The sequence below is a fragment of the Mucilaginibacter sp. P1_D10 genome (assembly GCF_056406215.1).
Genome location: NZ_JBFUAP010000003.1, coordinates 461371 through 519041, shown reverse-complemented (window position 1 = coordinate 519041; position 57671 = coordinate 461371). Strand labels below are relative to the sequence as shown.

Sequence of the window (57671 nt, the reverse complement as noted above, 5' to 3'; positions counted from 1 at the left end):
GGCGCGGGCACTTTAGTAGATATCACCATCTCGTACCGCCCGCCGGCAGGCGGCTTTGGCGGCAGCATAGCGCATGTGATGAACCCTGTTTTCAAGAACATGGTTGATAACGATGTGCGCAACTTTAAGCAGTATATGGATATAGAAGGCGGTAGCGCCCCTTATGCCGAAGCTTATGAAGAACCGCAAGCCTATGTAATTGAGAGTATTGTTATTGAGGAGGAAGAGCCTGCTTACCAGGAAGCTGCGCAACAGGAAGAACAACCGGCTGCTGAAAACACCGACACCCGGGCAAGCGACGAATTGGAGCGGCAAAGGCAATGGCCAAATGCGGAGGGGAATAATTATTAGGTTTAACATCCTGGATAAAACCTTAACCACCACGTCATTGCGAGGCACGAAGCAATCTCCCGACAATAAGAGCGATCTGCATAGTGGCTCGGCTAACGTAGAGATTGCTTCGTTCCTCGCAATGACGATATGGTAAACAACGGCCTCCGATTACCCGGAGGCCGTTGTTTGTTGCTCAAAATACTTACAACCCCCAACCATACCTTATCCTCGAAACGCCGGAGGCATTGGTGGTAGTCATAGTAATGTTGATGCCCGAGCCACCGCGCCTTTGAATGCTGTAGGTGTCGTCATCGCGCAAGCCGGGCCAGTAAACGCTGGCAACCCCATCGTTCCTGAACACGTTGCAGGAACCCACAATATAAGCCACTTCATTATCTGACTGCGAACCGTTGTAGTTTTTACCGGTCGTCATGGTCGCCCCATATTCGGTTACTACCGTGCGGTTTTTATAGGTGCCCATCCTGCTGCGCCAATCGGCTTCCCAGCCTGCAGTGGTGCGGGTCGCCCAATAGGCATAGTTATGCAGAGCTAACAGGCAACTGGTGAAACGGCTATCGGCGCCCACGCCGGTTACGTTTTCCGAATAGCCCGTACCGGATAATATAATCCTTCCTTTCGGCACGCTTGGATAGCGCGATAAAAACTCGGCATATATGGTGGTAAGCTGTGCCAATGTATAGCCGTGCGGTTCGTTAAATACCTCAAAATACACGTTATTATTGCTTCCATATTTGGTTACCACCGTTTGCCACATCGACCAAAACTGCGTGGTATTATCAATAATGCCATTTTTAGAGGATGCACCTTCCCAGCAGCCTAAGATTACTTTCATGTTTTTGCTGAGGGCGCGGTCGATAGCGCCGGTGTAGGCTCCCCACCAGGATTCGAGCACGCTTGGCGGATTAATAGGTAACCGTACCGTATTTACGCCTGCGATATTGGTTTGAAAACCGCTCAACACGGCGTTGGCTTTGGCCGAAACTGTGGTGTAGGTGTCTGAGGCCGTTAGTCCCGAAGGGATTACCCAGCCGTCTACAAAATTGTCACGTCCATCGGCCCAGTTTACCCCGGCAATGCCCGCCGCGCCCACGGCATTAACTGCTACGGTTTCCTTCACCGGCGGCTCGATTGTGGCAGCGGCAGGTAAAACATTGTCTTTTTTGGAACATCCGGCCAGCAAATAGCATAACGCAGATGCCGACAGGATCAGAATTTGTTTTTTCATAAAATTTGGTGTTATTGGTTTATAATGCTGTAAAAATCGCGTTATAACCACCTGGCAGTGAGGGGCAAAACCACAATAAGAAAGGGGCAGATAGGGTGGGCTGGTTTAGTGGTTTCTACTGCGTACGGGGCACAATTGAGGACGCTTGCAGCATTGAGGGGTAAAACCATAATAAAAAAGGGGCAGAATAGGCTAATTGCGATAGGGATTTGTGCCTTTGTTGGTATTGTCCCCAACAAACAGCGCCCCCTATACGGAGTTATATTTAATAACGGGATAAAAAATGTCATTTCGAGGGAAGCGCAGCGACGAGAAATCTTGTTAGGTGTGCAAATCGGTTATGCACAGTGGCGAGCCTTGCATGAACAACAAGACATCTCCCTCGTGCCTCGGTTCAATATGAAAAAACGGATAAAATATGGTTAAATACTCCACGCTATGGTTCCGTCTTTGTTGGTGTTGTCACCAACGAACCAGGGATGCTTATGTTGAAAGTAGTATTCAAACAACCTCAATTGTAAATGCACACTAACATGGGATAATTAGGGGAATAACTTTTTTTGTAAACTCTGTTATTTGTTGCCACAGGCCGGCAATGTATGTTGACCTAAAATCGTCATTTAAAAGCTTCAAGGTGTCTAGATTGGAGAAATTTGCAAAATTTATATCAGGAATGCAATAATTCCCCCCAATCCAGTGTGTCTCCTGGTGCCAATCCGTGAACTCTTCCATTTTATCAGCTAATGGTTTAAAGCGCACGTCTCCACTTTGTTCTTTAGAATTGCCGATTATCATACCTAAACCATAGTAAACATTTTCTGAGCCGTCACCTCGTTCTATATAGATACACGCGTCTGCATCTAAATACGTGCCTATTTTAAACATTATCCCATACCAAGGATTTTGGTTTCTCCTATTGTGAACAACGCTTTTTATTTTATCTTCACTATATTTCATAATGGGACTAATTTTATAGTATAGAGATATTACTTTCTCCAGATCTTGCCAAAAATACAATTCTGTTAGTAAGCGGGCATAACTCCAATTTTCAGCAATTTTTTTTGCCTTGACCATATTATCGCCCTTGGCAAGAAATTCAACGATTTCATCCATTTCTTCTTTATACATAGTTTTTCCTGAGATTTCCCAAATTAGTGCCCGGTATTGAACTAACGTTTCACGGAGCACTGGTTTTGCATACGCCTCTTTTATGCAACGTTCAAGCCATTGTTCAATGTCTGCTTCGTACGATATACACGTGACCAGTGAGTCAAAGTTTGGGTGACCTTTAAGGCTGCCGACACTATATTCCTCTGGTTTCTTCCCATTAAGTGACAAATATAATATCCTGACATCAAGGTACCCCTCACCCATCAACACCTCATAATATCGTTGCAATTGTTTGGGCTGGTCTATTGCCCATAGTTTATTTTCTATAACAATCGCCTGTTTACCATTACTTATAAGAAGATCAATTTTTCTATGCTCTTTCCTTACAAGCACCTTTTCCAAAGAAAAATTTGATATATTCATCAAGTTGATAAAGTGCTCTAGAAAAATTGAGTTACAATTATGACTGCCTTTAGGGTTTAGTAATTCAAATAAAAATTTTGAATGAAGATTTACTTCATCGAACTTTTTAGACAGAATGTTAAAGACATTAAACCGATTATCTTTGTTTGATTTGCGGTACTGTTGATCAATATATCCAATTTGTTCCAGGAGAAATTGCAGCTGCTCCTGAATTGAAAGTGAAAGGCTCATTTAGCGTCTAAATTAGCTAAGAAATTTGACTCAGGTTAATAATTGGAAATAAAAATGCAATAGTAAAAAAATTGAAAGAAAGCTCCGCATCCAGAAGCCTCATTAAGCTAATCGAAGGTAATATGCAGGAAAGTCGCCGCGAATGGCTTTTGAACTCCTTTAAAAAAGCCGGAGCGGCAAACTCAAACAATACCAATTACCAGTTTTGGCAACAGCATAATCAACCCATCGAACTTTGGAGCAACGAGGTTATACAGCAAAAGATGGACTATACGCATAACAACCCGGTAGAAGCCGGCTTTGTTGAAAATGATTACGAATATTTATACAGCAGCGCGCGCGACTACGCTGGTATTAAAGGTATGGTAAAAGTAATTGTTGATTAGACAACATCCGCTGACTTGCATGCGGGCCACAAGCGGGGACGCTTGCGGCAGCGACGGAAATATTATCAACAAAAAACGGCCTCCGATTACTCGAAGGCCGTTTTTATATATCAAAGAATTTTGATTCTTATTTCACTGCATCTATAACTGCTTTGAAAGCATCTGGATGGTTCATAGCTAAATCGGCTAATACTTTACGGTTTAAACCGATTTCTTTAGCGGCTAATTTGCCTATTAATTGTGAGTAAGAAATACCGTGCTGACGGGCACCTGCGTTGATACGCTGTATCCACAAAGCGCGGAACTCTCTTTTCTTGGTTTTACGGTCGCGGTATGCGTACTGTAAACCTTTTTCTACTGTGTTTTTGGCAACGGTGTAAACCTTGCTGCGTGATCCCCAATAACCCTTGGCGAGGATCATGATCCTTTTCCGGCGTCTTCTCGACGCGACTGCGTTAACTGAACGTGGCATGTGTTGTTGTTTTTGGTAGTGAGTGTCCCTCTCGGAAGCTTTTGTACTCTAATACCTGGTTAAAAAATTTGTGTAATTACTTTCCGATACAAAGCATACGTTTTACGTTACCAAGGTCAGCATTAGAAACTAAGCTGGTGTGACCTAAGTTACGCTTACGTTTTGTCGACATCTTAGTTAAGATGTGGCTTTTGTATGCGTTTTTACGGGCAATTTTACCGGTTCCAGTAAGCTTAAAGCGCTTTTTAGCACTGGAATTGGTTTTCATTTTTGGCATAACTCTCTATTATATATATTTAATTTATTCTCTTTTTAGAAACAAGAGCTAAGAGCCAGGAATCAAGACAAAACTCTTGGTTCTTGATTCTAACAATCTTGCCTCTTATTTCTTCGCTGCCTTAGGCGCTACGGTTAAAAACATCCGTTTACCCTCCAGCTTTGGTAATTGCTCTACCTTGCCTACTTCTTCTAAAGCCTGTGCAAAACGCAGCAGCAATATCTCGCCATGCTCTTTGTACACAATTGCGCGGCCTTTAAAGTGAACGTATGCCCTCACCTTTTCGCCGGCCTCCAAAAAGTTGGTGGCATGTTTCAGCTTAAAGTTGAAATCGTGGTCGTCCGTGTTCGGTCCGAAGCGGATTTCTTTGATAACGGTTTGCTTGGCATTGCTTTTTATCTCTTTAAGCTTCTTCTTTTGCTCGTAAATAAACTTGTTATAGTCCGTTACTTTACAAACCGGCGGGTTAGCATTCGGGGAGATCTCAACTAAATCGAGTTCCTGCTCCTGTGCTATAGCCAAAGCATCTCTTAACGAGAAGATACCCTGCTCAACGTTGTCACCTACAAGGCGCACTTCCTGAGCCCTAATGAACTGATTGATATTATGTTCGGCTTCTTTTTTCTTGAAAGGAAGCCTTGGTCCTCTGTTGAAAGGTTTGTTTAATGCCAAGTTATACTGTTATTTCTTTAATTATTTGTTGTTTTAATTCTTCTATGCTCATGCTTCCCAAATCGCCTTGCCCGTGCCTGCGAACCGAAACCTGCCCTTCGGCTTCTTCTTTTTCGCCCACTATAAGCATGTATGGGATTTTTTTGACCTCAGCATCGCGTATTTTGCGACCGATTTTCTCGTCCCTGAAATCAATTAGCCCGCAAATATCGGAATTCTTTAACTCATCTGAAAGTTTTTTCGCATAATCTTCATATTTTTCCGATATCGGCAAAATAATGAATTGCTCGGGCGATAACCACAGCGGGAAATTGCCTGCGCAATGCTCTATCAGCACGGCAATAAAGCGCTCCATCGAACCGAATGGGGCACGGTGAATCATTACCGGGCGGTGCTTTTGATTGTCGCTGCCGGTGTATTCCAGCTCGAAACGCTCGGGCAGGTTATAATCTACCTGAATAGTACCCAATTGCCATTTACGGCCCAGGGCATCCTTCACCATAAAATCGAGCTTAGGGCCGTAAAAGGCAGCCTCGCCCAATTCCACAACGGTAGTTAAGCCTTTTTCGGCAGCAGCTTCTATGATAGACGACTCGGCCAGGGCCCAGTTCTCATCAGTACCGATGTATTTGGTTTTATTCTCCGGGTCGCGCAGGGAAACCTGTGCAGTGTAGTTTTCAAAACCCAGGGCACCGAATACGTATAATACCAGGTCGATCACCTTCTTAAATTCTTCCTTCACCTGGTCGGGGCGGCAGAACAAGTGTGCATCATCCTGTGTAAAGCCACGTACGCGGGTTAAGCCATGCAGCTCGCCGCTTTGCTCGTAGCGGTACACGGTACCAAACTCCGCCAAACGAACGGGCAGGTCCTTGTACGACCGTGGTTTTGTTTTATATATCTCGCAGTGGTGCGGGCAGTTCATCGGTTTCAGGAAGAACTCCTCCCCTTCCTGCGGGGTACGTATCGGCTGGAAAGAATCCGCGCCGTATTTTTCGTAGTGACCCGATGTTACATACAGGTTTTTATGCCCGATGTGCGGGGTCATTACCTGCTCGTAACCGGCTTTTACCTGGGCACGCTGCAAAAAGTTCTGCAGGCGTTCGCGCAGGGCGGTGCCTTTAGGCAACCATAACGGCAAACCCATACCTACCTTTTCGCTGAAGGCAAAAAGCTCAAGCTCCTTGCCCAACTTGCGGTGGTCGCGTTTTTTGGCTTCCTCTATCAGGTGCAGGTACTCAGTCAGCTCGCTTGCCTTGGGGAAAGTAACCCCGTAGATGCGTGTAAGCTGCTTACGGCTCTCATCGCCGCGCCAGTAGGCACCGGCAAGGCTCATGAGCTTGGCTGCCTTTACGAAGCCTGTATTGGGGATATGCGGCCCACGGCACAAATCAGTAAAGTTACCTTGGGTATAAAAAGTTATGCTGCCATCGGGCAGGTCTTTGATCAGGTCGAGCTTGTATTCGTCGTCTTTCTCGGTAAAATATGCAATTGCATCGGCTTTGCTCACCGGCTTGCGGATGTATTCGTTTTTGGCCTTAGCCAATTCGATCATCTTATCCTCTATTTTCTTGAAATCGTCGGACGAGAGGGTTTTGTCGCCAAAATCCACGTCGTAATAAAAACCGGTTTCTATGGCAGGACCAATACCGAATTTAGTGCCCGGATACAATGCTTCCAAAGCCTCGGCCAGCAAGTGCGCGGATGAGTGCCAGTAGGTTGATTTACCTTTAGCGTCGTTCCAGGTCAGTAATTTTACGGCTGAATCTTCATCAATCGGGCGACTGGCATCCCAAACTTCGCCGTTTACTTCGGCGGCTAATACGTTTCGTGCCAAACCTTCGGAGATAGACTGGGCTATCTGCATGGAAGTGATTCCCTTGTCGTACTGACGAACGGAACCATCAGGAAGTGTAATACTAATCATCTACAACTATGATTTGAGCCCCTCTCTAAATCTCTCCCCTGAAGGGGAAAGACTTTCCAGAAGCCCGGTTAAAAATTTATAAATAGTGGACTATAAAAATCACTTACTACGTGATTCACATTTGGCGCAAAGTTAGGATTAATTTTATAGGCTGGAAGTCAATTTTAATTTAGGCTACAGAAATGTACCTTAGCCTAAGTCGTCGAGTTAAGATTTTTTATCTCGCAAAGCCGCCAAGGCCGCAAAGTGATAAACTTAAATTCTTTGCGGCTTTGCGCGAAATTATTTACCGAATATCCTCAACTTAATGATATTGAACTTCATACCATGAACCGCCGGAAAGAACCATTGTACCGAAAAGAAAATAAGGCATCCTTAAGTACCAAATACTACGTTAACAAAGGCGGCGATTTCCGCCACAGCCGCAACACCAAAGCTTTCCGGAACGATGAACGCATGCATCAGCCCATGCACAGCGGGCAGTTCCAGTACGATTATACGCCCTTGTTCATGTTCCTCCTATCGCGGGTGGGCAAAAGTTGGGACGAGGCCTACAGCGAAGCAAAATCACGACTGGACAAAGAAGAACCTATCTTTTACATGGTTGCCCTGCATGAGGCAAACAGAAAAGACATCGTACGTTGCGGACAAAGCAGTTATTACTCCGGCCTTTTTGTAGATGATGACGGTTTATTGCAAAAGGTAAACACTAATGCAGTGCCCACCGATTATATCCACGATAAAGAAACGCTCAGCTTTAACGGCAAGCCCATGATTTCATGAATCGATAATTTTAGATTATCATTTTTATGCGTAATTTCATCGGCAAAACCTTACACAAATAACGAACAATGATTATCTACGGAACCAGGGCTAAGGCGCTCAGCACCGAACAAGTAGTAGATGCCTGCCCCAACTGCAACTCGCGAAACACAGTACACATCAGTGTGCTACAGCAATGGGCGCACATTTTCTGGATACCCATCTTCCCTATCGGGAAAACCGGTGTATCGCAATGCACGCACTGCAAACAGGTTTTAAAACTAAAGGAGATGCCCGCCGGCCTGCGCCTGAGCTATGATAACATCAAAGCGCAAACCAAAACCCCGGTGTGGACCTTCGCGGGCCTGGTGCTGATCGCTGTGGCTGCAGTGGCAATTACGCTTATTCAACAACAAAAATCCCAAAGAGTAACCCAAATGATCCCTTCTTTAAAAAAGGGGGATATTATCCACCTGAGGTTAAGCGATACTACCTTTACCGTGGAAAAAGTAAGCCGCGTTAAAGGCGACACGGTATTCTTGCTGTACAGCAAATACCAAATTGATCGCTTCATGGATATCAGCGACCTGGAAAGCAAGGAATTCGAGACCCAGGAAGAAGCCGTTACCGTTGCTGATTTAAAAGCACAGGACAAAAAAGATGAAATAATAGATATAAAGCGACGCTAAACGGCATCCGAGTATTCGGATGCCGTTTCGCGCTTTAACCACAACGTCATTGAGGAACGAAGCAATCTCTAAGCAGGACAAACAGATTTGCAAAGCGGCTCTGCTTATCCAGAGATTGCTTCGTGCCTCGCAATGACGTTGTGGTGAGGAGCTTGCGCTTTTGTTGGTCTTGTAAGCAACGAACCTAACTCCCCCTAAACGCCAAAAGCCCCTACCCGGGGCTTTTTTAGTTGTAGTATTTTACTACTATAAATTGTCTATCGTTTCCTGTTCCTTCAGGGCAGCGATATTGTTCTTATCGCTGAACTCGTCGGTTTGGCTGGCAAAATCTTCCAGTATGCTGGCAATGGTATCGAGGTTATCGGCCACGCGCTGGTGCATATCGGGCAGGTCTTTCTCCAGGCGTTTGTTGCCCAGGTCCATGTTATCCACTTCTATCTTGCCCAGTTTTTGGATGATTGCCTGCTGGCTATTCTTCAAATCTTCCAACTCATGGACTATCTTCTCCATCAACCCAAATTTCTTTAACTTATCCATAATACTATTTTCTTTATGTTTAAATATCCAACACCAAAAAGATAAATTTGTTTAGCATTTGGAATTTCAGTTTATAACTAATAATTTAGTTATATGAAATACATGCTTTCTGCCCTCCTGTTCGCCTGCCTTCAGATAAGTGCTTTTGCACAAAATAAAGCCGACGATGCGCTGCTTTTAGATTATTACCAAAACCAACGCTTCGCCGAGGCTGCTGACTACCTGAAGTCTGTTTACACCGAACCCATAACTGACACCAAGGCCCTCTCCCAACTGGCCTATACCACCAACATGGCTGGTCGCCTGCCCGAGGCCGAGACTTATTACCAGCGCATATACGATATCGATTCTACCCGCTTAGGTACGCTGTTTAGCCTGGGCAACATCAATATGCGCCGCAGCAATACCGTAAAAGCCGAGCTATATTATAAACGTATAGCCGCCCGCGACAGCACCAACTTTATGGTGTATAAGCAACTGGCGCAGTTGAGCCTTGATAAAGCCGACTTCGGCTCGCAGATCGCCTACTTGCAAAGGGCAAACAAGATGAACCCAGCCGAACCTGATGTAGCATCAGACCTGGCCAACCGCTATATCGAAATAAAACTGTTGCCGCAGGCCGAAAAAGCGCTGATGCTGGCCGTAGTTGCCGACCCGGAAAATATTGTGCTGCTGGAGAGCCTGATGAAACTGAGCTTTGCCCAAAAGAAATGGCCCGAAACCATAGATGTTTGCAATAAGCTGATCAAAGCGGGTAACAGTGCCAGCGGCATGCTTACCAAGCTGGGTATATCGTATTTTAACTTAAAAAATTATACCTGTGCTATTGAGTCCTTTGCCAGCATAGCCCAGCCCGCACAAAACGAATACACTTATTATTATACTGCCATGTGCTACAAAGCCATGAAGGACCATAAACAGGCGGTCGCATACCTGCAGAAAGCCATAACAGAGGGCATTTCGCAAAGCATCGCGTCGTATTACGGCGAAATAGCGGATAGCAACGAGAAGCTTACGCGATATAAAATGGCTGTGCAAGCGTATCAGAAAGGTTTGCAGTTTGATGATAGCCCGATGATATATTACTCGCTGGCCAGTTTATATGAAACGAATTTGGGAGATAAGAAAAGCGCAACTAAATATTATAAAAAATACCTGGCCAGCAAGCCACCGAGGGAGCAGCAGGCTTATATTGCGTATGCTAAAAGCAAGGTGAAGTAAGTTGTTGGCGACAACACCAACAAGGGCAAAAAAATCACCGCGTCATTGCGAGAAGCGGCGTGCCGGGCTAAGAGGTGGGGCGACGAAGCAATCCTCGGCTAGCGGGTCCGTCAGGCAAATCGGCTATGTATAACTGCTCTGCTTGCCGATGGTTGCCGCGCTTCGCTCGCAATGACGTTGGGTGGCGAAACGAGCACTATCACTTAAACGCCTTACCATCCAAATCGCTGAATTTCTTCTTCTTACCCGCGAAAAAATCCCATACGATACTCCGTGCATAATAGCCAGTGAGATTTTGCCAGCCGGCGCGTTTTATTTGCTGCCCCTGGCCTTTGGTTTTCCAGAAAAGCCTGCGCACGAAGTTTTGGTGCGCCTTGCTGATGGCCCAGGCATTTTTGCCCTTGCCCTCCATCAGGAATTTGAGCAGGGCCAGTAAATCCAGCCAAAAGCGGATGCCGATAACCCAAAACGCCCGCCAGAACGGTAGGTTGTTCTTCAGCATCAGCAAGTTATTACGGAAGTTGAGATAAGTTTTAAACGGACTTTCGGCATTCAGCGTGCCGCCGCCTACATGGTACACGGTTGATGCCGGGCTGTACATAATCTTATACCCCATATTCTTCAACCGCCAGCAAAGGTCAATTTCTTCCATGTGCGCAAAAAAGGTTTCGTCGAGGCCGCCAGCGGCATCCCACAATTCCTTACGGATGAACAGGGCCGCACCCGACACCCAAAAAACTTCGCTTTGCGTATCGTACTGCCCCTTGTCCTCCTCCAGCACGTCGAATATCCGGCCCCGGCAAAACAAATAGCCAAAATAATCCATGAAGCCGCCGGCCGCACCTGCGTATTCAAAATGCGTTTTTTGGTGGTACGATTTCAGCTTGGGTCCGGCGGCGGCTATGCGCTCGTCGGCCTGCATCATGGCTATTACCGGCTCTATCCAGTCGGGGGTTACTTCTACGTCGGTATTGAGTAATACGTAGTAATCGGCATCCACCTGTGTAAGTATGCGGTTGTAGCCGCCGGTAAAGCCGTAGTTCTCATCGTTCTCAATAATCCTTACGGAAGGGTACATGCCACGCAAAAACGCAACTGAGCCATCGGTAGAGGCATTATCGCCCACCACCACATCCAAATTGGGGTAAGTAGAGGCCAGCACCGATGGCATAAACTGCTGCAGGTGCTGCAGGCCGTTCCAATTCAATATTACTACGGCAACTTTTGGCGTGGGCATCATTTTGCAAAATCCTCCGGTTTAAATTTCCATCGTTTATGGCTCCAAAGCCAATATTGCGGCGTTTCTTTTATCTGCTTATCCAAATAAGCCACATGCGTATTGGTTATTTCGTATTCGGCGGTTTCCTTTGGGTTATCTATCAACGGCACCAGCGTGTAGGTATAATAGCCGCGTTTTACGCGCTCAATTCGATAAAATACCACGGCGGCGTCCGTCATTTTTGCTATTTTTTCTATCCCCAAAAACACTGCGGTGGGCTGATTGAGGAAAGTAGTGAAATAGTTCACCTCGTTTACGCCAGGGGTTTGGTCTGATGCCAGCACGCTGACGATGCGCTCATTCTTGAGCCCAATGATGGTGCGCAGGGTTTGTTTCATGGTAACCAACATAGAGCCGAAACGCGCCCGCTGCTTGTTCAAAAACGCATCGAAAGTGGGGTTGGTAAGCGGCTTGTAAACGATGATGGTTTTATTGGGCGTAAGCAAGCCAAACGCTAGGGCCGACATCTCCCAGTTGCCGTAATGCCCCGCGGCGGCAATGATGCTTTTACCCTGGCTGAAGTAATGGTCAACAATTTCGGGGTTGGTCATGTGCATACGTTTGCGCAGTTCATTTTCAGATATGCTGACCATCTTAAAGGTCTCCACCAGCAAATCGGCCATGTATTTAAAGTAATCCTTCTCTATCTTAAGGCGTTCGGCATCGCTTTTATCGGGGAAAGCGTTGCGCAGGTTATTGCGTACCACGCGGCGGCGGTATTTTACTATGTAGTAGATGATGAGGTAAAGGAAATCGGAAAAAAGGTATAAAAACCAAAAAGGCAGCAAGGAGAACAGGTACCAAAAAAATATACCTATACCGTCTGCCGCTTTTTTTAACATTATTTTAACCAATTTTGCCACAAACATAAAAAATATATATGATTGAGAATGGTGCTGTTTTCCCGATGTTCTACCTGCCGCCGATAGCCTACTTTACCCTGCTGCAGCAGCACAAACCCAACGTGCTGATAGAGAAGGAAGAACATTTCCCCAAGCAAACGTACCGTAACCGGGCCAATATCTACTCGCCCGATGGCTCGCTGGCGCTTACCGTGCCGGTAATAAAAGGCGCCAAGAACCACACCAAAATGAAGGATGTAAAAATAAGTTACGATTTCAGGTGGCAGCGGGTACATTGGTTGAGTCTGCAGACCTGTTACCGCAGCTCGGCTTATTTTGAGTATTACGAAGCCGACTTTGCCCCCTTTTACGAGAAGCATTACCCCTACCTGTTTGATTATAACCGCGAACTGCTTGAGTTGCTGCTGCGCTTTTTGAAAATTAAATTGCCCCTGCAATTTACCGAAACTTACGAAGCCGCATACCCTACCCTTACCGACCTGCGTTATACCATGAGCGCAAAAACCCCTGTAGAAATGGAACAAAAACCTTACTTTCAGGTTTTTGAGGAACGGCTGGGCTTCCTGAAGAATCAGAGCATCGTCGACCTGCTATTTAACCAGGGGCCGCAAGCCGTTAATTATTTGTAGATGAGCAATTTTACCAAACGGATACATTTCAAAAACAAGAAACATAAGATTGAGGTGGGTGCCCGCCCCGGTACTATAGATATACCGGATGATGCGCTGAAACCGCAAATTATTATCTATTCCTTCAACGAAACCGACTTGCAAACCAGCAAGGGCTGCGATATGAAAACCATAACGCAGCAGCTGAAGAAATGCACCGACCATACCCATTGGATAAAGATAAACGGCCTTGGCGATGCCGGGCTGATAGAAGATATCGGCACCTTTATGGGCATAAACCAGCTGGTTTTGGAGGATGTGGTTAATACACATCAGCGGCCAAAATTCGATGAATACGATGGCTACGTATTCGGCACCAGTCGTATTATTTACTTTAACGACGAAGGCGAACTGGTAAACTGCCAGTTCAGTGGCATCGTGAAAGATAACATCATCATCAGTTTCGAGGAGAGCCATCTGGACTACTTCGAGCCGATAAAAACCCGTTTAAAGGCCGGAAAAGGCATCATCCGCACCGCAGGGCCGGGTTACATCTTCTACGCCCTTACCGATACCATACTGGATAATTACTTCGTGGTGCTATCGCAACTGGGCGACCGCATCGACGCAACCGAGGATAAGCTTTACGAAAGCCCCGATAAAAGCATCATGTTTGAGGCGCAGCAATTAAAGCGAACGCTCATCATCATCCGCCGCTCGTGCTGGCCCGAACGCGACAAGATAAACGACATGATCCGTAGCGAAAGCGAACTCATCACCAAAGACGTAAAGATATACCTGCGCGATGCCTACGACCATTGCATACAAGCCATGGATATGGTAGAGAGCTACAAAGAGGTAACCAGTAGCATCATAGATTTGTACCTGAGTATGGTAAGCAACCGCATGAACGAGATCATGAAAGTGCTCACCATCATCTCGGTGGTTTTTATTCCCCTTACCTTCATCGCCGGTATCTACGGTATGAACTTCAGCCGACAGGACGATCACGGCCACCTGATACCCGATAACATGCCCGAACTATACTGGCCGCACGGCTACGTGTACGCGCTGATACTCATGTTCGGCATTGGCGCTGGGCTGTTGTTTATCTTTTGGAAAAAGGGGTGGTTTAATAAGCTATAACCGCGATTTTTAACTTTTTGATTGTTTTTTTCGGTGTTAAAGAGGGCTTCGCCGTTAAGCGGATTTATGTAATTTATTGGATTTGACTTTTTTAAGTTAGTAGAGTCTAAACAAGAAAATAGTTCCTTTTATGCTTTCAATTAAAACTGTCGTCGGCCTGTTATTAATCTGTCTTTGTTTTAATTCAATTGCATCAGCTCAAACCCAAACCGGGAGTATCAGCGGCACTATAATCGCCGCCGATGACAAACCCTTATCAGGCGCGACCATCAGCATTATGGGTGTGGCCAAAACGCAAAGCGATAAAAACGGTGCATTCACATTGCCTGCAGTTCCGGAAGGGACCGTGAGCCTGCAGATCACTAATATCGGCAAAATCCGTATCAATACGCAGGTAACCGTGAAGGCGGGGCTAACCACTCAGGTAAATTACGCCATGGACGACGACGTAAAAGCGCTGAAGGAGGTCACCATCGGCAGCAAAAGCATCTCCCTTAAATTTACCGACATTGCCAACCTGCCTGCGGCGCTCTCCAATACCACATTCGTTACCGACGACAGATATATTTATGCTATAAACGGTCGCGTAAGTACCGGGGCGCTTGACAAGGCAGTTTTGAAATACGACCCTGCCTCTAACACATGGTCGGTCCTTACGCAGCGGCTGACACCCAAAATGGATGTTTCGGCAGCTTACGCGCCATCCACCAACAAAATCTATGTTATCGGCGGGCTCAATACCTCGAACGAGATCAATCAAAGTACCGAAAGCGTAGACGTTGGTACCGGCGAAGTAAAAAAAATTAAAGTGACCAATCCCATGCCCTCTATGGCCGGCGGCAGCGCGGTTTGGGATAACCAAATATACTTTTTTGGCGGCAGCCGTTTCAGGCTGGAAACGAAACCGCTGGAAGGTATAGTTTCAACAGGCGCATCTTATAACTCGCTGTACCGGTTCGAACCGGAAACGGAAAAGTTTACAGAACTCGCCGATATGCCCTACGCGGCGGAAATTTCGGGCGCTATTGTCGATGGCGTGCTATATACTTTTGGCGGTTACGACCCTTTTCAGCATAAAGCGTTCAATTTCATTTCGGCTTACAACATCGCTACCAACACCTGGCAATCCCTGGGGAAACTGCCTGTGAATGTATCCGCTACAGATGTTGCTGTATTCGGCAACAAGATATTTATCGTCGGCAACTATGATGATGACACCTTCCTCGGTTATTATGATACCAGCAATAATACCTTTACTAAGGTAAAATCCAACCTTAAACCCCGCAAACACGCTGCAGCCGGCATAATAGGCGGCCGCTACCTGGTTGCCTTCGGCGGCGCATCGCGTATTACCAACAGATACGTAAGCGCGCAGATGATCGATCTGCAAAGCGTTTTTGGGGAATAAGTCTGAACCGGGATTTTTAACTTTTTGATTGTTTTTTTTCGGTGTTAAAGAGGGCTCCGCCGTTAAGCGGATTTATGCGATTTTTTGGATTTTGATTTGCAGGCGGCAAGGTAGTTAGTCCACAACTTGCAAATCAAAATCCAATCACCACGTGCAAATCAAAATCGTATAAATCCGGCAAATCCGCTTAATCCCGGTTCAGACCCCTCTTCAACCACTTCCTCACCGGCTCATCATATAATTTCAACGCCGCGTAGGCCAGCAGGATAAAGAAGAAGAACAGGCCAACCGCTACCGCGATGACGGCAACGGGCTCGGGTTTGGCTTTGGCAATCCAAAAGGTGTACACGTATATAAAGGGATAGTGCATGATGTAGATGGGGTACGATATATCGCCCGAGAATTTGCACAGCGTTGCCCAGCGACCGGCTATCTGTCCCCCCGCCCCTGCCGCTACGATAAGCGGGAAGAAGATGATAATGCACAGCGCATCGAAATACCCGTTCCAGCTATAGTAAGGGAAGAAGAATAAAGCCGCCAATAGCAAAGAACAAAGGGTGTATGCCATAGGCACGCGAATGAGTTTCCCGGTGCGAAACAACAACAAACCGGCAAAGAAAGGGAACATCATGCGAACAGGCGCAACCCATATGTTGGGGTAGCCTTGCGAGCCTTTGCCATAGAACCAATCGGCAATAAAGGCTGATTTTATTTTCATGTAGCCCCAGCCGGTGCCCAAATCGCCATGATCTACCGATACCACGGTAAGCACCACGGCACTGATGACAACCAGCACCCAAAGGCCTGTTTTGCTTAGTTTGCGACCCACTATAGCATACAAGAAGTTGGCCAGGTATTCCTGAAAAAGGCTCCAGCAGGGGCCATCCAGCGGGTGGGTTTCGCCCCAGCCCCTTACATCGGTTGTGGCAGGCAGTAAGGTGAAGCCGAAAAGTATCACGGCAACGAATTTGCCGATATCGACTATCTGCATATCCTTATAAGGGTCGAACCAAAAGCAAACTGCCCCTACTATGGTCCCCAATATCACCAGGGGATGCAGGCGTATGAGCCTTATCTTAAAGAATTGTCCGACGGTCATACCCTTGGCCCAGCGGTCGTCATAGGCATAGCCCACCACGAAGCCCGATAGCAGGTAGAAAAAATCTACCGCCAGATAGCCGTGATGCATGGGGTGTTTAGGCAGTTCGGGGAAGTTAGCTTCCATCAGGTGGAATATCACTACTAAAAGCGCTGCGGTACCGCGCAGGCCATCCAATATAGGATAATGGGGTTTACTCATGAAGGTTTAAATAATCGGTTCGGGCTACAAGATAAGGTTAGATGTGCAGATTTCAAATTACAGATGTGCAGATGATGGATGTGCAGAATATTGATGTGCAGGTGTGCAGATTTCAGATGTGCAGATTTCTTTAAATGCGCCATCTGAAATCTGCACATCAATGTCGTTTACTGAAGCCGCTTAGTAGCCTCACCTAAATCCTCTCCAAAGGAGAGGACTTTAAGCCCCTCTCCTTTGGAGAGGGGTTGGGGGTGAGGCTATGCAGCAGGCCAAATCATAAGTAAACGACGTTGATTTGCACATCTGAAATCTGGAATCCAATTTAACCCTACTCATATTTCGACCACGGATTTTCCAAAACTATTTCCCTACACGAAAGATTTGCCCAATGACTAAAATACTAACAAATGCTTAAATTTTTTAAACGTAAAATTCTGATAATCTGCATTAAAAGCTTAACTTTACAGCAACCCTACATTATCATTATATGGCTTCTTACCACTTCTCCGAGAAGATTATTATCAACAAGCCCGCCGAAGTGATTTTTGACTACACGCAAGACTACGGCAAACGGCTGAATTGGGATACTTTTTTGAAACAGGCAGAATTGATAAACGGCGCCACCGAACCGGATAAAGGCGTGAAAGCCTGGTGCGTAGCGCGTAATGGTTTCGGTATGGAAACCCGCTACGTTACCTACAGCCGCCCCCGAACTACCGCCGTAAAAATGACCAAAGGCCCTTATATGTTCCGCACTTTCGCCGGCTCATGGATGTTTAGCACCATAGAGGTAGATAAATCCAAGGTTACATTCTTTTATACCTACCGCTTACGTTTCCCTTTTACGCTGCTGGGCGTCTTCATCAAATCCAATTTACGCAATAATGTAAGGCAGCGCCTTCGCGATTTGAAGAAATGCGTGGAAGTGGCTTGATTTAATTCTGCACCGCACTTCAGACTTTGACTTATAAGCCCGACACCAGCCCTATTTGTTCCGGGGTGGCTTTTGGCTCACTGCCTGTTTGGATATACTTCTCCAGTGCCGCTTTTAAGCGGAAATAACGTTGTTTTTCGAATAACGCCAGCTTGGGTTTTACGTCGTCCAGCATTTCCACGGCCTCGGCCAGGTATTGCCTCAGTTGCTCTGTGTCGTTTGTATGTTCCATAACCGGGTAATTTATCGTCAAAAATAACATCTTTTCATAAAAATTGCTAATTATTTTAGCTTTTTATATTGTTACGGCGATTCAAACACGGAGTTCACAATGATAAGAACGCAGAGGTCTCGGAGCTTTTATTGCGTTTAACCAGGCAAAAAGCTCCGTGCCCTTTGTGTAAATCTCTGCGGACTCTGTGTTTAAATAATCGCCAACTATGTATACCAACTTCTCTCTAGGATATAGACACGCCCCCCACCCCAATGTTTTATATAAAAACAAAAAGGCCGGCAACCTTGCAGCGCCAGCCTCTCGAACTATTAAACAAAACTGATCTTAAACCCTTAAGCGCAAAGTTTCTCTGCCAATACGGGTTCGCCCTGTTTTATGGGCACGGGTTCATCTGCTTTAACAGTCTTCGGCTTGCCGAACGAATATTTGCTCAGGTTAACCAGCAGTACGCTCAGCAAAATGATAACCAAGCCTATTACCTGCATCCAGCTGATGATCTCACCCGCGAATAACACGCCCAGCAGCACCGCAATAACCGGGTTTACGTACGAGTGCGTACTCACCTGCGTGGCCGGCCTCACCTGCAGCAGCCAAACATAGGCGCTGAACGCCGCAATCGACCCGAAGAATATCAGATACAACACCGCCATCCAGGCTTGAAACGGCACCGCGCTGATGTGGAAAGTGGCGTATTCGTTATCGATAAACCCCGCGGGGATAAAAGCCAGGCCTGCCGCCATCATTTGCCAGCCGGTATTTACTCTTGCAGGTGCACCAGTTGCAGTCTTTTTAGAATATAATGAGCCTCCCGACCAGGCAATAGGGCCAACAATAAGCAGCAGTAGTCCTACCAAATGCTGCGTATCCAATCCGCCGGCTATCGATTTGGAGAATGCTTCGCCAAACAGCAGCAACACGCCGCCGAACCCGATGATAAGCCCCCAGATAGTACTGCGGCTTTTGAGATTGATACCCCAGTTGGCTTTATCCAACACCACGAACCAGATAGGGTTTGCCGATACCATAATGGCCACCATGGCGCTGGGAAGGAATTTTTCTACCCATATCACAATGCCGTTGGCTACAAAAAGGGTAAACAGGCCGCTTACGCCCGATGCCTTGATGGTTGCCTTATCGAATATCTTATCGCCTTTTAAATAACACCAGGTAAGCAGCAAAATGCCCGCTGCTATAAAGCGCATGGCACCCATTATCATAGGCGGTACGCCGTGAAGGGCCATTTGTATAAAGAAGTATGTAGAACCCCACACCACGTACACCGCAGCAAATGCAATTACTACTAATAAGGTGGAAGGTTTACCGGTTGCTTTCGTTTCCATTGTTTGTTGTTATATATATGTATTGTGGGGCGTTATTCATTACCTGATGATATCTATCAAATGGTTACCCCCGTAATAATCCAGCCGCCCAAAGCAATACTTCTGCCGCCATGCATCCAGGCTCCATACGTATGAGGGTGCGGTAGCCAGCACAAAGCTGGCGGCACTAACTGTAAATACCGAGTAATTGAGCGGTGCCTCTATCCCAAAAGAAATAGCCATAGAAACAGCGAAACTCAGGCTTAGCAAACCGCTGCCCAGCGCGGCGTACCGCGTAAACAGGCCGAGGATAAGCAGAAGACCGATCAATATTTCGAGCGAGGTTGCCATTACGGCTAAAGGTGCTACAAATGCATCGGGTAAAAAACCCATTACTTGCTTACTATAATCTATAAAGTGTTGCCAGTCGCCCCAGCCCACATGCGGCTGGCCATGCGCGCCAACAATGCCCAGCCTATCGGCCGATGCCCAGAGGTAGCTGGCAGCGATGGCTATTCTGAGAAAAACGGAAGGGGCTTTAAAATTTCCGGAGAGTTGCATGATGTGATTTGTTTTAATGATATAAAATTACGTACTTGGTGGACTATACACATAGTCCACAAATAACAATCCACATAGTCCAGATGGAATTATTAGAAAGCCTTGTCTGCGTTGATAAAAACCTACCCACGCCGGTGTACCTGCAGGTAGCCAATGATGTGATATGCTCTATCCGCAAGGGTATCTTAAAACCGGGGGCCGCATTGCCGGGCAGCCGGGTGCTGGCGCAATCGCTGAATTTGCACCGCAAAACCGTGGTGGCAGCTTATGATGAGCTGTATGCCCAGAGCTGGGTAGACGTGTTACCGCGTAAGGGCATCTTTGTGGCCAAAAACCTGCCCAACGTTGCGCCGAGGGCATTGGTTGCTACCCCGCCGCGCACAGGCTTCTCGCAGGAAACCTTGTATGAGGTTGATGATGCCCGCGTTATTTGTCAGGATATGTTTGTGGCTCCGCCCGATGGTAACCTGGTGTTCAACAATGGCTCCCCTGATACCCGCATTGCCCCGCTGGAACTGATGATACGCGAGTACCGCCGGCTGGCATCGCATAAATTCAATACCAAATACCTGATGTATGGGCCCGAGCAGGGTTCTGAGAATCTGCGGACAGAGCTGGCCAAATTCTTTTCGGAAACACGGGGACTGCACGTAAGTCCCGATAATATCATCATTACCAAAGGCGTGCAGATGGCCTTATATATTATAGCACAGGTGTTGTTGAATAAAGGCGATACCGTTATCGTAGGCGACCCGGGTTACAGCATGGCTAACGAAGTGTTTACTCAGGCCGGTGCGGTGATAGCCCCCGTGCCGGTAGATGAATTCGGCATTAACCTGAATGCGGTGGAGGCTCTCTGCAAAAAGCAAAAGATACGCATGTTGTTCGTGATACCACATCACCACCAGCCAACCACGGTAACCCTGTGCTCGGAAAGGCGCATGCGCCTGCTTGAGCTAGCCAAAACCTACAAATTTGCTATTGTGGAAGATGATTATGACTACGATTTCCATTACTCCAGCAGCCCTATTTTGCCGCTGGCTAGTGCCGATGATTACGGCAGCGTAATCTACGTAGGTTCGTTTTGTAAAACCATCGCATCGGGCCTGCGCATTGGTTTTATGATAGCGCCCCAAAACCTCATTAAGCAAGCTACCCGCCTGCGCCGCCTGATTGACCGCCAGGGCGAGCAGCTTTTGGAAGAAGCCATGGCCAACCTGCTCAAAAACGGCGACATAGGCCGCCACCTAAAAAAAGCCAACAAACTTTACCAGGAACGCCGCGACGTGCTTTGTCGCCTGCTGCAAGAGAAACTTGGCGACCAGGTAGCCTTCACTATCCCCAATGGCGGTTTTGCCGTTTGGATGGAATACAAAAACGGCGTTGACCGGCTGGTAGTGACTCAAAAAGCTGCCGAAATGGGCCTCACCATCGGCAGCGGCTGCGAGTACCACCACGACCCGCTAGTGCGCCACAACTTCGTACGGCTGGGCTTTGCCTCCATGAATGTAAAGGAACTGGAAGAAGCCGTAGATATTTTGGCAAGAGCCGTGAAGAAAGCTGCCGTGGTGAGGCAGGAATAATATCGAATAATGAATTTCGAATATCCAATTTCGAAGTGAACTTCGGCTTTGTGGCTTTAACTTCATCATTCGATATTGGATATTCGGTGTTCCTTACTTAACTGCTTAAAAAGCCTCACCTAAACGGCGAAGCCCTCATGAAATAATCCTCTCCAAGGAGAGGACTTTAAGCCCCTCTCCTTGGGAGAGCGGTTTGGGGTGAGGCTACGCTACGGTGTCCCCACCGTAGCTCCCATGTTTTTTTAACATAATCCGCCGCTTTTCCCCTATAAATCCCTATTATTGACGACTAATTTAATCTACATTAATGTCATTCAATTACCGGCGGGTTATTATCAAGGTAGGATCCAACGTTATTACCAGGGCCGATGGCTTCCCCGATACGGAACGCATAGCCCATTTGGTTGACCAGATTGCCGCCATCAAAAAACAGGGCAAGCAGGTAATTTTGGTTTCTTCGGGCGCAGTAGCATCCGGCCGCAGCCTCATTACCGTGAGCGATAAAAATGATGCCGTGGCCACGCGCCAGCTCCTGGCCTCCATAGGGCAGGTAAAGCTCATCAATACTTATTCGCAGCTGTTCGATAAATTCGGTATCCTTTGCTCGCAGGTATTGGTTACCAAGGAAGATTTCCGCGACAGGCTGCACTATCTCAATATGCGCAACTGCCTCGAAATATTGTTGCAGCACGAGGTGATCCCCGTGGTGAACGAGAACGACGTGGTATCGGTAACGGAACTGATGTTTACGGATAACGACGAGTTGGCAGGGCTGATAGCCTCCATGCTGAATGCCGAGGCGCTTATCATCCTGAGCAATGTAGACGGCATTTATGATGGCGACCCAAAACTCCCCGGTTCGGCAGTTATAGAAGAGGTAACAGGCGACATCGATTTCTCATCCTTCGTGAGTACGGGCCGTTCGCAGTTCGGGCGGGGCGGTATGATAACCAAATCGACCATGGCGCAAAAAACGGCGCAGCTGGGTATAGCGGTGCACATTGCCAACGGCACCAAAGATGATATCTTAACCGATGTATTGGCTAATAAAGCAGTCCACACCCGTTTCGTGCCGACCAAAAAAGCTTCGGGCAAAAAGAAATGGATAGCCCACTCCGAAAACGCTGCAACCGGCGCTGTACAGGTAAACGAAGGCGCCAAAACGGTGCTTATCTCCAGCAAAGCTTCCAGCTTGCTGCCGGTGGGTATTGTTAAGGTACTGGCCGATTTCAAGAAAGGCGAAATCATCAAAATAGTAGATGAGGACAATAAGCTGATAGGCCTTGGCCTGGCCGAGTACGGTGCCGAAAAGGCCCGCGAGTTTACCGGCAAAAAAAACCAGCGCGCGCTGGTACATTATGATTATCTTTATTTACAGGGATAGAAATGGGATACACACAATACTTTGAAGATGCCGTAAAGGCGGGCCGCAACCTTGGCCTCGCCCCTGCCGTTATAGATGCCGTGCTGCTGGATGTGGCCGAAGCCGCCGTAGCGCAAACAGATTACCTGCTGCAGGAAAACCAAAAGGACCTGGACCGCATGGACCCGGCCGACCCAAAATACGACCGCCTGAAGCTTACCGCCACCCGCATACAGGATATTGCGAACGATATAAAAAACGTAGCCGGATTGGCTAGTCCGCTGGGTGGGGTGCTATCTGATAAAAACATGCCCAATGGCCTGCACATTACCAAGGTACGCGTGCCGCTGGGTGTGGTAGGCGTAATATACGAGGCAAGGCCAAACGTTACCTTTGATGTGTTTGCGCTGTGCTTTAAAACCGGCAACATCAGCGTATTAAAAGGCGGCAGCGATGCCGATTACTCCAACCGGGCCATCATCAGCATTATCCATAGCGTATTATCGGCGCATCATATCGACGTAAATACGGCTACCCTACTGCCTGTGGAACGCGAAGCTACGGAGGCCTTGCTGAATGCGGTAGGCCACGTAGACGTGCTGATACCGAGAGGCAGCCAGTCGCTCATCAACCATGTGCGCAACAGCGCCAAAGTACCGGTGATAGAAACCGGCGCGGGCATCGTGCATACTTATTTAGATGAAACCGGGGATTTGGAAAAGGCCACCGCCATCGTAGACAACGCCAAAACCCGCCGCGTAAGCGTTTGCAACGCGCTGGACTGTTTGATTATCCACACCAGCCGCCTGCCCGAGCTTAGCACATTGGCCAAGCCATTAGCCGAAAAGGGCGTGGAGATATTTGCGGATGCACACTCCTACGCCGTGTTGAAAGACACTTACCCCGCAAACCTTTTGCACCAGGCGCAGCCCGAACACTTCGGCACCGAGTTTTTATCCATGAAGATGGCCATTAAAACCGTTAGCAGTTTGGATGAAGCCTTAGAACACATCGCCATCAACAGTTCCAAGCATAGCGAAGCCATCGTTTCCGAGGATGCTGCCCATATCGAAACCTTCCTCAACCGGGTAGATGCCGCCGCTGTGTATGTTAATGCTTCCACCGCCTTCACCGATGGTGCACAATTCGGCCTCGGTGCGGAAATAGGTATCAGCACGCAAAAGCTGCATGCCCGCGGGCCAATGGGATTGGAGGAGCTGACGAGTTATAAATGGGTGGTAAGAGGTGATGGGCAGGTGAGGAAATAATAAGGGCCTAAAGGCTTGCTTCGACAGATAAATTTAATTGCTCAGCTATAGCTATTATTTTTTGAGGGGTATTGAGGCTTTTTTGAAGGTCCTCTAACTTTAAATTATTCGCCCGGCTTTTAAAAATAAATGTTTTGAATGCGTATCCACTGGCAACCGCATTGAAGTTGTCCGCCCCTTGATTTTTAATTTCTTCTGTAAATGAATCTATAGCGTTTTTTAGTAGCGGAAGCATTGCTTGAAGTTTTTCAGACCAATTTTTAAGTTTGGCTAAATATGTTGCGGCATCTCCGTCGTCTACAAAAGATAGCTTCTCCAATTGTTTGTTGATTGCGTCGAAATCCATGTTTTGCCAATCCTTAGCCCGCAGCACCGCCGTTTGCCAAACTTTCCGTTCGCTTTTCCAATAGTCCTCTTTCGCTTTAACCTGGTGAACAATAAATCCGGGCAGTTCTATTGCCGTTAAATATCCACCATGGCAGGCTCCGGTGTCAATTCCATAAGTATTATTTTTCACATCCGGATAGTCGCCAACAACACGATGCCCATAAATAACAGGCTTAGCGCCGTCATAGCGATCGTTCCAATGCGCATCCGGCCCATAAATTTTTTCTAAATACCTTTCTCCTGATGTTGACCCGCAAAGTACCTCCGGCTTTTGCTGCGGCAATGTCTTACCGTTTTCCAAAGCTGCATGAACAATAATGGCATCATCTGTCTCATAATAATAGCCGAGCGTATTTAGCCATCCAATAAAATCTTCGTAATCCCGACCAAATTGATGTTTAACAATATCCTGCGCATAGGTAAGCACGCTATTTATATGCTTACGCTCGTGATTTCCAATCAATACAACAGAATTAGGCCGGTTAAGAAAATATTCATACACCTCTTTGGATTTGTTACCACGGTCAACAATATCACCTACCGAAATAAGCATATCATCGGCCTTTAGTCCTATTTGTTGGGTGAGGGCTACCAGCTCATCATAACAACCATGAATATCTCCTATAATAAATGTCCTCAGCATAATTTCTCGATCCTCCTCTCAAAATGCTTCTCCTTTACCCAATCGGGCATAATATTCTTCCCGGTACCCGGTACAATTGCTCCTATAAAATGATCCTCAAAAATCGTTAAATACTTGTTGCGTTCATTGCGCTTAAGCCGTATATTTCCATACCCTACAACCGCAGATCATTGTATTTTTTGCGCAGGTTGGCCGGTTAAATATTCGCTTTTTATTTAATACAACCTTAAACCCTATGAAGCATCTTTTTGCTGCCGCAATTATTTTATGCCTGCTAAGCTCCTGCGCGCGTATGATGAATGGCCCTTTTAAAACGGTTATCATCCGCACAACAAAGCCTACAAGGATATTGTTGAATAACGATACGGTATCAACCGTTAAAAATAAAGCGACCATCAGCCTTGCCCGAAGCGCAAAACCGGTGACTATAATTGCCCTCACCGATAGCTTAAAGAAAACAGTAACCATCCCCGCCCAAAACTCCTTTGGCTATTATTACAATATTCCGGGCAACTGCGGCATTGGGATGCTGTTCGATAAAAACAATGCAAGGCGGTACACTTACCCGAATAACATTTACCTGAACTCTTCAGACACGCTGAATAAGTTTTTCCGCACCAGCCCGGCCAGCAAAAAAGGCGAATTTCTATTACATCTTTCCCTCCCCAATGCCAACCAGTTTCTGTTTAAGCCAGATGGCGAACAACTGCAGTCGAACGGAGGATTTCTTGGGCTTTCGATAGGATTAGAATATTACCACAGCCGGTCGCAATTCCTCAACCTTTCGGCAAGTTGGGTTACAGACTTCCCTTTTCCTTTCCCCGCTCCGTACGATCGTTTCGGTGACATCTATAAAGAAATGTCCTCCACCTTTGTCAGTTTATCCAACAACCATAAGGTGCAACGGTTTTCGTTCGGATACGGGCTTTTTTATGGGCAAAACAAATGGCAAATAAATTACCCTCGTGATAGTTCCCTGATAATAGACCGATCTGTAACAAAAAAACACAACGTGCTTGGCCTTGTTGGCTCAACGTACTTCCAATTGGGGAATAGCTTTAACATGGGCCTAATTTACAGGCCCTCGTTCATTCGCTTCGGCACCCAAAACAGGTACCGCTACGAGCACCTGATCAGTTTAGACCTGGCCTGGAAAATAAAACTTTAACGGTAAAGCACTTGACGTTGTAGCAGGGCCGACGATGTTTGTCATCGTTTAAGCTTTCACTTCCAGCCTTCAAAGGGTTTCACCGTAGCGCAATTAGGCATACCGTTTTTCCCGGTGCCGGGTACGGTGGTATGTAGTTCTTTTCCGCTTTCCACCTGCTGCCAGGTTATGCCGGTCAACGGTATCTTAAGTCGGCCGCTCCAGCCGCCTCCGCCTGCATATGAGCCGATATCCAGGTAAACAAATCTCCCGCCCAGAGGGCCTTGTACGAAGGGGCCGCGGAAATCGGGCGCGGCAAGCGTTTGCGGCGTGCCTTTGATTTCTATCGAAAAGCTAAATTGAAGGTCGTCGCCCCGTGATGGCTGCACCTGCACAGGTTCGTAATTTGAACCGGAGCCTTTTTGCAGGGAGTAAACCGTGTTTAGCGGTGGTTTCTCGAGTGTGATGTGGAGGGCGATGATATCGGAAGTTTTGGCCATAATGCAGGAAAAATATGTTTAGTTGTCGGTTTACTTTTGATTTGTGGGTATGCCGAAACAATGAGAATAACCATCGTGGTCGGTCATTACGAATTCGGTTTGGCCGTAATCGCGGTCTTCTATTTCAGATACGGCGTACCCTAATTGCTTTAAATGCTCCCTTGTGGCAGCAATGTCGTCGGGCGTCCAGTACAGCCGGATGCCTTCGTAACCGGCTGGTATCATGCCGCCATCGCGCTGGTTCAGCCAAAAATACAGGTTGCCGTTATCCACCATGCAGCCTATCAGCCTGCCCTCCTGTTCCATTTGCCGGCTCACTTTAAACCCGAGCCCATCCACCCAAAAATGAAGGCTTTTCTCCAAATCAACGCTGGGGATTACGGGCAAGCAATATTTTACGGCCATAATTTTGATTTTGATTTCGGGATATAAATATAGTTGATTTTCGACTACGAGGCCTAAACGCAAATAAATCAGCGGAAAATAGGTTACCTTTCCTCATTCTCCTTATTAATAGCAACCAAACCTGAATTAAAACACATGAAGAAACTCCTCAAAATAACCCTCCGCGTAGTTCTCGGCGTCATCGCATTTGTGGCGTTGTACCTGTTCTCGGCATGGAGCTTATCCAAAATAACTATTTCGGCAGAGCCCGTTACCACGCAGGATGTCACCATTTATATACTCACCAACGGCGTGCATACCGATATCGTTGTGCCCGTTAGGAACGAACAGATGGATTGGAGCAAGGAACTTAAATTCGAGAACACTGTAGGCAAAGATACCGTTGCCAGCTATGTGGGCCTCGGCTGGGGCGACAAGGGATTTTACCTCAACACCCCTACCTGGGCCGATTTGAAATTCAGCACGGCATTCAAAGCGGCGTTTGCATTAAGCACTTCTGCCATGCACGTTACTTATCATAAGGAGCTGGTAGAAAGCGCGACCTGTAAGAAAATAATCATCAGCAAAGCGCAATACGCCCGGTTGATTACCTACGTTACCGAAAGCTTCAAGACCGACAGCGCGGGGCATTTTATCAACATCAAAACCAACGCCAACTACAGCAAGGAAGATGCCTTTTACGAGGCGAACCGCAGGTACAACCTCTTTTTCACCTGCAACACCTGGGCAAACAATGCCCTCAAAAGCTGCGGCCAAAAAGCCTGTTTATGGACGCCGGCGGATACGCCTATATTTGATAAGTATCAATAAGATATAATAAAAACGTCATGCTGATTTTTTCAGCACCCCATCATAAAAGTGTGCGATTGCATAGTTCGTGACCTGCCGTGTGGGGTACCGAAACAAGTTCGGCATGACGTTTTTTAGAAAGCCCGTCAGGGCGGTGGTGGGGACACCACCACTTAGGGGAATTTTTACACGGCAATACTATCAATAGCGTTTTCCAGTGCGTGTTCCCCAACGCCGGGCACTTTGAGGCCCTCGGCACGGTAAACGGTAAGGTCCGTCATGCCCAGGAAACCCAGCAGGCCACGGAGGTAGGGTTCTATAAAGTCGTAAGCTTTCATCGGTCCCTCTGAATAGATGCCTCCCGAAGATATAGCCACATACACCTTTTTGCCTTTAACCAATCCTTGCGGGCCTTTTTCCGAATAGCCGAAGGTTTTGTTGGCGCGGCAAATATGGTCAATCCAGGTCTTCAGGGTAGATGGTATCTGGAAATTGTACACCGGTGCATCAATGACTATAGCATCAGCGTCCATCAGTTCAGCAATGGCTTCGTCAGAATGTTTGATGGCTTCGGCAAGTTCAGGCGAGTGTTGCTCTGCCGGGGTGAAGAACGAGGTGACGTGCACCTCCTCCAGGTGTGGGAAGGGGTTGTGGGCAAGGTCTTTTGTGACCAGGGTGCTGCCGGAGTTTGCGATTTGCAACTTCTCTACAATAGCGTTCCCTAGTTTCAGGCTGACAGATTCGGCGCCGCGTGGGCTGGTAATCAAATGTAATATTTTCATGTGCTTGTGTTTTAAATGTGAAGCAAACCTATGTACATTCGCTATGAAAAAGATACTACTATCCCAAAGGATAGCGGTATCCTTTGGGATAGTTAGCACCTTTGCAATATGCAACAGACAAGAAAACTCAGCAACGAGGCATGTAAATCGGCCATGGGTTCGGTTAAGGATGCGCTGTATGTTCTGAATGGCAAATGGAAACTGCCGCTCATCATCGCCCTGCGCGAGGGACCGCGCCGTTTCAACGAAATACAGAAAGAACTGGGCGAAATTACCCCCAAGGTACTTTCCAAGGAACTGCGCGAGATGGAGTTGAACGAATTTGTGGTGCGCAAGGTGTACCACACCGTCCCTGTAACTGTAATTTATGAGCTCACCCCCTACAGCGATTCGGTAGGCCCTATTATAGAAGCCTTGAAAGAATGGGGCGAGCAGCACCGCGAGCGCATCGTAAAACACCGCAAGGAAGAGGTGGTGGTTGGAGATTAGAGGCAGAATGTGCGACATAACACTTAAAAAAACGCCCCTCTGTTTTTCTTAAATAAAAAGATACCCTATATTACAGCAGATTAGTACTGCTATTTTTTTCTATGCCAACTTCACAAACAACCTCAATAAACACCTGCATAAGTTGCGGTGGCAAACTCAGCTTTGATTTTAAAACCAATAGTAATAAATGTGCGTATTGCGGCAATGAATTCCCGGTAATTACTGCGCAACCTACAGATAACGAACACGAAGAGGAAATAGCCACAAGCTATATACCCTTTTATTTCGCGGAAGATATATTTAAAGAAAAAGTGCAAAAATGGTTAACCGAAGGCGACTATACCCCTACGGATATGCTGTCTTCCGGCGTTAAGTACCATTTTAGAAAAAAATATATTCCTGTTTGTTTTTTTTCCGGTGAATATTTCGGCAAATACACCACGCTTGCTCTTGATGATACCATCATTACCGAAAACATACCGATAAGTGGTAAGTATGAGTTTGTGCAATATACCGGTTTAGGAACAGCGGTTGAACAAAAAATATTAGAAGATTTTTTACCCCAAATTAATTTAAAAGATGCCATCCCGTCTTCTGACGATGAAATTCCGATTAGCCATACGCGAGATAGCGAAAGCATGTGGGAAGAATCAGGAGTTTTGCGCGCAGCCCAACAAGTATATCAAAAACTAACTGTTCAGGATGCCGCTAAAAAATACAAGCACTATCTAACTTATCAAAACCGTAAATCGAGTTTACTGTATATACCATTTATATACATGCCCTACCAATACAGCTATGAAAAAGAAGAGTATGAGATTTTCATGAATGGTAGAACCGGCGAATTATTCGGGACTAAACCGGTATCGAGATTGATAGCACCGCCAACCCGAACTTCTATATTTACTAAATACCTTTTAATTGGCCTTGGCCTGTGGTTTTTCCTCCTTATACTTCGTGCAGCCTTTCGTGCCACAATTGGGCCCGATACCCAATACAACAATTTACTGATAAGCCCTCCCGCAGAACTGTATTGGCTAATACGGGGGGCTTTTTTCCTACTGGTGTTGCCATCGGCAATGGCTATCATTTTTTACCCATATTTCAAAAATATGTATTTCAAAAAGTTGCTATTTACCCGCAAGCAAATACTCGAAAGGATATTGACTGGCAGGGCGCCGTCGCCATTCGCCTAATGGTTTTTACCCTTGCCTGACCTGGCTTATCACCAATATCCGCCGTAAAGCCTTATCTTTGCGCCCAATATGAGTAAGCACGGAAGGATATTGGTAGCGATGAGCGGCGGAGTTGATAGTTCGGTAGCGGCAGTAATGCTGCACGAGCAGGGCTACGAGGTGATAGGCCTTACCATGAAAACCTGGGATTACGCCTCTTCCGGCGGCAGCTCCAAAGAAACCGGTTGCTGCAGTCTGGATAGCATCAACGATGCCCGGGCTTTAGCCGTTGGCTATGGCTTCCCGCATTATATACTGGATATCCGCAACGAATTCGGCGATTTCGTTATCGATAACTTTGTTGACGAATACCTGGCGGGCCGTACCCCTAACCCATGCGTGCTATGCAACACCCATATCAAATGGGAAGCATTATTAAAACGTGCGGATAAACTCGATTGCGAATTCATAGCCACCGGCCATTATGCCAACATCCGCCAGCAGGATAGCGGCCGCTATGTAATATCAAAGGGTAAAGATGAAAATAAAGATCAATCGTACGTACTATGGGGCGTTTCGCAAAAAAACCTGGCGCGTACACAATTCCCTTTAGGCAGTTTCTCTAAGCCCGAAATACGCCAGATGGCCGTAGATATGGGCCAACTGGAACTGGCGGGCAAAAGCGAAAGCTACGAAATATGCTTCGTGCCCGATAACGATTACCGCGCTTTCCTGCGCCATAAGGTGGAAGACCTGGACGAGCGCGTAGGCCCCGGCAACTTCGTGTTAACGGATGGCAGCATCGTGGGCAAGCATCAGGGTTATCCATTCTATACCATCGGCCAGCGCAAGGGCCTGGGCATTGCTTTGGGCAAACCCATGTTCGTAACCAAAATAGACCCGGTGACCAATACCGTGGTTTTGGGTACCATAGAAGAATTGGAAAAGAAAGAAGCCTGGGTGCGCAACCTTAACCTGGTGAAATACGAAAGCATCCCCGAGCCGATAGAAGCCGTTACCAAAATACGCTACAAGGATGCCGGTACCGAAAGCAAGATCGTACAGATAGGCGACCACATGAAAGTATCGTTCGACCACATGGTATCGGGGATAGCACCGGGCCAGTCGGCAGTATTTTATGAAGGGAATGACCTTTTGGGTGGTGGATTTTTGTTGTAAGATGTTGTTGTAAAGTTGAAAGGTTTGAAGGTTGAAAAGTTGAGGAAATAAGCGACTTAAATTCACTATAACTTTAAGGCTTTTCGGCCGAAGAAACTAACGTTTCAACCTTAAAACTTTCCAACCTTTCAACAACAAAAACCAACGTTCCAACCTTCCAACAGCATAATAATTTGCGTTTCTACCGCATTTTATGTTTTCTTTGCAAAAACAACCCTGTTAAATGGCTAAAAATTTACTCATAGTTGAATCTCCGGCGAAAGCCAAAACCATCGAAGGATACCTGGGCAAGGATTTTACCGTAAAATCGAGCTACGGCCACATCCGCGACCTGGTGAAGTCTGAAGATGCCATCGATATCAAGAACAACTTCGAGCAAAAATACGAGGTGCCTGCCGATAAGAAACAGGTGGTGAGCGAATTAAAGAAATTAGCCAAGGAAGCCGATATGGTTTGGCTAGCGTCCGATGAGGACCGCGAGGGAGAAGCCATATCCTGGCACCTGTTCGATACGCTGAACCTTAAGGATGCTACTACTAAACGCATCGTTTTCCACGAGATTACCAAGCCCGCCATTTTACGCGCCATAGAAAACCCGCGCAAAATTGACTACAATTTGGTGAATGCCCAACAGGCCCGCCGTGTTTTAGACCGATTAGTGGGTTTCGAGCTATCGCCCGTATTGTGGAAAAAAGTAAAACCGTCGCTTTCTGCAGGGCGTGTGCAATCTGTTGCCGTGCGCCTGATAGTTGACCGCGAACGCGAGGTAAATAAATTTAAATCAGAAGCCGCTTTTAAGATAGTAGCCATATTCGGCAAGGGTAAAAACGCCTTCAAGGCCGAGCTTGCCGAACGTTTCACGCAACAAGGCGATGCCGAAAAGTTTTTGCAGGATTGCGCAAAGGCCATCTTCGATATCAAATCATTAGAGACCAGGCCCACCAAACGCTCGCCTGCGGCGCCGTTTACTACTTCAACACTGCAACAAGAGGCCAGCCGCAAACTGGGTTATTCGGTGGCGCGTACCATGCAGGTGGCGCAGCGCCTGTACGAAGCGGGGCATATCACGTATATGCGTACCGACTCGCTTAACCTGTCTGACACCGCAATCGCGGCAGCAGCAAGCGAAATCGTATCAGCCTGGGGCGATAAGTACCACCAGAGCCGTAAATACAAAACCAAGAACGCCAGCGCGCAGGAGGCCCACGAAGCCATCCGCCCTACGTACTTTAACAACCATACCATTAACGGCGAATCGGGAGAGAAACGCCTTTACGAATTGATATGGAAACGCGCCATCGCATCGCAGATGAGCGAAGCGCAGTTTGAGAAAACGGTTGCCAAAATAGGCATCTCTACCCGCAAAGAAGATTTGACAGCCAATGGCGAGGTGATGAAATTCGACGGCTTTTTGAAGGTTTACCTGGAAAGCAACGACGATGAAGAGGATAACCAAACCGCCGACGGCGAAAACGCCATACTGCCACCGTTGACCAAAGGCCAGGTACTGGACTTGCAGGAAATGACGGCTACCGAACGTTTCAGTCGCCCCCCTGCCCGCTACACCGAGGCAAGCTTGGTGAAGAAACTGGAAGAGCTGGGAATAGGTCGCCCATCTACCTACGCCCCTACCATCTCCACCATCCAAAACCGCGGGTACGTGGTAAAGGAAGAACGCGAAGGCCGCGTGCGCAACTTCAGGGTGCTTACGCTGAAGAACGAGAGCATTACTAAAGAAGAGAAAAGCGAAAACACCGGCGCGGAACGTGGCAAGCTGTTCCCTACCGATATCGGTGCCGTGGTGAACGATTTTTTGGTACAACATTTCCAAGGCATCGTAGATTTTAACTTTACGGCCAGCGTAGAGAAACAATTCGACGAGATTGCGCAAGGGCTGCAGGACTGGACCAAAATGATCCGCTCTTTTTACGACCCTTTCCATAAAGACGTACAAAGCACCATAGAAACGGCCGACAAAGCCACCGGCGAGCGCGAACTGGGCGTACACCCGGAGAGTGGCAAAAAAATGTCGGTACGGATAGGCCGTTACGGTCCATTTGTACAAGTGGGCGAAAACGCGAGCGACGAGAACGAGGAAAAACCGCTGTACGCAAGCCTGCGCACCGGCCAAAGCATCGAGACGATATCGCTGGAGGAAGCGCTCGAATTATTTAAGCTACCTAAGGTAGTTGGCGAATTTGAAGGCAAACCAATGAAGGTTGCTATTGGCCGTTTCGGTCCGTACATCAGCCATAACAGTGCATTCGTATCGCTGCCCAAGGAGATAGATCCCCTGGATGTTACCGAAGAGCAAGCCATTGAACTGATAGAGGCTAAGCGTAAAAAGGATGCCGAACGCCTGATAAAAAGTTTCCCCGAAGATGAAACCGTAAAGGTTTTAAACGGCCGCTGGGGCCCTTATATCGAATTCGGCAAGCTGAACGTTAAGATACCTAAGGACATAACCGACCCGCTTACCCTTACTTACGAACAGTGCAAAGCCTTAGCCGATGCTATGCCTAAGGATGCCAAAAAAGGGCGCTTTGGCAAGGCTGCGGCGCCTGCGGCAAAGGCAGCAACGGCAAAAAAGAAAGCCCCCGCAAAGAAAGTGGCGGCGAAGAAAAAGTAATTTGTTGAAAAGTTTTAAAGTTGGAAAGTTGAAAGGTTAAATAACGAAAAGCAACTTTTCAACCTTACAACGTTCCAACTTTACAACAATAGACATGATAAAAGACCTCCCCCAAAACGTAGTAAAAGATATAGGCATTGCGGTTGCCCTCGAGAGCGAAACGCCCGAGAGCAAAATATGGTACGTTTACCTCATCAACAAGAAAGATGTGCCGCTGGAGACCGTGCTGATTACCTCTAAAGGCTACGGCGAAAAAAATGGCGAGCAGGTGAAAACTTCTATTTTGCGCCATGCGTTCCCGCTGATACCTCCGCAGTCATTTAAACTGATAGAACCGATAGACGAGGCAACCTTCGGCCTCAGCAACGAGTACTGGCTCAGCTTCTACATCGGCAAGGATATTTTCGATAAAAAATTCATCTTCCTGCCAGAGAGTATCGTAGATGGTAACTTCATCAAGCTACCTTTGGTAAATAAGCCGGGGGTGATGATTCTATAAGTTAAGATCGCGCATCAACTGCATGCTATCCTTTAAATCGCCATAAAGTTTTTTATAGATGGGGAATATCTGCCCGTAGGTATCATGCCTTTGCGCATCGGGCTCAACCGTGGCGCTTTTGGCGGTTTCTGCGTCGAGAATATCCTGTACATCTATTCCAAGTGCTTGCATGGCCAGATAGATAGCTCCCATGGCAGATGAATCGCCGCCCTGCAGCAGCACCAGTTTCTTGCCGGTAATATCGGCCAGTATCTGCACCCATACCGGCGAATTGATAAAGCCGCCGCTCACCACTATCTCTTTCACCGGCTCGGCAGACGATGCTTCAACGGCGTTCAGCACGTCGTACAGGGCAAAGCAGATACCCTCTAAGGCGGCGCGCATAAAGTGTTGCTGCTGGTGCTTAAAATTAATGCCCAAAAACGCGGCAGAGCTTTTGGCATCCCAAACCGGGGCGCGTTCGGCGTACAGGTAGGGTAAAAAGATAAGCCCGTCGCTGCCGGCGTTCACGGCATCTATCTTATCGAATAGCATCGCGTAATTTTCGTCGGTAATACTTAGCTTCAAAAAACTTTTGATGAGCCAATCAACCGCCGCGCCGCCATTATTTACTGCCCCGCCACAGATAAATGTATTGGCGTTCAGCAGGTAATTGAAGGTCATGGCTTGATAATTATACGCAGGTTGGATACTCCCTACCCTAACCGCGCCGCTGGTACCAATAGTAAGCGCCGCTACGCCCTGGCGCACCGCATTGCCGCCTAAGTTGGCGCAGCAGCCATCGCTGGCACCAATAACAAAAGCTGTGTGCACATCAACGCCCGGTACCACTCCGCTTCCTGATTCCATATAACGGATATGCCCCGTGCTTACCGGTTGCGACAACCGATCGCGATCAATCCCTGCAAGGCTTAGCGAACCCACGTACCAATCTAACAGCAATATCTCCAGCAAGCCCGTAGCCGAGGCAATAGAGTGATCCACCTCGAATACGCCGAAAAGCCGGTACCATATATATTCTTTGATGGAGATGAACTTATGGGCCTCTGCAAACAACGCGGGTTGGTTTTGGCGCAGCCATATCAGCTTGCACAGTGGCGACATGGCGTAGATTGCCGTCCCCGTATTGCGGTAAATTATCTCACCATCGGCGCTACCCCGAATGGCCCGGGCAATATCGCCGCTACGGGTATCGGCCCAAAGCATAGCGTTAGCTAAGGGCTTGCCCTTGCTGTCTACCGGCATAATACTGTGCATAGCCGCGCTGAAGCTAACCGCTGCAGGTGCAGCGCCCATTTGGCCGGCTATATCCTTGAGGCATAGCAGAAATGCGTCCCATATTTGTGTGGCATCCTGCTCGCTGATGCCGGGCTGAGGGCTATAAGCAGTGTAATGCTGCTGCGCTGTGCAGAGCGTGTTACCCGCTTCGTCCACAGCAACGGCTTTGGTACTTCCTGTACCTAAATCAATCCCGATGAAGTATTTTTGCATAAGTTGCACATACATAATGGCCTAAAGTAAATACTGGCTAAGTTATTGCATTAAGTATTCCACATTAGCATTATTTGTCAACATTTTGAGAATTAACGGTAAAACGCGGGCGTACTTACAAATTAATTACTCTACTTTTAAAAAAAACACCCCGTAGGGTAATTAGTGTATTGGCCAGTTTTATAAATATTTGAGAATGAATTTAATTACCTAAAATTCGTTAGTAAGATATTTTTTTACCGTTTTTTGATTTAAAAGCACCATATTTATAGCAGAAACACGATAATATCGGCATGAAGAAAACACTATTAATTGTTGATGACGATTTGAGTATATTGAAACTGCTCAGCTTTATCTTAAGCAAAGACTATGAAATAGTTGTTAAGAACAATGGTATAGAGGCCTTTAGCTGGCTGGAAGACGGCAACCTGCCTAAACTGATCATATCTGACTTGCAAATGCCGTATTTCGATGGTCAATCTTTTATCAAAAACGTAAAGATAAGTGGCTTTTATCGCAATATACCGGTTATCATGTTATCGGCAGCATACGACTTGGAAGAGCAGGTAGCCAATATGCCCTTCAAGGTAGAAGCCTACATCCACAAGCCATTCAATCCAACAACCTTAAAAACAGCCATTAACCAAGCCCTACAAGTTTATGACGCGTCAGACAGCAACTGATTGGAACGAAAATTCGGGTTCGCAAATCAGGATAGCCTACGCAGGGCTGGAACTGAAGGACCTTATCGTTAACGACCTGAGCGATAACTTCCGGATTTCGTTCAGCGACACCCTTAAAGACCTGGAAGATTACCTGGGCGACCAATCTATCCTCACCATCCCCGAAATTATTTTGGTAGAGGTAGATAAGGATGAGAAATGCTTCGAAATGGTAGAACAGTTAAGGGATAGCTTCTTGATGAACGGGCTCATCGTTGTGATGCTATCTACCCGTGCCGATAAAAAATTGGTACAACTGGCCATGAAGCTGAAGCTGCATGATTTTTACACCTACCCTTTCTCTACATCAGATTTGCGCGAACGCCTCAACTTTTTGGTGAGGTTTAAGCTGATAAAACCAAAGCTGCTAGAGCTATCTAAGGAAGTAGATACCACCTACAAGATGCCTCCGGGCAAGCGCTTCCTGGATTTATTCATCTCGATATGCATGCTTATTTGCCTGTCGCCGGTGATGCTGCTGGTAGCCATTGCTATAAAATTCGATTCGAAAGGCCCCATATTTTACAAGAGCAAACGCGTAGGCACGGGCTATAAGGTGTTCGATTTTTATAAATTCCGCTCGATGCGTACCGATGCCGACCAACTTTTGGCGCAGATGGCTGTTACTAACAACCAGTATGCTGCCGAAGAAGCAGGCACTACAAAATCTGCTTTCGTGAAAATAAAGAATGATCCGCGCGTTACCAAGCTGGGCAATTTTCTGCGTAACAGCAGTTTAGATGAGTTGCCGCAGTTGTTCAACATCCTGCGTGGAGATATGTCTGTAGTGGGTAACAGGCCCTTGCCGGTTTATGAAGCCGAGATGCTAACCTCCAACGAGTGGTCGATGCGTTTTTTGGGCCCGGCAGGCTTAACCGGTCTTTGGCAGATAAGCAAACGCGGAAAAGAAGATATGAGCGAACGCGAACGAAAAAAACTGGATAATTTTTATGCGCAGAAGTACTCATTTTGGCTGGATGTTAAAATCATCCTGGGTACTATACCTGCTATGTTTCAAAAAGAGAAAGTTTAATCAATATGCCTAACAGATTCATATTATTGGTCCTTTTGGTACTGGCTTTATCATGTACACAGGGCGCACGCGCTCAGGAATCATTAATACCTGACATCTCCTACCCGTACTTAGAAAAACTCATCGCTACAGCTAAAAAGAACTATCCGGAAATAAAATTACGCCAGGCGCAGGTAAATCTGGCCCAGGCAGCCTATCACCAGGCCAATGTATCGTGGTTGGATGCTTTCACGGCATCGTATATATACAGCCCAAAAAGCTCACTCAATTTAATACAGCCAACCATTTTTAATGGCTACCAGCTAAGCGTATCGGTAAATATAGGCCAGTTTCTGGCCAAACCGTTTGCATCGCGCGGGGCAAAAGAGGCGGTAAGGATAGCAGAGTTTCAGCAACAGGAGTATAACCTCACGCTGGAAGCCAACGTAAAACGTTTATACTTCCAGTACCTTGCCGCCCAGGCCGAACTGCGTTTGCGATCGGGTGCCATTGTAGATGGCCAGGCTGCGGTAAAACAATTGAAGTATTCATTCCAAAAAGGAGAAACAACATTCCAGGTATATAACGAGGCCCTTACGAGCCTTTACCAACAGGGGGGATTTAAAGTGACAGCAGAGTTGGCAATGTTAACCGCAAAAACTAACCTTGAGGAGGTTTTGGGCGTTAAATTAGAAGAGGTTAAATAAAAAAATGGAGTTTGCTAATTTTCTGAAAGTTTTATGGAAACATAAAAACCTGCTGATAATTGTTCCGCTTGTTACTATTATTATCTCTTATTTCCTGGTAAAAAACCTTGCGGATAAGTATGTATCTACCTCACAGATAGCTACGGGTATTATCGACGAATCGCGCCATTTGCTGGATAAAGAAACCAACAGTGCAGCACAGGCCCAGCAGATATACCAAAGTTTTAGCAACCTTATCGAGATAATGAAGCTTAAGAAGCTCGTTAACCAGGTATCGTACCAACTCATACTGCACGATCTTACCAGCCCTACCCCATTCAAACCTTACAGCAAGCTGTTCCTGACCATGAATGCAGGAGCAAAGAAACATGCCATTGAACTGTTTTCGAGCAAATTCAAACGCATGGAACCGCTTGATTTTTACAATAAAGACGAAAACGGCCTCAACGAATTGCTGAGATCCATGAAGTACGACGAACGCAGCCTACGCGAGGGTATGCAGATTAACCGTGATGAGGATAGCGACTTTATTACCGTTAGTTATGAATCGGCAAACCCGCAGCTTTCGGCTTTCGTGGTAAATGTGCTGTGCCGCGAATTTATCAGTTACTATACCCACACCATCAGGCAAAACGAAACCGATGCAGTTACCTTCCTGGCAAAATTGCTTAATGAAAAACGTGATGCACTGAACAAAAAAACAGCCCAGCTGCAGGATTATAAGATCCGGAACGGTGTGCTGAACCTGGAAGAGCAATCAAAAGCTATTTACGACCAGATAGTTGCCTACGGCGACCGCAAACAACAGGCCCAAAAAGATGTAGCAAGCTACAACGGTGCCTTAGCCAATATCGATAACAAATTCGATCCTAAGGATCGCGGCTACATAGAAGCCAGCCTCAACAAATACAATACCGCTGTTGTGAGCACGCAGGAGCAATTGCATTTGTTAACAGATCAATACGTACGCAGTAATTTTGCGCCACAGTATAAAGCGCAGATAGATTCGCTATCAAAGCAGCTTACGCAGCAGTTAAACCTCACATCTGATAAGTACCTCACCAACCCGTTGGCGGGCAAGGATGCTTTAGTAGCTCAAAAAATATCGCTGGAAGTAACCCGCGACCTGGCCAAATACAGCATACTGGCCATAGATAAATCGCTTGACGACCTCAACGCGCGCTTCAATCGCCTGGTACCCTTCGATGCTACCGTAAAAACCTACAATTTCGAGCTTGATATTGCCAGCAAGGAATACCTGGAGGTGCTAACTAAGTACAACGAAACCAATTTAAAATCAACCTTCTCTATAAAACTAAGGCAGGTAGATTATGCTACGCCCGATGCCGCCGAGCCATCAAAAAAAATGCTGTTGATTATCATTAGCGGTGTTGGGATGTTTGTAGTATGCGTTGTGTTTTTATTCGTGATGTACTTTTTGGATGAAACCATCAAACAACCCGGCGAACTGGTTAGCCGTACCAACCTGGCATCTCTTGGGTACCTCAATACCGTTACCGGCGGCACGCTTGATCTGAAGAAACTGTGGGATGTAGAGCACCGCGAAAAGATGAAGCACTTCAAGGAGCTTATCCGTTCTTTAAGGTTCGAGATAGACCAGGAACTGAAAGGCGATAAGGTGCTGGCCATTACCAGCCTAGCGCATCATGAGGGGAAAACGGTACTGGCCATTGCCTTATCGTACTCCTACGCCATGATCAACAAAAAAGTATTGCTGATAGATGGCAACTTTACCAACCCTACCATTACCGGCATAGCACAGCCGCGTTTGTACATCGAAGATTATTTTAAAAACAATCCCGATAATTACGAAGCATTCTCTGGCGCTACCACCGTATTGGGCAACCATGGCGGAGATGTTACCCTGTTGGAGGTAAGCGACGAAAACTTCATACGCAGCCGTTTCAACGAATTGAAAACCAAGTATGATATCATCATTATAGAAACTCCGGCATTAACCACGCTGAATAAATCTAAGGAGTGGATGTTGTTTGCCAATAAGGTAGTAGGTGTTTTTGAAGCTAACAAAGGCATCAAGAAAACCCAAAAGGCCGATTTAGAGTATTTGCGCGCCATGAACGGGAAGTTTGCAGGTTGGGTATTGAACAAGGCCAGCATCCCCGAAGACTAACCGCGGCCCTGTGTCTTTAATTTTTTACGCACTTTGATTCCCTGACATGAAAATAACGCCAAACACCAAAATAAAGGCAGACCCATATGCAGGCCTTAGCCCACTTGAAAATAAAACACGCAAGGTTGCCATAGCATTTGTATTTGCCGGGGTTTTTGTGTGGGCAGTTAAAATATTGATTCTTGCATAAAACCCGGCCCAGCATATGCTTGATAAACAATTGAGAAATATCGGCCTCAAAGCCTATCTGCGCAATAAACTGCAGCTTAATAACTTATCAACCACCCGGATGATAGTGCTGATGCTGCCTGTTGGTGTTTTTGTAAGCGTTGTAGTTGCAAAAGCGGGCATTATGGGTGCCGCAGGCATTATGGCCATTGTTGTTGGCCTACCTGTTGTTTATGGCATCATTGCTTACCCCAAATTTGGTATCGCCGCGCTGGTGGTGGTATCGTTCATGCTCAATTATCTGTCGTCCATCTTTCCCAGCGATCAGCCTACGGGCGTTTTGCTCGATGCCATTACTTACCTGCTCATCTTCGGCTTTTTCGTAAAAAAGAAATACGACGCCAGTTGGAATGATTTTAAAAACCCTATCACCTATTTAGTACTCGCATGGCTTGGATATAATTTTTTAGAAGCCGTAAACCCTGCTTCGCCCTCAATATTAGCCTGGGTGTATACGGTGCGTACGGTTGGTTTCATCATGCTGATGTATTTCGTTTTCCTTTACCAGATACAAAGCATCGAGTATATAAGATTTTTGATAAAGTTGTGGCTTTTTCTGTGCCTGTTGGCGGCCATGTCGGGTTTCCAGCAGGAGAATATCGGCTTGTTTGGTTTCGAGAAAGCCTGGTACGCATCAGACCCGCTCAGGCTAAGCTTCCTTTTCATCAACGGGCATTTGCGTAAGGTGGCAATTTTCCCCGATCCGGTTACTTTTTCCTACAATATGGTTGTGGCATCGGCTATGTGTATTTGCTTTTTCATGCTCGATATCAGCAAAACAAAAAAAATAATACTGGGCTGTTTGATACCATTTTATCTGCTTACCATGCTCTACAGCGGCACCAGGGGCGCATATGTGCTGCTGCCCGGCGCTTTAGCGCTTTTAGCTATACTTAAATTCAACCGCAAGATACTTGTCTCGGTACTTACGGCAGGGTTTATGCTGGTTGTGGTCATATTCATGCCAACATCCAACGCCACTATCAAACGCTTCCAATCGGCCTTCAATCCCTCGGCCGATGCATCATTTAACGTACGCGCAGAAAACCAGCATAAAATAAAACCGTATATACTATCGCACCCTATTGGCGGCGGGCTTGGCTCGGTAGGTATTTGGGGGCGCCGGTTTGCGCCAAACTCCATGCTAGCCAAATTTCCGCCCGATAGCGGGTACGTGCGTGTTGCAGTAGAAATGGGTTGGATAGGTCTCTTATTGTTTTGTACTTTAATGTTCGTAATTTTATATACGGGGATCAACTATTATTTCCTGATCAAGAACCCCGAGTTGAAAGTTTATTGCCTGGCCATGGTACTGGTTCTATTTATTTATAATATAGGCAACTACCCGCAGCAGGCGCTCGTACAATACCCGTCGAATATTTTGTTCTACCTCGCCGCGGCGTTGCTCAACGTAACTATGCGGCTTGATATTGCAGAACGTAAAGCACAGGGCGATAAGAGCATTGAAGGATTGAAAGCATAATTAATTTTTTATAGATGTCGTTACTTTCGGTAATTAAATCTCACCCCCGTATAAAAAAATTTGTGCACTGGCTATTGGTACGGTCAAACCACTCGCGCCCCCGTATATGGACGCGGCTGTTTGTAAACCCGTTTTACCATAAGCGCGGCCGACATTCTATCGTAGGCCGCTATTCGCGAATAGACGTATTCCCTTTCAATAATTTCACACTTGGCGAATACAGCATTGTAGAAGATTTTGCAGCCATTAACAACGGCGTTGGCGACGTTTTAATAGGCCACCATGTAGGCGTAGGCCTCTCCAACACTATTATTGGCCCGGTAACGCTGGGCAACTATGTAATGATGGCGCAAAACGTGGTATTATCGGGCCTTAATCATGGCTACGAGGATATTAATACCCCGCCGCGCACGCAAAAAGTAATTACCCGCCAAATAACGGTGATGGATGATGTTTGGATTGGCGCCAACAGTGTTATAACCGCGGGCGTAACCATTGGCAAGCATGCCGTAATTGGGGCTGGCAGCGTAGTAACAAAAGATATACCCGAGTATAGTGTGGCTGTAGGTAACCCCGCCAAAGTGATAAAGAAGTACAATTTCGAAACCGGGATCTGGGACAAAATTTAACGCTGAAGGCTTTTATGTCGTTTTTAAAAAAGATTGTAAACAAACATACCATCAATTTGGCCAGCAGCGCGGCAATGCCTGTTATTGGATTATTGGTGATATCGCAGTTAACCAGGCATTTTCCCAGCAAAGCCGATTTTGGTAACTATATCTTCTTTCTGAACATTTTTTTACTGGCCGATATGTTTCGTACCGGCTTCCTGCAAACCTCGCTGGTAAAATTTTATGCCGGTGCGGCCAAAGACCGTGCAGTAACCGTGGCCGGTTCTGCCTGGGGCATTGGTTTTATTTTAACTTTCGGGCTTGCTTTCATCGATCTTTTGCTTTACCTCTTCTTCAAAAGCAAAAATCCCGATTTGGTGGCCACGCTGAAATGGTTCGGCATCATTTACATCTGTACGCTACCATCTGCCATTGCAGGCTGGATATTGCAGGCCGAAGAACGCTTTGATAAAATGTTCATCATCCAGATCATCAACCAGGGTGGCTTCCTTTTACTCGTACTTATTATCGTTTTTTTCAAGGTTATCAATTTCGAAACTGTTATTTATTGTTACCTGGCTACCAACATTTTCACCAGCCTGCTCTGTATTTTTATGGGCTGGTCGCAAGTACATGCCATCAGGCATAAAACTATCGAATCGATGAAGGAATTAGCCAATTTTGGCAAATACGGTGTGGGCACATCTATAGGCTCAACCCTGCTGCGCAGTTCTGATATTTTTATCATCGCCGCCATGTTCCCTAAAGATTTGGTGGGGGTTTATTATATCCCGCAACGCTTAATGGAGTTCTTCGAGATACCGATGCGCAGCTTTGTATCCACCGCCCTACCAGAGCTTTCCGCAGCGGCGCAGCATGGCGACAAACCAGCTGTAGCGCACACCATGAAAAAATATGGTTCGCTGCTCACGGTATTATTAATACCTATAGCTGTAGGTGGTTTTTTCCTGGGTGGGCTGGTAATTCATCTCCTTTCGGGCGAAAAATACGCCGGCAGCGAGGCTTTTAATATTTTCCGCATCTTCCTGTGTTATGTGATTATTATGCCCATGGATAGGTTTTTTGGCATCACCTTAGACATCCTGAACAAACCGCACCTCAATATGATGAAGGTATTTTTGATGCTTACGGTGAACGTTATCGCCGATTTTGCCGGAATAGCTATTTTTCATAGCCTGTATGGTGTGGCCATAGCATCACTATTCACCTACTACTCCGGCCTGATCTTCGGGTATATACAACTGAAAAAGCATCTCCGGTTCCGTTTGCGCGATCTGTTCAGTGTGGGCTTTGGAGAAGTAAAAGGGATGATAAATCACGTTTTGCATAAACAAGCAGAAAAAGGAACGGCATGAGTTTAACCGGTAAACATATCGTTGTTTTTTCGCAGATGCAGTTTGATAACAAGCTGGAATCGACGCCCTATATTATGGCACGATTGCTGGCTAAGGACAACTATGTGTACTTTGTAGACAGGCCCTTCACCTGGAAAGATTATTTTAAGTTTAAGGATACCAAAGCATACCAGGTGCGCAAGCCGCATTTCTTCTCGGCAAACAACAGCTTCATCCAAAGCGACCTGCCGAACTTCAAGATCATCATTTGCCCGCCGGTGCCATCTATCAATGCTATACCCGAGGGGAAAGCTTACCGCCTTGCCGTAAGGTTTAACGAGTGGATGGTAGCATCGCGCCTCATCAAGGTTTTTAAGCAGTTGGGTGTTACCGATTATATCTACATCAACTCCTATAATTTTTCGTATCCGCAATTGCACAAAGCGTTGCTACCCCAACCAGCTCTCAGCGTTTACCATTGCGTTGATCCGATAATTGAGGAGTATCAGTTAAAGCACGGCGTTCACAACGAAGAAATACTGGCCAAAAGCGTGGATATGATCATCAGTACCAGCCGCGAGTTGCGCAACAAAAAATCATTCTTAAACCGCAACTCTTACTTCGTGCCCAACGCGGCAAACCTTACCCATAGCCAGAAAGCCTTGAGTGCTGATTTAAAGTTAGCCGATATCCTTTCGGGCATAAAAAAACCAATTGTAGGCTATTTTGGGGCAATAGAACGCAGGATAGACTATACGCTGATAAAAAAGGTAATCGCCGATAACCCTGATAAAAGCTTCGTTTTCGTAGGCCCCGTGGATGCCGACTACATACGCGAGGGGGATTTTGCTGCACCCAACCTACACCTGCCCGGCCCGGTGGATTATCAACAAATGCCTGCCGTATTGAAAGGTTTTGATGTCTGCATCATCCCTTTTAAAAAAGACGATGTTAGCAATAACATTTTCCCGCTAAAACTTTTTGAGTATTTAGGGGCTGGCAAACCGGTGGTTTCTACCGATTTTAATGATGATTTACAGAATTTCACCAACGGGCTTGTACCCTATTGCAGCACGGCCGATGAATTTACGGATGCGTTGAATGCTGCTTTAGTTGATTCGCAGGCAACCGAAAAAGTTGCACGGCGTATAAGTATTGCGGCCAACAACACCTGGGAACACCGCATTACCGATATTAAAGAATTATTATCGGCTGGTTTAGCACAAAAAGGCAAAAACCTTTGATAAATTTGATTAAAAGGCTCAAAAATGGAAATTATTAAAATCGTCTTCTCTGTTATTTTTAGCCTGGTATTTGTGTACCTGGGCATTTACAGCCTCTACCTTTTTGTATTTTCGGTATCGGGCAAGCTCATTATTAAAAAGGCGCCGCCAATGGCTTCGGCCTACAGCAAATTCGTGATATACATTTGCGCTTACAAGGAGGATGCTATCATCCTCAACTCAGCAGAACAGGCCTTGACGATCGACTACCCGAGCGATAAATTCCATGTATGCGTAATAGCCGATTCGATGCAGCCGGAAACCATTGCAAAGCTTAAAGAAATGCCTTTGCAGGTAGTTGAGGTGGTATTTGAGAGCAGTACCAAGTCGAAAGCACTGCATGCCGCCATTGCCGCAACCGTGGACGATGTTGACGCTGCCGTAGTATTTGATATCGACAACATTGCCGCGCCTGATTACCTGCACCATATTAACAACTACATCCACGCCGGCAAAAGGGTAATACAGGGGCATCGTGTTGCCAAAAACACCGAAACCCCCGTAGCGATATTAGATGCCATAAGCGAGGAAATAAATAACCACATTTTCCGCAAGGCGCAGCAGGTTTTTAACCTTTCGGCCGCCATAATAGGATCGGGCATGGCGCTGGAATACAGGTTATTTAAGGATACCATGGCGCAAATAGATGCCGTTGGTGGCTTTGATAAGGAGATGGGGCTTGTACTTACCCGCCAAAACATCCACGTGGCTTATGCCGATGCTGCCCTGGTTTACGATGAGAAGGTGAGCAACCCCGAGGTATTTAAAAAGCAGCGCCGCCGATGGCTTTCGGCACAATTTAACTTGTTAAAAACCTACGGGATGACTGGCTTTGAAGAGTTGTTTGCGCGCGGCAATTTTGATTACTTTAACGAAATATACCAAACCGCAATATTGCCAAGGATACTGATGCTGGGGCTGATGCCTTTTATGCTGCTTGTATCGTTGTTAACACCGGGCGTTGGCCCATCGTGGCAAATGTGGTTAACGGCAACAGCGCTTTGCTACATCGGCATATTAGTGGCCGTGCCGGGTCATTTTTTCAACGGCAAACTGCTGGGCGCGGTTTTGAAGATACCATTAATATTCTTCACCATGCTTGCGTTGCTGTTCAAACTAAAGGGGGCCAACAAAAAGTTTATCCATACGCCGCACAATACGCCCGGAGCCTGATGGCTTATAGCTAATAAGTGTGGGCTGCAGCGTGTGATTATGTGTTAAATCATTAAATTTGAATTGTACAGCTGTAAGCAAAGCTACCCCCTGCTTACCGTTAATTGATACTATGAAAGCAACGATACTAAACAACACCGAGGTAGATTATCCAAAAGAAAAAGCCCTTTTCGAGCTTTTTAACGAGAGCGCACAAAGCTTTCCGGAAAAAATAGCGATCCGCTTTCATGATCGCGCGTTAACTTATGCCGAGGTTGCCAATACAGCTAACCGCATTGCTGCATTGCTGGTACAAAAAGGCATCAAAAAAGGCGATATCATCGGTCTCGCGCTTGATCGCTGCCCGGAGCTGATCATCTCTTTGCTGGCCATCATGAAATCGGGCGCCGCCTACGTGCCGTTAGATCCCGAATACCCGAAAGACCGCATCGAATTTATGCTCGAGGATTCGGCCGCCAAAATACTCATCACATCGGCAAAATATGCGGGCCATTATGCTGCAAACACTATCGAGGTTTTAATTGAGCAGGCCCTGGCAGATTCTGCCCCCCTGATACCGGAGCAACCCGCAGCCGGCGTAACCGGTGCGGATTTGGCTTACATCCTATATACCTCTGGTTCAACCGGTAAACCAAAAGGCGTACAGATAGCCCACCATAGCCTGGTGAATTTTGTCCTGAGTTTTCAAAAGAAACCGGGCATTACTTCTGCTGATAAAACTTTGGCCGTAGCAACTATTTCGTTCGATATAGCGGGGTTAGATATATATCTGCCGCTAAGCATTGGTGCAGAATTGGTTATTGCCGATTCGCTCACCGCTAAGGATGGCCGCGCCGTGCTGGATATCGTGCGCACGCAGGGCATCACCATACTACAAGCCACCCCCTACACCTGGCGTATGATGCTGGAAGTAGACTGGAACGAAAAACTGCCCATGAAGGTATTCACCGGCGGCGAAGCGCTGGCCAAAGACCTTGCGGCAAAACTGATTGAGCGCAGCAGCGAAGTTTGGAACCTGTACGGCCCTACCGAAACCACGATTTATTCGGTGATAAAGCATGTAACCGATGCCGAGGATGTTACCATTGGCTGGCCGATAGACAATACGCAGATATACATTGTTGATGAGGCCATGAACAGCCTTACCAATGGCGATATTGGCGAGATACTCATTGGCGGCGATGGCGTATCATGGGGATACCTGAACCGCGAAGAACTTACCGCCGAAAAATTCATTGATAACCCTTTCTCCAAAAAACCCGGCGACAAGATATACCGTACCGGCGATCTGGGCAAGATCAGGCCCACAGGCGAAATCGTGTGCCTTGGCCGTATAGACCACCAGGTAAAAGTGCGCGGCTACCGCATAGAGCTTGGCGAAATTGAGTTCCACCTGGGTAAACAGGAAGATGTGAAAGAAGCGGTGGTAATAGCCCGCGAAGATACACCCGGCTACCCGCGCCTGGTGGCTTACCTGCTATTGCATTCGGGCGAAACGGGTCACCCCTCGGCACAACAGCAGGATGCATGGCAAAACGCCCTGCTTGCCGAATTGCCGGAATACATGGTGCCCGATGATTTCGTACTGCTGGATGTTATACCATCAACCCCCAACGGCAAGATAGACCGTAAGGCCCTGCCGAAACCGGATTACAGCCACATCGTACGTGCCGAAGCCTATGTGGCACCACGCACCAGCAACGAAAAAATGGTGGCCGACGTTTGGCAGGAAATGATGGGTCTGGACAAGATAAGCATGGTAGATAATTTCTTCCAATTGGGCGGCCGCTCGTTGGTGGCTGTAAAGATAATGGCCAAACTGGAGGAGAAAACAGGCAAGCGTTTGCCGTTGGCTACCTTATTCGAGCATTCTACTGTGGAAAAGCTTGCTGCACGTTTAGATGTAAACTCGGAGTTGATTACATGGGATTCGCTGGTACCAATAAAACCGATGGGCAGCAAAATGCCGCTATACATCGTACACGGAGCTGGCCTCAACGTATTACTGTTCAATGCCCTGGCCATGAATATGGACGATGAGCAGCCGGTTTACGGCCTGCAGGCGAAAGGCATAAACGGTATTGACGAACCATTGGACGTAATGGAAGAAATTGCCGCAAACTACGTGGAAGAAATCATCAACCACGACCCGGTTGGCCCTTACGCTATTGCAGGTTATTCGCTGGGTGGCATGATAGCTTACGAAATGGCTAAGCAGATGCTCGCCATGGGCAAAGACATAAAAATGCTGGCGATGTTCGATACTTATGCCGACCAAACCAAAGTACACACGCCGCCGCTTAAACGCACCATCGGCGATTTATGGTTCCTGGTGAAACAGATTGCGTACACGCCTATATTGTTCATAGAAGACCCAAAACGCACCGTAGAATACAAAAGCCGCGAAATTGGCCGCAGGATAAGCAAACTATACAAAAAGGCTTTCCCGCATAAGGTTAAGAAAAAAGAAGGCTTTGCCGCATATACCGATGATATACACGAGAAAAGCGAAACCGCACAACGTAATTATTTACTAACCCCGGTGAACATAAAGTTAGAGCTGTTTCGCGCCAAAAAGAAGACCTTTTATATGGACGACTTTAAATACCTCGGCTGGATACCTTACGCACTGAAAGGCGTTGCCGTACACGATATCCCGGGCGAACATAATACCATTTTTGCCCCACCTAACGACAAGCAATTTGCCCGCGTATTGCAGGAATGCTTAGACCAGGCTGCGAAAGTAAAGTAGAAGGCAAGCCGTTTTTGCGGTACAAAACGTAAACCAAACCACGTAACCCGCTGCTATCGGCATGAACTTATCATTTCAAAACAAAGCCCTAATCCCCATTCTCATATTGATGATGGGGTTTTCTCATTGTGGTACCGGGCCTGCAAAAGTTGCCCCGACGGTTGCGGCTACTCCGGAAGGCAGCACCATAACACTACATGATTCCCTCGCCGAAGTAGAGGGTGTGCCGCTGCGGAATATGTTCGGCGTAAACGGCTACGAATGGAATTTTCTGGAAAACCCTGCCGCCCCCAACGAGCGGGGCTATATTTACGAGGATAATATGGCCCTCATCAAATGCTTCAGCGGGCTGCGGCATTACATGAACTGGAACAAACTGGAAAATATGCAGGGCGATTATACCTTCAATCCCACCAATAACGGCAGCTGGGATTACGACTTGATATACACCCGCTGCAAGCAGGACAGCATACTGGTTTTAGCCGATATGAAAAACCTGCCCGTATGGATGATGAACACCTACCCTACAGACCAGCGCGACGACGAAAACGTACCCGTGTTTTATGGTGCCGACCTTAACAAACCCGTCTCTTATATTGTGCAGGCACGCACAGCCTTCCAGTTTGCGGCCCGGTACGGCTATAATAAGGCTATTGACCCTAAACTGGTTAAGGTTGATACCCGCCCGCGATGGGCAGGCGATAAACCCAATGAGGTAAAAATTGGCCTCGGCCTCATCAGGTACATCGAATGCGGCAATGAGAACGACCGCTGGTGGAAAGGCGATAAAGCCACCCAAACACCCGAACAGTATGCCGCCAACCTATCTGCCTTTTACGATGGGCACAAAGGCACGCTGGGCAATATCGCGGGGGTTAAAACCGCCGACCCTACCATGCAGGTAGTAATGACCGGCTTAGCCACTGCGGATGTGAACTATGTAAAACGGATGGTAGCCTGGTGCAAAACCAATCGCGGCTATAAACCTGATGGCAGCATAAACCTGTGCTTCGATGTTATAAACTACCACTTATACGCCAACGATGGCAGCGTATTTACGCATACCAAAGCTACCACGGGCATTGCGCCGGAACTATCTGATGCGGGCCGTGTAGCCGACAGTTTTGTTAAATATGCCGATAGCCTGCCCGGCAAACCCGAAGTTTGGGTAACCGAAACAGGATACGACATCAACCCAGGCAGCTACCAGTGTGCGCCCGCCATCGGCAATAAATCGGCACTCCAAACACAGGCTGACTGGATATTGCGCAGCTCGCTGCTCTACGCCAGGCATGGCGTAAAAAGGCTTTTCTTTTATCAACTTTTCGATGCCTTTCCGGATAAGGCAGAGCAGTATGCCACCTCGGGCCTTGCGCAAAGCCCCAAACGCCGCCCTGCCGCCGACTATATATTACAAGTGAGCAAATTGATGGGCAATTATCGTTACGTAGGTACTATCGGGCAAAATCCTATCATCGATAAATACAGATCGGGCACGAACAGCGTAATTTATGCATTGACCATCCCCGATCAAACCAGTCGCAAGGCTACTTATGTGCTCGATTTTGGCAAGGCGATAAAAACCGCCGTGCTTTACACCCCAAAGGCTGGCGCAGATGTGATGACCAAAACTACGCTGACTTTGACAAACGGCAAGGTAAAGATTCCCGTATCAGAAACGCCTGTGTTTTTGCAAACCGCCTATTAAAGATACGCACTAACGTAACTCCGCAGTTGCTGTACATACCCTCCGCCAAACAGATTCACATGAACCAGCAACGGGTAAAGGCTCCATAGCTTCAGCCTTTGCTCAAAGCCTTTCGCCAAGGGATAATGATATTGGTAAGCATCGTAAAACGCCGCCCCGAAACCGCCGAAGAGCATCGTCATGGCTATATCCATTTCGCGGTGGCCGTAATACACTGCCGGGTCGATTAAATATGGCCGGTTGTTTTTATCGATGATGAAATTCCCGCTCCATAAATCGCCGTGCAGTAAAGCCGGTGATTCGGGTTCGAAAAGATCGGGCAATTTGGTGTACAATCTTTCAAATTGTAGTGTGTCTGCTTGTTCCAGCTTGCCGTAATCTACTGCCATTTTCATTAAAGGCTGCAACCGTTCCTCCAAATAAAAATCGCTCCATTCTCGGTGTATCCTATTGCTTTGGTGCAGAGAGCCGATGTAATTGTCCTCCCCGAAACCAAACAATACCAGGGTATTGCGGTGCAGGTTTGCAAGCCCCTCTCCTAGCTTTGCCATACCTGTATTGCCTGATTGCCCGGCCTCTACCCAATCCATCAGCAAAAAGCTAAACCCTGCCGCTTCGCCTACGGCAATTGCGCGCGGTACATTGATGGCACCTGTGTTAGCAATGATCGCTAATCCGTCTGCTTCCCTGATAAACATATCCGGAAAACGCGCGGCAGAATTGATTTTGATGAGGTATTGCCCGCTATTGGTTTGCAGGCGGTAAACTTGGTTAATGTCCCCTCCAGGCACAGGTTCTGCACGTATTATTTTTTCGGACAATATCGTTTCGACCGCGGCGGTTATTGCTTCGTGTATCATCAGGCAGTTGTATTAACTATCAGGAAGTTAGCAAATCGCCCAAAGCATGCCAAATTATCCGCGCAAAAAGTTATTTTTGCGGTTGAATGAAGCACATACGTAATTTTTGTATCATAGCGCATATCGACCACGGCAAAAGCACCCTTGCCGATAGGTTGTTAGAATACACCGGCACCATCACCCAGCGCGAAAGCCAGGCGCAATTGCTTGACGATATGGACCTGGAGCGCGAGCGCGGCATCACCATCAAGAGCCACGCGATACAGATGGAATACGAACTCGACGGGCAGAAATACGTACTGAACCTGATTGATACCCCGGGCCACGTAGATTTCTCTTACGAAGTTTCGCGCTCTATAGCTGCCTGCGAAGGCGCATTGCTTATAGTAGATGCGGCGCAAGGTATACAGGCACAAACCATATCTAACCTGTACCTGGCCCTGGAGAACGACCTGGAGATTATTCCCGTCCTCAATAAAATGGACCTCCCCGGCGCTATGCCCGAGGAAGTGAAAGACCAGATAGTAGACCTGATAGGCTGCAAACGCGAAGAGATTTTAGCAGCATCCGGCAAAACCGGCATGGGCGTATTCGATATTTTGCGCGCCATTATCGAGCGTGTCCCCGCCCCCGTAGGCGACCCGGATGCACCGTTGCAGGCATTGATATTCGACTCCGTTTATAACTCCTTCCGTGGTATCGTAGCGTACTTTAAAGTAGTTAACGGCGAGATACGCAAAGGCGATAAAGTAAAGTTCTTCGCTACCGAAAAGCAATATATTGCTGAAGAAGTTGGTACCCTGAAACTAAAACAGGCACCAAAAGATGTTATTAAAACCGGTGATGTAGGTTACATCATCTCGGGTATAAAAGAATCGCGCGAGGTTAAGGTTGGGGATACCATTACCACTATTGCCCGCCCTTGCGAAGGCGGTATCCAAGGCTTTGAAGAGGTAAAACCAATGGTATTTGCGGGTATCTATCCTGTTGATACCGAAGATTACGAAGAGCTGCGCGAATCTATGGCGAAACTGCAGTTGAACGATGCTTCGCTGGTTTTCGAACCGGAATCGTCTGCGGCACTGGGTTTCGGTTTCCGTTGCGGTTTCCTGGGGATGCTGCACATGGAGATTATCCAGGAGCGTTTGGAACGCGAGTTTAATATGACGGTTATCACCACCGTGCCCAACGTATCGTACATCGCTTACAACACCCGTGGGGAATCTATCATCGTAAACAATCCATCGGATCTACCAGACCCAAGCAAGATAGATTTTGTAGAAGAGCCATATATTAAAGCCACCATCATCACCAAATCTGATTTTGTGGGGCCGGTAATGTCGCTCTGTATCCAGAAACGCGGGATGATCATGAACCAGTCGTATTTAACATCCGACAGGGTCGAGCTTACCTTCGAGATGCCGATGGGCGAGATTGTATTCGATTTTTACGATAAACTGAAAACAATATCAAAGGGTTACGCATCGTTCGATTACCACCAGATAGGTTACCGCAAGTCGGATCTTGTTCGTTTGGATATAAAACTGAATGCAGAACCGGTTGATGCATTGTCATCGTTGATATTCCGTGGCAATTCTTACGATTTCGGTAAAAAAATCTGCGAAAAACTGAAGGAACTATTACCGCGCCAACAGTTCGAGATTATCATACAGGCATCTATCGGCGCCAAGATCATCGCCCGGGAAACCGTTAAAGCGATGCGCAAGGATGTTACCGCCAAGTGTTACGGCGGTGATATTTCGCGTAAGCGCAAACTGTTAGAAAAACAAAAGGCCGGTAAAAAACGCATGCGCCAGGTAGGTAACGTAGAGATACCACAAAGCGCGTTTATGGCGGTGCTGAAATTGGATTAAAAATACTTGATGAAAAACATCTGGCTTATTTGTTTATTTTCTTTAGCTTTTGCCAAAATATCGAACGCGCAATCCGTCGATGAAAAGATTTTCTACTTCAAAGAATTATTTCCCGAAAGCGGACTTTTTCTACGTCCAGACTCATTACCCGATGGTAAATGGATAGCTTATTGCAAAGAAAAAAGCTCGCAAATAGGCTTGGTAATCCATTATAAAAACGGAAAAAGAAACGGCGAATGCGTTATATATTGGCCAAGCGGCGCCATACACAAAAAGTTTTCATACTTAAATGGCATAGGTTTCGGGAAATCTGAATCCTGGTATAAAAACGGAAAAAAGGAAAGTGAATCTGATGGTGCACAAAATAACCGTTGGAATTACTGGACCGAAGACGGAACTCAGATTATAAAAGAGGGAAATGGTTATTACATTGGATATCATCCCAACGGCGCGTTACAAATAAAAGGTAAATATGTAAACGGGTTACAAGAAGGAGAGTGGAAATGGTATCGCGAATCTGGTAAGGTGTTATATATTGAAAATTTTGTTAACGGCAAGCAAAACGGCGATTACATATTTTACTTTGAAAACGGACAGATTCGCACTTTTGGACAATATCAGAACGGAAAGATGGAAGGAATTTGGAAAGAGTGGAATATTGACGGCAAACAAATCAGCGTGTTAGTTAGAAATAATGGAGCCGCAAACGGAGAGTATATAAGCTGGTATGATAACGGAAACATGCAGAGTAAAGGAGTGTTTAAAGTTGGCAAAGAAGACGGTAAATGGGAATATTGGAATGAGGATGGAAGCTTGAAAAGAGTTGTAACTTTTGCCAACGGAAAAAAATTATAGTTTATGCAGCTTTTAGACGGAAAATACGTATCAGAAAAACTTAAGGTAGAAATAGCCGAAGAAGCGGCTAAGATATTGGAGCGCACCGGCCGCAAACCGCATTTGGTTGCTGTTTTGGTTGGGCACGATGGCGGCAGCGAAACCTATGTGGCCAGCAAGATGAAGAACTGCGAAAAGGTGGGTTTTAAATCCAGCTTAGTGCGTTACGAGGATGATGTTACCGAAGAAGAACTGCTTGCCAAAGTAGCTGAGTTGAATGCAGATGCCGATATCGATGGTATCATCGTACAGCTCCCACTCCCCAAGCATATCGACCCGGAGAAAGTTACCGAGCGCATAGACCACCGCAAGGATGTAGACGGTTTCCACCCCGTGAACCTGGGGCGCATGCAGCGCAACCTGCCTTCATTCATTCCTGCTACCCCCTACGGCATCACCCTGATGCTGAAAGAATACGGCATTGAAACCGCAGGCAAGCATTGTGTAGTGGTGGGCCGCAGCAATATCGTAGGCTCGCCAATGAGCATCATGATGGCGCGCAACACGCAACCGGGCAACTGCACCGTTACCATTTGCCACAGCAAAACACCCGACATTAAAAAATTCACGCTGGATGCCGATATCCTTATCGTAGCCATCGGTAAAAAGAATTTCATCACTGCCGATATGGTGAAAGACGGCGTTGTGGTAGTTGACGTGGGCATGAACCGCGAAACCTCAACCGTAACAAAATCGGGCTACAAACTATACGGCGACGTGGATTTCGAAAATGTTGCCCCAAAATCATCCTGGATAACCCCTGTACCCGGCGGTGTAGGCCTGATGACTATCATCGGCTTGCTGAAGAATACACTGTCTTCGGCTAATAAAGAGGTTTATTCTTAGTGAGTAATTGACGGTACGTTTAACAAGACACGTCATGCCGAATTTATTTCGGCACCCCATCTGAATGGCTCGCGTCAATGCAAAGTGGTTTTGCATATTGGCTACTTTTATGATGGGGTTCTGAAACAAAAATGACGTTGGGCTATACCCACTCACCTGCTATCAAGCCACCAGCTCCGCCGGTATCCGGTGATTCTCGTTCTCGTCGTTCCAGGCCATGGAGCTTACGCGCCAGGTGTCGCCATCTTTTACGAATTGCATGTAGTTGATGCCGCGTGGCATTTTGCGGGGCGGTATCTCCGCAAAGCTGTACTCGTAAACACTGGTGCGTTGCGCTATCTTGCCAAATACTTCGGTTTTGGAACTTATTTCCCGCTGCAAAAATTGCTTAAGGTTGCCAATAGCAATCTGCGATTCCAGCGCCTTTAGGTAACTTGCCGTAGTGAACGCTATCGGCTCGTCAAAGCTGTTGTTGATTAGTATGCCGCCTTCGTAAAAAAACTTACGCAACTCAGCTACTTTAGGCAATTTAGAATTACGGAAGCTGAGCGTATGGTACAATTCATAGGTAAGCAGGTCGATAGCATTGGTTTCCATTTATTTGAAGGCTTGTTTTAGTTTATCAAAAAAGGATTCTATCCCCACATAAACCTCCTCACCTTTCACTTTAACCGGATAGCTATCCACATAATCGTTTTGGCCGGGGCTGCCCTTGCCGGTCTGCAAATCGTAGCTGAAACGATGGTAAGGGCAAACCAGCTTACCATTGGCGCACCAACCACGGCTTAAGTCCTCTCGTGCATGCGGGCAAATGGCACCAAGGGCAAATAAATTGCCCTCATACCCTACCAGGCATATGCTTTTGCCTGCAACCTTTACTTTTTTAATAAATGGCTCGCCATTAAGTACAACACCGTCAATCGGGTACCACTTCATCCAGCATCAAAAATCTATCTTCAAATTCATCAGCGAGGGGTTCTTCATCACCTCATCCATGCTGGTAACCAGGGTAACTGTATGCCTGTCGGCAGATAGCACGGCTTTAGATCCGTTCATTTTCTTCACGGGCCTGGCAAATTTCAGCACTACTTTATAAGGCATATCTATCAGCATAGCCTTCGCCATAGCAAACTTGGCTCCCGCCTTTTTTAAGAACGCGGCAAATTTCACCTTGTCTATAATGCGGTAAAACCGGTGAGGCGTTATCTCATAGTTGTAGTAGCTTTGCCCGTTTATGAGCGGCTGCGGGTCGAAACCGCCTGCTTGCTTGTTTTTGGTCATCTGGCTCAGGTTGCCATTCATGGATATGTTGTTGAGGTGTTGCAGGTAATATTGCAGGTCGGCCGCGTTTTTTGCCTCATGCTTTATGCTCACTTTCATAATGTTATGCTTCAGGTCCATTTTTACGGCCAGGTCGCTGCCCTGGGCCATCTTTATCTCCTCGGCATTCATTTTATTGGCAATACTATCAGGCAGGGCGTTGTAAAAGTTGAGCGTGGTATCTTTCACCAGATTGAATTGAGGCGTCTCGCGTACCGAATCGGTCATCAAATTGGCCAAAACCGAAACCGCTTTACCCATATCAAAGCCGTAAAGCACGTTGCAGGATCCATCGGCCTTGAAATCATAACGTTCTTCGATGTCTACGCAGGAGCTTAGGCAAAACAAAAGGAAGCATACAAACGGCAGGTTTAATTTCTTCATGTTTGGGGCCAGGTAAAGTTTACCCTATAAAGCTAACGC

Annotated in this window: 55 protein-coding genes (1 of these 55 running past the window's edge); 33 read left to right on the top strand and 22 right to left on the bottom strand. The window is 46.8% G+C overall.

What is annotated here, in order from left to right:
* On the top strand, positions 1 to 351 hold the final stretch of the coding sequence (locus tag AC1DYT_RS06650) for an SRPBCC family protein (protein ID WP_477468847.1). It extends 543 nt beyond the left edge of the window; only the last 351 of its 894 coding nucleotides appear in the window; the start codon falls outside the window, past its left edge; its stop codon occupies positions 349 to 351.
* A gap of 184 nt (positions 352 to 535) precedes the next feature.
* Here AC1DYT_RS06650 and AC1DYT_RS06645 read toward each other — a convergent pair whose 3' ends face one another.
* Together AC1DYT_RS06645 and AC1DYT_RS06640 are read right to left on the bottom strand one after the other, a co-directional pair.
* On the bottom strand, positions 536 to 1579 hold the full coding sequence (locus AC1DYT_RS06645; protein WP_477468846.1) for a cellulase family glycosylhydrolase: 1044 nt from the start codon (positions 1577 to 1579) through the stop codon (positions 536 to 538).
* Positions 1580 to 2107: 528 nt separating this feature from the next.
* Positions 2108 to 3343 (bottom strand): PDDEXK-like family protein, encoded by a 1236-nt coding sequence (locus tag AC1DYT_RS06640; RefSeq protein WP_477468845.1) that lies wholly within the window; start codon positions 3341 to 3343, stop codon positions 2108 to 2110.
* A gap of 71 nt (positions 3344 to 3414) precedes the next feature.
* On the opposite strand from AC1DYT_RS06640, the gene AC1DYT_RS06635 reads away from it, so the two are divergent.
* Positions 3415 to 3729, top strand: coding sequence for a hypothetical protein (locus AC1DYT_RS06635; RefSeq protein ID WP_477468844.1), 315 nt, complete (start codon positions 3415 to 3417; stop codon positions 3727 to 3729).
* 127 nt (positions 3730 to 3856) lie between these two features.
* Here AC1DYT_RS06635 and rplT read toward each other — a convergent pair whose 3' ends face one another.
* From rplT to thrS, 4 genes are all read right to left on the bottom strand, one after another.
* The gene (rplT, locus tag AC1DYT_RS06630; RefSeq protein ID WP_128535117.1) at positions 3857 to 4201 is read right to left on the bottom strand and encodes a 50S ribosomal protein L20; all 345 of its coding nucleotides are present in this window, start codon (positions 4199 to 4201) and stop codon (positions 3857 to 3859) included.
* A gap of 76 nt (positions 4202 to 4277) precedes the next feature.
* On the bottom strand, positions 4278 to 4478 hold the full coding sequence (gene rpmI / locus AC1DYT_RS06625; protein WP_294942011.1) for a 50S ribosomal protein L35: 201 nt from the start codon (positions 4476 to 4478) through the stop codon (positions 4278 to 4280).
* 105 nt (positions 4479 to 4583) lie between these two features.
* Positions 4584 to 5150 carry a translation initiation factor IF-3 gene (gene infC / locus AC1DYT_RS06620; protein WP_477458727.1) on the bottom strand — a complete coding sequence of 189 codons (567 nt, stop codon included), beginning with the start codon at positions 5148 to 5150 and terminating at the stop codon, positions 4584 to 4586.
* 1 nt (position 5151) lies between these two features.
* Complete coding sequence (gene thrS / locus AC1DYT_RS06615; protein ID WP_477468843.1) at positions 5152 to 7077, bottom strand: threonine--tRNA ligase; 1926 nt, start codon at positions 7075 to 7077, stop codon at positions 5152 to 5154.
* A 327-nt stretch (positions 7078 to 7404) separates the two neighbouring features.
* Here thrS and AC1DYT_RS06610 point away from each other — a divergent pair, with 327 nt between their 5' ends.
* Positions 7405 to 7860: a hypothetical protein gene (locus AC1DYT_RS06610; RefSeq protein ID WP_477468842.1), complete on the top strand. Its 456-nt coding sequence runs from the start codon at positions 7405 to 7407 to the stop codon at positions 7858 to 7860.
* Positions 7861 to 7928: 68 nt separating this feature from the next.
* Complete coding sequence (locus tag AC1DYT_RS06605; RefSeq protein ID WP_477468841.1) at positions 7929 to 8528, top strand: zinc ribbon domain-containing protein; 600 nt, start codon at positions 7929 to 7931, stop codon at positions 8526 to 8528.
* Positions 8529 to 8774: 246 nt separating this feature from the next.
* Here AC1DYT_RS06605 and AC1DYT_RS06600 read toward each other — a convergent pair whose 3' ends face one another.
* Positions 8775 to 9065: a hypothetical protein gene (locus AC1DYT_RS06600; RefSeq protein WP_477468840.1), complete on the bottom strand. Its 291-nt coding sequence runs from the start codon at positions 9063 to 9065 to the stop codon at positions 8775 to 8777.
* 93 nt (positions 9066 to 9158) lie between these two features.
* On the opposite strand from AC1DYT_RS06600, the gene AC1DYT_RS06595 reads away from it, so the two are divergent.
* Positions 9159 to 10286 (top strand): tetratricopeptide repeat protein, encoded by a 1128-nt coding sequence (locus AC1DYT_RS06595; protein WP_477468839.1) that lies wholly within the window; start codon positions 9159 to 9161, stop codon positions 10284 to 10286.
* A 199-nt stretch (positions 10287 to 10485) separates the two neighbouring features.
* On the opposite strand, the gene AC1DYT_RS06590 is transcribed toward AC1DYT_RS06595, so the two are convergent.
* Positions 10486 to 11526 (bottom strand): glycosyltransferase family 2 protein, encoded by a 1041-nt coding sequence (locus AC1DYT_RS06590; protein WP_477468838.1) that lies wholly within the window; start codon positions 11524 to 11526, stop codon positions 10486 to 10488.
* Positions 11523 to 12407 carry a lysophospholipid acyltransferase family protein gene (locus AC1DYT_RS06585; RefSeq protein ID WP_477468837.1) on the bottom strand — a complete coding sequence of 295 codons (885 nt, stop codon included), beginning with the start codon at positions 12405 to 12407 and terminating at the stop codon, positions 11523 to 11525. The genes AC1DYT_RS06590 and AC1DYT_RS06585 overlap by 4 nt, the downstream gene beginning before the upstream one ends.
* A 38-nt stretch (positions 12408 to 12445) precedes the next feature.
* Between AC1DYT_RS06585 and AC1DYT_RS06580 the strand changes: the two genes are divergently transcribed.
* The 3 genes from AC1DYT_RS06580 (at position 12446) to AC1DYT_RS06570 (ending at position 15590) form a co-directional block, all read left to right on the top strand.
* Complete coding sequence (locus tag AC1DYT_RS06580) at positions 12446 to 13057, top strand: WbqC family protein (RefSeq protein WP_477461050.1); 612 nt, start codon at positions 12446 to 12448, stop codon at positions 13055 to 13057.
* Entirely contained in the window at positions 13058 to 14182 is a 1125-nt protein-coding gene (gene corA / locus AC1DYT_RS06575; RefSeq protein WP_477468836.1) for a magnesium/cobalt transporter CorA, read from the top strand.
* A gap of 130 nt (positions 14183 to 14312) precedes the next feature.
* Positions 14313 to 15590 (top strand): Kelch repeat-containing protein, encoded by a 1278-nt coding sequence (locus AC1DYT_RS06570; protein ID WP_477468835.1) that lies wholly within the window; start codon positions 14313 to 14315, stop codon positions 15588 to 15590.
* Between the two features lie 187 nt (positions 15591 to 15777).
* On the opposite strand, the gene AC1DYT_RS06565 is transcribed toward AC1DYT_RS06570, so the two are convergent.
* A complete protein-coding gene (locus AC1DYT_RS06565) occupies positions 15778 to 16890 on the bottom strand; it encodes an acyltransferase family protein (RefSeq protein WP_477468834.1) in 1113 nt (370 codons plus the stop codon).
* 487 nt (positions 16891 to 17377) lie between these two features.
* On the opposite strand from AC1DYT_RS06565, the gene AC1DYT_RS06560 reads away from it, so the two are divergent.
* Positions 17378 to 17824, top strand: a complete 447-nt coding sequence (locus AC1DYT_RS06560; RefSeq protein ID WP_477468833.1) for a type II toxin-antitoxin system RatA family toxin — start codon at positions 17378 to 17380, stop codon at positions 17822 to 17824.
* Between the two features lie 31 nt (positions 17825 to 17855).
* Here AC1DYT_RS06560 and AC1DYT_RS06555 read toward each other — a convergent pair whose 3' ends face one another.
* From AC1DYT_RS06555 to AC1DYT_RS06545, 3 genes are all read right to left on the bottom strand, one after another.
* The gene (locus AC1DYT_RS06555) at positions 17856 to 18056 is read right to left on the bottom strand and encodes a hypothetical protein (RefSeq protein WP_477468832.1); all 201 of its coding nucleotides are present in this window, start codon (positions 18054 to 18056) and stop codon (positions 17856 to 17858) included.
* Positions 18057 to 18391: 335 nt separating this feature from the next.
* Entirely contained in the window at positions 18392 to 19399 is a 1008-nt protein-coding gene (locus tag AC1DYT_RS06550; protein ID WP_477468831.1) for an EamA family transporter, read from the bottom strand.
* 39 nt (positions 19400 to 19438) lie between these two features.
* Positions 19439 to 19939, bottom strand: coding sequence for a DoxX family membrane protein (locus AC1DYT_RS06545; protein WP_477468830.1), 501 nt, complete (start codon positions 19937 to 19939; stop codon positions 19439 to 19441).
* A gap of 83 nt (positions 19940 to 20022) precedes the next feature.
* Here AC1DYT_RS06545 and pdxR point away from each other — a divergent pair, with 83 nt between their 5' ends.
* From pdxR to AC1DYT_RS06530, 3 genes are all read left to right on the top strand, one after another.
* Positions 20023 to 21522 carry a MocR-like pyridoxine biosynthesis transcription factor PdxR gene (pdxR, locus tag AC1DYT_RS06540; protein WP_477468829.1) on the top strand — a complete coding sequence of 500 codons (1500 nt, stop codon included), beginning with the start codon at positions 20023 to 20025 and terminating at the stop codon, positions 21520 to 21522.
* A gap of 307 nt (positions 21523 to 21829) precedes the next feature.
* Positions 21830 to 22906, top strand: coding sequence for a glutamate 5-kinase (gene proB / locus AC1DYT_RS06535; RefSeq protein WP_477468828.1), 1077 nt, complete (start codon positions 21830 to 21832; stop codon positions 22904 to 22906).
* 2 nt (positions 22907 to 22908) lie between these two features.
* The gene (locus tag AC1DYT_RS06530; protein ID WP_477468827.1) at positions 22909 to 24153 is read left to right on the top strand and encodes a glutamate-5-semialdehyde dehydrogenase; all 1245 of its coding nucleotides are present in this window, start codon (positions 22909 to 22911) and stop codon (positions 24151 to 24153) included.
* Positions 24154 to 24160: 7 nt separating this feature from the next.
* Here AC1DYT_RS06530 and AC1DYT_RS06525 read toward each other — a convergent pair whose 3' ends face one another.
* Complete coding sequence (locus tag AC1DYT_RS06525) at positions 24161 to 25183, bottom strand: metallophosphoesterase (RefSeq protein ID WP_477468826.1); 1023 nt, start codon at positions 25181 to 25183, stop codon at positions 24161 to 24163.
* 235 nt (positions 25184 to 25418) lie between these two features.
* Here AC1DYT_RS06525 and AC1DYT_RS06520 point away from each other — a divergent pair, with 235 nt between their 5' ends.
* Entirely contained in the window at positions 25419 to 26351 is a 933-nt protein-coding gene (locus AC1DYT_RS06520) for a hypothetical protein (RefSeq protein WP_477468825.1), read from the top strand.
* 56 nt (positions 26352 to 26407) lie between these two features.
* Here AC1DYT_RS06520 and AC1DYT_RS06515 read toward each other — a convergent pair whose 3' ends face one another.
* Positions 26408 to 26830: a DUF5990 family protein gene (locus tag AC1DYT_RS06515; protein ID WP_477468824.1), complete on the bottom strand. Its 423-nt coding sequence runs from the start codon at positions 26828 to 26830 to the stop codon at positions 26408 to 26410.
* Positions 26831 to 26860: 30 nt separating this feature from the next.
* Positions 26861 to 27235, bottom strand: a complete 375-nt coding sequence (locus AC1DYT_RS06510) for a VOC family protein (RefSeq protein ID WP_477468823.1) — start codon at positions 27233 to 27235, stop codon at positions 26861 to 26863.
* Between the two features lie 135 nt (positions 27236 to 27370).
* Here AC1DYT_RS06510 and AC1DYT_RS06505 point away from each other — a divergent pair, with 135 nt between their 5' ends.
* Positions 27371 to 28045, top strand: a complete 675-nt coding sequence (locus AC1DYT_RS06505) for a TIGR02117 family protein (RefSeq protein ID WP_477468822.1) — start codon at positions 27371 to 27373, stop codon at positions 28043 to 28045.
* Between the two features lie 164 nt (positions 28046 to 28209).
* Here AC1DYT_RS06505 and AC1DYT_RS06500 read toward each other — a convergent pair whose 3' ends face one another.
* Positions 28210 to 28806, bottom strand: a complete 597-nt coding sequence (locus AC1DYT_RS06500; RefSeq protein ID WP_477468821.1) for an FMN-dependent NADH-azoreductase — start codon at positions 28804 to 28806, stop codon at positions 28210 to 28212.
* Between the two features lie 108 nt (positions 28807 to 28914).
* Here AC1DYT_RS06500 and AC1DYT_RS06495 point away from each other — a divergent pair, with 108 nt between their 5' ends.
* From AC1DYT_RS06495 to AC1DYT_RS06475, 5 genes are all read left to right on the top strand, one after another.
* Positions 28915 to 29295 carry a winged helix-turn-helix transcriptional regulator gene (locus AC1DYT_RS06495; RefSeq protein ID WP_477468820.1) on the top strand — a complete coding sequence of 127 codons (381 nt, stop codon included), beginning with the start codon at positions 28915 to 28917 and terminating at the stop codon, positions 29293 to 29295.
* A gap of 101 nt (positions 29296 to 29396) precedes the next feature.
* Positions 29397 to 30491, top strand: coding sequence for a TFIIB-type zinc ribbon-containing protein (locus AC1DYT_RS06490; RefSeq protein WP_477468819.1), 1095 nt, complete (start codon positions 29397 to 29399; stop codon positions 30489 to 30491).
* 69 nt (positions 30492 to 30560) lie between these two features.
* Positions 30561 to 31649, top strand: coding sequence for a tRNA 2-thiouridine(34) synthase MnmA (gene mnmA / locus AC1DYT_RS06485; protein ID WP_477468818.1), 1089 nt, complete (start codon positions 30561 to 30563; stop codon positions 31647 to 31649).
* 223 nt (positions 31650 to 31872) lie between these two features.
* On the top strand, positions 31873 to 34278 hold the full coding sequence (topA, locus tag AC1DYT_RS06480) for a type I DNA topoisomerase (protein WP_477468817.1): 2406 nt from the start codon (positions 31873 to 31875) through the stop codon (positions 34276 to 34278).
* Between the two features lie 94 nt (positions 34279 to 34372).
* Positions 34373 to 34777 carry a hypothetical protein gene (locus tag AC1DYT_RS06475; protein WP_477468816.1) on the top strand — a complete coding sequence of 135 codons (405 nt, stop codon included), beginning with the start codon at positions 34373 to 34375 and terminating at the stop codon, positions 34775 to 34777.
* Here the strand turns inward: AC1DYT_RS06475 and AC1DYT_RS06470 are convergent.
* A complete protein-coding gene (locus AC1DYT_RS06470) occupies positions 34772 to 36283 on the bottom strand; it encodes a gluconokinase (protein ID WP_477468815.1) in 1512 nt (503 codons plus the stop codon). The two genes, AC1DYT_RS06475 and AC1DYT_RS06470, sit on opposite strands and share 6 nt — an antisense overlap.
* 278 nt (positions 36284 to 36561) lie before the next feature.
* Between AC1DYT_RS06470 and AC1DYT_RS06465 the strand changes: the two genes are divergently transcribed.
* The 11 genes from AC1DYT_RS06465 (at position 36562) to AC1DYT_RS06415 (ending at position 51454) form a co-directional block, all read left to right on the top strand.
* On the top strand, positions 36562 to 36951 hold the full coding sequence (locus tag AC1DYT_RS06465) for a response regulator (protein ID WP_477461029.1): 390 nt from the start codon (positions 36562 to 36564) through the stop codon (positions 36949 to 36951).
* Complete coding sequence (locus AC1DYT_RS06460) at positions 36929 to 38023, top strand: sugar transferase (RefSeq protein WP_477468814.1); 1095 nt, start codon at positions 36929 to 36931, stop codon at positions 38021 to 38023. Before AC1DYT_RS06465 ends, AC1DYT_RS06460 begins: the two co-directional genes overlap by 23 nt.
* 5 nt (positions 38024 to 38028) lie before the next feature.
* Positions 38029 to 38709, top strand: coding sequence for a TolC family protein (locus tag AC1DYT_RS06455; protein ID WP_477468813.1), 681 nt, complete (start codon positions 38029 to 38031; stop codon positions 38707 to 38709).
* 4 nt (positions 38710 to 38713) lie between these two features.
* On the top strand, positions 38714 to 40861 hold the full coding sequence (locus tag AC1DYT_RS06450; RefSeq protein WP_477468812.1) for an exopolysaccharide transport family protein: 2148 nt from the start codon (positions 38714 to 38716) through the stop codon (positions 40859 to 40861).
* A 205-nt stretch (positions 40862 to 41066) separates the two neighbouring features.
* Positions 41067 to 42572, top strand: coding sequence for an O-antigen ligase family protein (locus AC1DYT_RS06445; protein WP_477468811.1), 1506 nt, complete (start codon positions 41067 to 41069; stop codon positions 42570 to 42572).
* A 14-nt stretch (positions 42573 to 42586) separates the two neighbouring features.
* Positions 42587 to 43201 carry an acyltransferase gene (locus AC1DYT_RS06440; RefSeq protein WP_477468810.1) on the top strand — a complete coding sequence of 205 codons (615 nt, stop codon included), beginning with the start codon at positions 42587 to 42589 and terminating at the stop codon, positions 43199 to 43201.
* Between the two features lie 14 nt (positions 43202 to 43215).
* Positions 43216 to 44559: an oligosaccharide flippase family protein gene (locus tag AC1DYT_RS06435; RefSeq protein WP_477468809.1), complete on the top strand. Its 1344-nt coding sequence runs from the start codon at positions 43216 to 43218 to the stop codon at positions 44557 to 44559.
* On the top strand, positions 44556 to 45782 hold the full coding sequence (locus AC1DYT_RS06430) for a glycosyltransferase (RefSeq protein WP_477468808.1): 1227 nt from the start codon (positions 44556 to 44558) through the stop codon (positions 45780 to 45782). Before AC1DYT_RS06435 ends, AC1DYT_RS06430 begins: the two co-directional genes overlap by 4 nt.
* Positions 45783 to 45806: 24 nt before the next feature.
* Complete coding sequence (locus AC1DYT_RS06425; RefSeq protein WP_477468807.1) at positions 45807 to 46994, top strand: glycosyltransferase family 2 protein; 1188 nt, start codon at positions 45807 to 45809, stop codon at positions 46992 to 46994.
* 112 nt (positions 46995 to 47106) lie between these two features.
* Positions 47107 to 49746 (top strand): non-ribosomal peptide synthetase, encoded by a 2640-nt coding sequence (locus AC1DYT_RS06420; RefSeq protein WP_477468806.1) that lies wholly within the window; start codon positions 47107 to 47109, stop codon positions 49744 to 49746.
* Between the two features lie 61 nt (positions 49747 to 49807).
* On the top strand, positions 49808 to 51454 hold the full coding sequence (locus AC1DYT_RS06415) for a hypothetical protein (protein ID WP_477468805.1): 1647 nt from the start codon (positions 49808 to 49810) through the stop codon (positions 51452 to 51454).
* On the opposite strand, the gene AC1DYT_RS06410 is transcribed toward AC1DYT_RS06415, so the two are convergent.
* The gene (locus AC1DYT_RS06410) at positions 51451 to 52314 is read right to left on the bottom strand and encodes a fructosamine kinase family protein (protein ID WP_477468804.1); all 864 of its coding nucleotides are present in this window, start codon (positions 52312 to 52314) and stop codon (positions 51451 to 51453) included. The two genes, AC1DYT_RS06415 and AC1DYT_RS06410, sit on opposite strands and share 4 nt — an antisense overlap.
* Before the next feature lie 86 nt (positions 52315 to 52400).
* Between AC1DYT_RS06410 and lepA the strand changes: the two genes are divergently transcribed.
* Genes lepA through AC1DYT_RS06395 form a run of 3 tightly spaced genes read left to right on the top strand, consistent with a single transcriptional unit; the run spans position 52401 to position 55928 of the window.
* The gene (lepA, locus tag AC1DYT_RS06405; protein ID WP_477468803.1) at positions 52401 to 54188 is read left to right on the top strand and encodes a translation elongation factor 4; all 1788 of its coding nucleotides are present in this window, start codon (positions 52401 to 52403) and stop codon (positions 54186 to 54188) included.
* A gap of 9 nt (positions 54189 to 54197) precedes the next feature.
* Positions 54198 to 55043 (top strand): toxin-antitoxin system YwqK family antitoxin, encoded by an 846-nt coding sequence (locus tag AC1DYT_RS06400; protein WP_477468802.1) that lies wholly within the window; start codon positions 54198 to 54200, stop codon positions 55041 to 55043.
* A gap of 3 nt (positions 55044 to 55046) precedes the next feature.
* Entirely contained in the window at positions 55047 to 55928 is an 882-nt protein-coding gene (locus tag AC1DYT_RS06395; protein ID WP_477468801.1) for a bifunctional 5,10-methylenetetrahydrofolate dehydrogenase/5,10-methenyltetrahydrofolate cyclohydrolase, read from the top strand.
* Positions 55929 to 56090: 162 nt separating this feature from the next.
* On the opposite strand, the gene AC1DYT_RS06390 is transcribed toward AC1DYT_RS06395, so the two are convergent.
* From AC1DYT_RS06390 to AC1DYT_RS06380, 3 genes are read right to left on the bottom strand one after another with little or no spacing between them, the layout of a single operon-like run.
* Positions 56091 to 56525, bottom strand: a complete 435-nt coding sequence (locus tag AC1DYT_RS06390) for a hypothetical protein (protein WP_477468800.1) — start codon at positions 56523 to 56525, stop codon at positions 56091 to 56093.
* Positions 56526 to 56864, bottom strand: coding sequence for a Rieske (2Fe-2S) protein (locus AC1DYT_RS06385; RefSeq protein ID WP_477468799.1), 339 nt, complete (start codon positions 56862 to 56864; stop codon positions 56526 to 56528).
* Positions 56865 to 56870: 6 nt separating this feature from the next.
* Positions 56871 to 57632, bottom strand: a complete 762-nt coding sequence (locus AC1DYT_RS06380) for a hypothetical protein (protein ID WP_477468798.1) — start codon at positions 57630 to 57632, stop codon at positions 56871 to 56873.
* Positions 57633 to 57671: the final 39 nt, after the last annotated feature.

Coding starts and splice junctions, on each gene's coding strand:
- AC1DYT_RS06600 (WP_477468840.1), bottom strand. CDS start 9,065: ATGGATAAGTTAAAGAAATTTGGGTTGATGGAGAAGATAGTCCATGAG.
- AC1DYT_RS06595 (WP_477468839.1), top strand. CDS start 9,159: ATGAAATACATGCTTTCTGCCCTCCTGTTCGCCTGCCTTCAGATAAGT.
- topA (WP_477468817.1), top strand. CDS start 31,873: ATGGCTAAAAATTTACTCATAGTTGAATCTCCGGCGAAAGCCAAAACC.
- AC1DYT_RS06475 (WP_477468816.1), top strand. CDS start 34,373: ATGATAAAAGACCTCCCCCAAAACGTAGTAAAAGATATAGGCATTGCG.
- AC1DYT_RS06470 (WP_477468815.1), bottom strand. CDS start 36,283: ATGTATGTGCAACTTATGCAAAAATACTTCATCGGGATTGATTTAGGT.
- pdxR (WP_477468829.1), top strand. CDS start 20,023: ATGGAATTATTAGAAAGCCTTGTCTGCGTTGATAAAAACCTACCCACG.
- AC1DYT_RS06390 (WP_477468800.1), bottom strand. CDS start 56,525: ATGGAAACCAATGCTATCGACCTGCTTACCTATGAATTGTACCATACG.
- AC1DYT_RS06415 (WP_477468805.1), top strand. CDS start 49,808: ATGAACTTATCATTTCAAAACAAAGCCCTAATCCCCATTCTCATATTG.
- AC1DYT_RS06395 (WP_477468801.1), top strand. CDS start 55,047: ATGCAGCTTTTAGACGGAAAATACGTATCAGAAAAACTTAAGGTAGAA.
- AC1DYT_RS06570 (WP_477468835.1), top strand. CDS start 14,313: ATGCTTTCAATTAAAACTGTCGTCGGCCTGTTATTAATCTGTCTTTGT.
- AC1DYT_RS06455 (WP_477468813.1), top strand. CDS start 38,029: ATGCCTAACAGATTCATATTATTGGTCCTTTTGGTACTGGCTTTATCA.
- AC1DYT_RS06605 (WP_477468841.1), top strand. CDS start 7,929: ATGATTATCTACGGAACCAGGGCTAAGGCGCTCAGCACCGAACAAGTA.
- AC1DYT_RS06505 (WP_477468822.1), top strand. CDS start 27,371: ATGAAGAAACTCCTCAAAATAACCCTCCGCGTAGTTCTCGGCGTCATC.
- AC1DYT_RS06420 (WP_477468806.1), top strand. CDS start 47,107: ATGAAAGCAACGATACTAAACAACACCGAGGTAGATTATCCAAAAGAA.
- proB (WP_477468828.1), top strand. CDS start 21,830: ATGTCATTCAATTACCGGCGGGTTATTATCAAGGTAGGATCCAACGTT.
- AC1DYT_RS06450 (WP_477468812.1), top strand. CDS start 38,714: ATGGAGTTTGCTAATTTTCTGAAAGTTTTATGGAAACATAAAAACCTG.
- AC1DYT_RS06380 (WP_477468798.1), bottom strand. CDS start 57,632: ATGAAGAAATTAAACCTGCCGTTTGTATGCTTCCTTTTGTTTTGCCTA.
- AC1DYT_RS06525 (WP_477468826.1), bottom strand. CDS start 25,183: ATGCTGAGGACATTTATTATAGGAGATATTCATGGTTGTTATGATGAG.
- AC1DYT_RS06590 (WP_477468838.1), bottom strand. CDS start 11,526: ATGATGCCCACGCCAAAAGTTGCCGTAGTAATATTGAATTGGAACGGC.
- AC1DYT_RS06545 (WP_477468830.1), bottom strand. CDS start 19,939: ATGCAACTCTCCGGAAATTTTAAAGCCCCTTCCGTTTTTCTCAGAATA.
- AC1DYT_RS06500 (WP_477468821.1), bottom strand. CDS start 28,806: ATGAAAATATTACATTTGATTACCAGCCCACGCGGCGCCGAATCTGTC.
- AC1DYT_RS06555 (WP_477468832.1), bottom strand. CDS start 18,056: ATGGAACATACAAACGACACAGAGCAACTGAGGCAATACCTGGCCGAG.
- AC1DYT_RS06400 (WP_477468802.1), top strand. CDS start 54,198: ATGAAAAACATCTGGCTTATTTGTTTATTTTCTTTAGCTTTTGCCAAA.
- AC1DYT_RS06430 (WP_477468808.1), top strand. CDS start 44,556: ATGAGTTTAACCGGTAAACATATCGTTGTTTTTTCGCAGATGCAGTTT.
- AC1DYT_RS06495 (WP_477468820.1), top strand. CDS start 28,915: ATGCAACAGACAAGAAAACTCAGCAACGAGGCATGTAAATCGGCCATG.
- AC1DYT_RS06560 (WP_477468833.1), top strand. CDS start 17,378: ATGGCTTCTTACCACTTCTCCGAGAAGATTATTATCAACAAGCCCGCC.
- AC1DYT_RS06645 (WP_477468846.1), bottom strand. CDS start 1,579: ATGAAAAAACAAATTCTGATCCTGTCGGCATCTGCGTTATGCTATTTG.
- AC1DYT_RS06640 (WP_477468845.1), bottom strand. CDS start 3,343: ATGAGCCTTTCACTTTCAATTCAGGAGCAGCTGCAATTTCTCCTGGAA.
- AC1DYT_RS06460 (WP_477468814.1), top strand. CDS start 36,929: ATGACGCGTCAGACAGCAACTGATTGGAACGAAAATTCGGGTTCGCAA.
- thrS (WP_477468843.1), bottom strand. CDS start 7,077: ATGATTAGTATTACACTTCCTGATGGTTCCGTTCGTCAGTACGACAAG.
- rpmI (WP_294942011.1), bottom strand. CDS start 4,478: ATGCCAAAAATGAAAACCAATTCCAGTGCTAAAAAGCGCTTTAAGCTT.
- rplT (WP_128535117.1), bottom strand. CDS start 4,201: ATGCCACGTTCAGTTAACGCAGTCGCGTCGAGAAGACGCCGGAAAAGG.
- mnmA (WP_477468818.1), top strand. CDS start 30,561: ATGAGTAAGCACGGAAGGATATTGGTAGCGATGAGCGGCGGAGTTGAT.
- AC1DYT_RS06385 (WP_477468799.1), bottom strand. CDS start 56,864: ATGAAGTGGTACCCGATTGACGGTGTTGTACTTAATGGCGAGCCATTT.
- lepA (WP_477468803.1), top strand. CDS start 52,401: ATGAAGCACATACGTAATTTTTGTATCATAGCGCATATCGACCACGGC.
- corA (WP_477468836.1), top strand. CDS start 13,058: ATGAGCAATTTTACCAAACGGATACATTTCAAAAACAAGAAACATAAG.
- AC1DYT_RS06565 (WP_477468834.1), bottom strand. CDS start 16,890: ATGAGTAAACCCCATTATCCTATATTGGATGGCCTGCGCGGTACCGCA.
- AC1DYT_RS06425 (WP_477468807.1), top strand. CDS start 45,807: ATGGAAATTATTAAAATCGTCTTCTCTGTTATTTTTAGCCTGGTATTT.
- AC1DYT_RS06445 (WP_477468811.1), top strand. CDS start 41,067: ATGCTTGATAAACAATTGAGAAATATCGGCCTCAAAGCCTATCTGCGC.
- AC1DYT_RS06440 (WP_477468810.1), top strand. CDS start 42,587: ATGTCGTTACTTTCGGTAATTAAATCTCACCCCCGTATAAAAAAATTT.
- AC1DYT_RS06520 (WP_477468825.1), top strand. CDS start 25,419: ATGAAGCATCTTTTTGCTGCCGCAATTATTTTATGCCTGCTAAGCTCC.
- AC1DYT_RS06510 (WP_477468823.1), bottom strand. CDS start 27,235: ATGGCCGTAAAATATTGCTTGCCCGTAATCCCCAGCGTTGATTTGGAG.
- AC1DYT_RS06515 (WP_477468824.1), bottom strand. CDS start 26,830: ATGGCCAAAACTTCCGATATCATCGCCCTCCACATCACACTCGAGAAA.
- AC1DYT_RS06465 (WP_477461029.1), top strand. CDS start 36,562: ATGAAGAAAACACTATTAATTGTTGATGACGATTTGAGTATATTGAAA.
- AC1DYT_RS06410 (WP_477468804.1), bottom strand. CDS start 52,314: ATGATACACGAAGCAATAACCGCCGCGGTCGAAACGATATTGTCCGAA.
- AC1DYT_RS06610 (WP_477468842.1), top strand. CDS start 7,405: ATGAACCGCCGGAAAGAACCATTGTACCGAAAAGAAAATAAGGCATCC.
- AC1DYT_RS06435 (WP_477468809.1), top strand. CDS start 43,216: ATGTCGTTTTTAAAAAAGATTGTAAACAAACATACCATCAATTTGGCC.
- AC1DYT_RS06490 (WP_477468819.1), top strand. CDS start 29,397: ATGCCAACTTCACAAACAACCTCAATAAACACCTGCATAAGTTGCGGT.
- AC1DYT_RS06530 (WP_477468827.1), top strand. CDS start 22,909: ATGGGATACACACAATACTTTGAAGATGCCGTAAAGGCGGGCCGCAAC.
- AC1DYT_RS06580 (WP_477461050.1), top strand. CDS start 12,446: ATGATTGAGAATGGTGCTGTTTTCCCGATGTTCTACCTGCCGCCGATA.
- AC1DYT_RS06585 (WP_477468837.1), bottom strand. CDS start 12,407: ATGTTAAAAAAAGCGGCAGACGGTATAGGTATATTTTTTTGGTACCTG.
- AC1DYT_RS06550 (WP_477468831.1), bottom strand. CDS start 19,399: ATGGAAACGAAAGCAACCGGTAAACCTTCCACCTTATTAGTAGTAATT.